Source organism: Pseudochelatococcus lubricantis, from assembly GCF_011762225.1.
GTDB lineage: Bacteria > Pseudomonadota > Alphaproteobacteria > Rhizobiales > Beijerinckiaceae > Pseudochelatococcus > Pseudochelatococcus lubricantis.
Map to the genome: position 1 here is coordinate 1 of NZ_JAASQI010000004.1, position 55,957 is coordinate 55,957.

Below are 55,957 nucleotides of genomic sequence, written 5' to 3' on the forward strand. Positions count from 1 at the left end.
TACGCTTGGAATAAACTTATCGAGCAGCCTTGGCGCATCATGGCCATCGGCATGCGAGATTGGACAAATCGGTTCTGATCAATGAAACTTGGTATTACAACGGCGTCCCGCAGGCTGGCGGATAACTCACTAAAGGCGCCGCGCATTTCAGCAGACGGCAGGTCGAGGCAGGCTCTTCGTTCCTCCGGCGAGAACTTCAGATAACTTGCCTTGCGCTCCTTCAGGGCGTAGTGGCCCGTTCCTGCAGCCATATCAAGCAGCAGAAGCGCCCGGTTCGACATAGGCTCGATTTCCGATTGGCCGCAATCGGTCCATTTGTGCTTCAGCACGTCTTTCAACCTCTCGGGTTCCTGAAGCGCGTGCTCCAGGCGCTCGTATTCAATCTGGGTGCAAGCAAGCCTATTCCCTACGATATGCAGAATTAACTCTGCTTTCTGCGTTGATGAAAAGTCAAATGCAGCCCCTGTCATAATTGTTGACAGTTTTCCAATAATATTCCGGAAACGTAAATCTATGTCCTGAGGCCTTGTTGCGGCCGTCCGCCTCAGGTCAAATCCCAATGCACGGGACGCATTGTTCGGAGGCGCTGCAGCATGATTTTGAATTTGCTGTTTTTGAACCGGGCCCACCATATTGCCTGCTCCTAGCCGCGGATGGCGCCGGACATGTAGACCGCCTCGTCATGGACAGGGGTCTGCACGGCCTCTTTCCGCGCATCCTCTCCCAATTCGCCCATGATCTGCCCGGCGGCGGCGATGAACTGCATGAGCGCCTCCTCAAGTCGCTGCGGATCGAGCGCGTCGACAGCAAGCCGCTTAGCCAGCACGATCCAGCCGCTCTGCGAATCGAGCCCAAGAGCGCCCCCGTACGTTTGCGTGCCGTAGAGGTTCAGCTCCATGCACTTGCGAAACAGGGATTCCGGCACGGCCGGACTCATGAATTGAACGGGCTGATGCAGCAGGAGAGCGCTGCCTGCGTCTGTCGACGAGATGGTCAGCTCCAGGCCCGGCCCGTATTCGAGAGCGCAATTGCCGTTGGGGTCGAGACGCAGGTCCACCCCGGACCGATCGGACAGTATTGACAACAATTTTTCGAGAGACATGCGGCACCCTCAAAATGTGACGCTCCACGCCAGGAGGCCTCGCCATATATAGCAAGATATGTCGCCATGGCGATATATTTTTCGCAGGCCGCATTCACTTTCTTTATGCCACCAGACAGAATTTTCTCTATTTTACATTACATGGCTTTTTAAATGGCTTTCTTCCCTGTTACTTTCGGCGCCTGCGAGCGAAAGCCGCGGCGGAAGAATGATTCCGTTTCCGGGGGCCGGGCGATCATGCCGATGCCGGCTTGCCTCCGGCGGCGACTGCAACTAACCACCGGATAACGCGGGAGGCAGGCGGTAGAATCATGAAGACAATCCTGATCGATCTTGACGGCACGCTGGTCGACGCGGCGCCCGGCATCATTCGCAGCTGCCAGATCGCGTTGGCAGCGCTCGGCGAAAAAGAGCCGCCGGCGTCGGAACTGCACTGGATCGTCGGTCCGCCGCTCCGGCAGAGCTTCGCGCGGCTGCTCGGTGGCGACGAGCGCGTTCAGGACGCGCTGGCGCACTATCGCTCATTCTATTCCGGGCAGGGTATTTTCGAGGCCACCCCCTACGAGGGCGTTCACGACGCCATACGCGCCCTCAAGGCAGGAGATACCCGGCTCTTCATCTGCACGTCCAAGCTGCGGCCCTTCGCGCAGCGTGTGGCCGGGCACTTCGGCCTGCTTCCTCTATTTGACGGCATCTACGGCGCGGAACCCGACGGCCGTTTCGAAAACAAGGGCGATCTGATCGCGCACATCCGGGAGTGCGAGGATTTCTCCCCGGACAGGGCCTGCATGATTGGCGACCGTCTGCACGACATCGACGCGGCACGGCGGCATGGCGTGAAATCCGTCGGGGCCTTGTGGGGCTACGGTGGGCGCGATGAACTCGTGGCGGCCGGTGCGACAGTGCTTTGCGAACAACCCGCCGCGCTGCCGGACATCGTAGCCGGCCTGCTTCCGTAGCGAACAGGGCGGCCGCAGCTATGCCTTGCGGAACGTCAGGCGACTGTGGCCGAGGTAGTTCAGCACCGGGCCTACAATCACCGTCAGCGCCAGTGTCGCAGCGGGCGGGAAGGCGAACCTTTCGCCGATAAGGGCCGCGATGACACCCCACACGAGCACGACTGAATTCGCGATCTGGAAGCGCACGAAGCCCTGCCAGGACAGAGCCGCCGCGAAGGTCCACAGGCAGTTGATGTAGTAGGACCAGATGCTGGCGACGAAATAGCCGAGGCAATTGCCGGCAAGCTGCGAACCGCCCGCCGCCACGACGAGGAAGAAAACCGCGGCGTGAACCAGCGTCGCCACGCCGCCGACAGCACAGAAGCGCACGAAACGGTGACGGAGCAAGCGCTCCACGAGGGTTCGCATCGTCTCCGCCGTCACGTCTGCCCCGCCCCGCCCGGCGCGCCGCCGTGGGCGGCCTCCTGCTGCCCGCCCTCGCCCCGCCCGTAGATCTCACGAATGACGAAGACCGGCCGCTGCTTGGTTTCGAGATAGGTGCGGCCGAGATACTCACCCAGTATGCCGATGCCGATCAGCTGCACGCCACCCATGAACAGGATTGCCGACATCAGCGAGGCATAGCCCGGCACGCTGCGACCGCCGATGAGCGTCGAGACGATGAGGATGAGTCCGTACAGGAAGGCGAGCCCCGCGATGGCCGCGCCGACGTAGGTCCATACCCGCAGCGGCCAGGTGCTGAAGCTGGTAATGCCTTCGAGCGCCAGATTCCACAGCCGCCACTTGTTCCACTTCGTCGAGCCCGCGACCCGCTGTTCTCGAACGAATTCCACCCGTGCCCGGCGGAAGCCCACCCATGCGAAGATGCCCTTCATGAAGCGCTGGCGCTCCGGCAGGGCGTTGATGACATCGACCACCCGCCGCGACATCAGGCGGAAGTCGCCCGTGTTCTCGGGGATGGGCGTCTCGGCGATGGCGTTGTTGAGCTTGTAGAACGATTCGGCCGAAAAACGCTTCAGCCAGGTGTCGGAGCTGCGGTCGGCGCGCCGCGCCTCGACCACGTCGTAGCCCTCGTCGGCCCACAGGCGCACCATCTCGGGAATGATCTCCGGCGGATCCTGCAGATCGGCGTCGATGGGGATCACGGCGTCGCCCCTCGCCACCGTCAGGCCGGCGGTCAGCGCCGCCTCCTTGCCGAAGTTGCGCGCCAGTTCCACCACACGCACGCGCGCATCAGCGGCGGCACGCGCCTTGAGGATCTCCAGCGTCCTGTCCCGGCTTCCATCGTCGACGCAGACGAATTCGAAATCGTACGCCGGCAGCGTCCGGTCGAGCAGCCCCGTCAGGCGTGAGAAGAAAGCGTCGATAGCCTCCTCCTCGTTGTAAAAGGGCGTTACGATCGACAACAGCATGCCCTGCTTCCCGCTCCCTCGATGCATCAGAACCTGTGGAGGCAGAGACCACGCTGATGCATCCGCCTGTCATTGCGGCATACTACGGAATGGATGAACGTACAAATGCGCACTTCCCGCCGGACATCACAGCAGACGGGCGCGGAAGGCAGGTCATTTCCCGCCGTGAGTGCCCGTCGGCGACGGGCCGGCGCCTTGCAGCGACGCCGGGCAATTTCTTCCCTGCGCTTCGCGGCGCATGAACAGACGCCACATGTCCGCAACCGGCGGCAGCCACGAGTGGAGAATGATGCGCCCTTCCGGATCGACAAGCTTCATGAGCCGGTCGTTGTCCGCAGCCTGCACTGCCGGATCGCACGCCAGCATGGATGCCCGCTTCCACACGTTGTGCGACTGGCGCATCTGTCGCGATACGCTCCAGTTATGGAGATGGGTGGCCGCCGCCGCTGTTCCCAGCACGATGCAGAGGGCGATGCGCGCCAGCCTTGCGCCTGAGGCCGCCCGCAGAACGAGGGCCATGCAACAAACCACAAAGACGATGACCCAGAGATAGGAGACGCGCGTGTCGAGATATCCGCACAAGTCCCATTCGACGCACCAGAGCTGCTGCTTGCTTGTCACCGCAAGCGGCAGCGTGACGTAAAGCGCGCAGACCAGAGCAAGAACTCCCGTCAGAGCCGGCGCACGGATGCCTTCCAGACCACTCGAACAGGAATAGATACAGACAGCAGCTCCCGCCCCTACTGCCGCAGCCTGCAGATACGCCGTCCACGGGAACGGGATATACAGGACATCGATCCGCGGCAACACGGTGCCCGCCAGGATGTGTCTGGCAACCGTCTCCAGCAGCCTGGGCGCGTCGAGAGCGACATCGTGCCCACCGTATTGCGTCGGATGGGCCAGGCCGAATCCGACATAGGCCACGAGCACCAGCGCCACGGCCCATACATCGTCGTGGAAGCGCGGCGCACGAGCGAGGCTGCGCACGATCCGCTCGAAGCTGTCACCGGAGCGGGACGCGCGGACGATGCGAGTCACATACTCCGCAAGGAGCAGCGCGGTTCCAAAAACGAAGGAAAACTCACCAAAAACCATGCCCAGCACGAAAAGCATCCACGCGAGGGCCGACAGGAGGCGAGGCCACAGCGTGTCTGCGGCATCGGACAACCTGAAAAAAACAAGGCGGGAAACAATGATGAAGATGAAGGGAACGGTGTTCTGCAACGGATAGCTGTTCGGCGGCATGTGCTCATACGCAAGAGGATGAAGAACAACCAGCAAAATGAACAGGAGGACGCTTATATCCGCCCTAACGAGCTTGGATACGTAGATGGAAAACAGCCAGAACTGAAGCAGATACAGCAGCAGGATGACCGACATGCCGCCAATGCCGCCAGCGAGATAAGCGCCGAAGGTATTGAGGCGAGCCATCAGCAGTTGGCCAACACGCCCCTGATAGGTGGCAAGGTACCGGACGTGAGCTTCGACAGCTTCCGGCCCGGACAGATAATTGAAGAAAAACTCGACATCGTCCGCTGCTATCCTGTACCCGTATACGTACAGACGCATGCTCATAAAAACTATAGCGGCAATCAGCCCAATGATGACAGCGCGCCCCATGGCGTTCGCAGGCGGCTCCATATGTGGACCGGGTCCGCTACGGTTCATATTCATCATGGACTTCTTTGAGGATTATTGACGACAATGGCCGTATTTACAGACCGTTGCCGACGATAGCGCTGCGCTCCGTAGGTGTCAACACAGGCTGCAGATAAAGCAAATTCAGCGAAAGTGAACGCCGCTTTCGCGTCCGAAATTGCGTAAAAAAACAATGGCATAGACCATTATTGCATTTCAGTGAAACGCAGAAATGGCCTGACGCATCAAACCAGAAACAGGCACCATTTCTTTGGCTAAATTTGACACGAAAATAAATGGTCCAGGCGGTAGCATGATTCTGATTTGAAAAATCCAGAACCATGCTCTGCGAGTATTTGACTTTGAGCAAACTCTTATTGTCCGGATGGTTCCATCAACTCGGAAAGCGCTCCGGCGCCCGCCACATGAAGGCGTACCCTCACACCCCCAGATACGCTTCCAGCACGCGCGGATGGTCGAGCAGTTCCTCGCCCGTGCCCTTCAGCACGATCTCCCCGGTTTCGATCACGTAAGCGCGGTGGGCGATCTTCAGCGCCTGGCGCACGTTCTGCTCCACAAGGAAGATGGTCAGTCCCGCCTCGTTGATCGTCCTGATGATGCGGAATATCTCCTGCACGATCAGCGGCGCGAGGCCCATCGACGGCTCGTCCAGCAGCAGGATGCGCGGCCTCGCCATCAGGGCGCGGGCAATGGCCAGCATTTGCTGCTCGCCGCCGGAGAGGTTGCCGGCGAAGCCGTCGAGCCGCTCGCGCAGTCGCGGAAACAGGCCGAGCACATGCTCGAAGTCGGCGGCGATGGCATCCGTGTCGTTGCGGTGATAGGCGCCGAGTTCCAGGTTTTCGCGCACCGTCAACCGCGTCAGGATGGCGCGACCTTCCGCCACCTGCGACAGGCCGAGGTGAACGATCCGGTGTGGGGCAAGGCGGGTGATGTCCCGCCCCGCGAACAGCACCTTGCCCCCCGCTTTCGGCACGAGGCCGGAGAGCGCGAGCAGCGTGGTGGACTTGCCGGCCCCGTTCGCGCCCACGAGCGTGGTGATCTCGCCCTCGTTCAGCACGAAATCGATGCCCTTCACCGCCTCGACATGCCCGAAATTGACCTTGAGGCCGGAAACCTCCAGAAGCGCGCCCATCAGGCCGTCTCCCGCGTATCAGCTTCGTCGTCGCGGCCCAGATAGGCCTCGATGACGTCATGGTTGTTGCGCACCGCCTCGGGCTTGTCGCAGGTGATGATGCGGCCGAAGTTCAGCACGGCGACCCGCTCGCACAGACCCATGACGAACCGCATGTCGTGCTCGATCAGGAAGATGGTATAGCCGCGCGCGTTGATGGCGCGCACGGCGCTCATCAGCTCAGTCTTCTCGGCGGGGTTCATGCCGGCGACCGGCTCGTCGAGCAACAGGAGGCGCGGCTCGGTGGCCAGCGCGCGGGCAATCTCCAGCCGGCGCTGCTCGCCATAGGAGAGCGTGTCCGCGATCTCGCCCGCCTTGCCTGCGAGGCCTACCCAGCCGAGCAGTTCCAGCGCCCGTGCCCGCGCCGCCTCCTCCTGCGCGCGGTAGCGCGGCAGTGAGAACAGCATCTCGGCGACGCCGTAGTTGATGTGGCGGTGCCGGCCGACGAGCACGTTCTCCAGCAGCGACATCTCGTTGAAGATGCGGATGTTCTGGAAAGTGCGCGCGATGCCGAGTCGCGTGATCCTGTGCGGAGCGAGGCCCGCGAGGTCCGTGCCGTCGAAGGTAATGGTGCCGGAAGTCGGCGGGATCAGCCCCGTGATCAGGTTGAACACCGTCGTCTTGCCGGCGCCGTTGGGGCCGATAAGGCCGAAGATCGCGCCCTGCGGCACCTTCAGGCTCACGTGGTCGAGCACCTTGAGGCCGCCGAACGACTTGGAAATGGAGGCGAGTTCCAGCATCGTCCTACCTCCTCGCGCCGAACCAGTTGCGGATGCGCGCCGGGTCCCACAGGCCGTTGGGCAGGAATAGCACCACCGACACCAGAATGAGGCCGTTGACGATCAGCCGGAAATCGGCAAGCCCGCGCAGCAGTTCCGGCAGCAGGGTGAGGAAGAACGCGCCGATCACCGGCCCGATCAGAGAGCCGATGCCGCCGAGGATCGCCATGGTGAGGATTTCGACGCCCCTGTCGAAGCCGTATTCCTGCGGGCCGATGAAGAAGGTGAGATGCGCGTTGAGCGCGCCCGCGAGCCCCGCGATGGCAGCGCCCAGGACGAAGGCGAGCAGCTTGTGCGCGCGCAGGTCGATGCCCATCAGGCCCGCCGCCGTCTCATCCACCTTGATCGCCTCGAAGGCGCGACCGGTCTTCGAGCGATGCAGCCGCGCGAGCATGAACACCACGATGGCGAGCGCCAGCGCCACGTGCCACCACTGCGTCTGCTGCGGAATGCCGTTCAGCCCCAGCGCGCCGCCGGTGATGCTTTCCGTGTTGAGGATGACGACGCGCACCACCTCGCCGAAGCCGAGCGTCGCCATGGCGAGATAGACGCCGCCGAGCCGCAGCACCGGCACGCCGATGGCGAGCGCCACCAGCGAAGGCGCGGCCATGGCGACGACGAGCGAGAGCGCGAAGGGCGAATCGTAGTTCATCGTCGCGAGCGCACCCGCATAGGCGCCGATGCCCATGAACGCGGCGTTCGCCAGCGCCAGCAGCCCGCAGGCGAGCGTGAGCCAGATGGAGAGCGCGAGCAGCGCGTTGATGCCGAGCGTCAGGATGAGGTTGGAATAAACGGCCCAGAACTCGTCGAACCAGAGAAGAAATGCGTCCATGATCAGGCTTTCCGTTCGCTCGCCTTGCCGAACAGGCCGGTGGGCCGCACGAGCAGGATCAGGAACAGCAGGCCGAAGGCCACCGCATCCCGCATGGTGGAGCCGATATAGGCCACTGCGAACACTTCAGCGAAGCCGAGGAACAGCCCGCCGATGAGCGCGCCGCGAATGTCGCCCATGCCGCCGAGGATGATGACGGCGATGCCTTTGTGCAGCATCGGCTGTCCCATCAGCGGATAGACCGCATTGGAATAGAGGCTGATCATGACGCCCGCGGCGCCGCCGAGCGCGGCCGCGAGAAACGAAGTCTTGCGCAGAAGGCCCTCGACATCGATGCCGAGCAGCGCGGCCGCCTTCGGCGACTCCGCCACCGCCCGCAGCGCCTTGCCGATGGAGGTGCGCCGCAGCCCGAGCAGCAGCAGCACCATGATGGCGAAGGTGAGCAGGATGATGCCGATCTCGACCGCCGTGATATGCAGGCCGCCGGCCTCGATGGCCTCATCCGGCACCACGCCCGGCGGAAAACGCAGGTTGTCCGCCCCGAATATGCCCTGGACCGCGCTGTTGAGCACGATGGCGACACCGATGGTCGCAATCATGGGAATAAGGTGCGGCGCATGGCGTTTGCGCAGCGGCGACAGCACCAGGATGTCGATGACGAGCCCGAACAGGCCGCTGACGAGGAAGGCGACGATCAGCGCCGCCCAGATCGGCAGCCCGGCCAGAACCACGGCCTGCAGCGCCGCGTATGCGCCGACCATGAACACAGCGCCATGCGCGAGATTAATCACGCCGAGCACACCGAAGATCAGTGTGAATCCCAGCGCGAACAGCGCATAGACACTGCCGAGCGACAGCGCGTTGACGAGTTGTTGGGCAAGCATCTCAAAAACAGTTCCCGCAGCGGGCGAAAACCCGCCGCTTCCGGTGCCGGGGAAACTCCCCCTGACGAACAAGAAACGCGCCCGGCAGCACGCCGGGCGCGGACGATCACTTGACGATCTGGTAGGCACCGTCCTTCGTCACGGAGACGATCGGCTGCTGATCGGCGTCGTAGCCTGCCGGCTTGCCGCTCTTGTCGACCGCCTGGCGGAACTTGAAGGGGCCGGTCACGCCGGTCCAGGAAACATCCGGCAAGGCATCGCGCAGCGCGGCGCGGTCCTTGGCGATGTCGCCCGAAAGCTGGACCTTCTTCAGCGCCTCGGCCACGATGTGGAGGGCGTCGTAGGTCTGCGCGGCGAACTGGTCGGGCGCCAAGCCGAACTTCTTCGTATAGGCCTCGATGAACTTCTTGTTTTCGGGCGTGTCGTTGCTCGCCGACCACGGGCTGCCGACCCACAGATTGTCGGACGCGCCCTTGGCAAGCTCGAAGATCTTCACCGAGTTGACGCCGTTGCCGCCGACGAAGGGCAGATCGATGCCGAGCTGGCGCGCCTGCACGAGAATCGGCGCGCCTTCCGCCAGCAGCGCCGAGAGCACGATGGCATCCGGCCCGCTTGCCTTGATCTTGGTGAGCTGCGCCTTGAAATCGACGTCGCCCTTGGCGAAGGTTTCCGTCGTGGTGACGGGGATGTTCTGGTCCTTCAGTGCCTTGGCGAAGTTGTCGTAGCCGGACTTGGTGAACACGTCGTCGTTGCCGTAGAGCACCGCGACCTTCTTGACGCCTTCCTTTTCCACCACCGTCTTCAGCGTCACGGGCAGCACGTCCGCCTCGGTGACGGAGTTGCGGAAGATGTAGTTGCCGACCGCCGTGATGCCGTCCGCCGTGTTCGAGGTGCCGAAAACCGGCGCCTTCGCGGCCTGCGCGATGGGGTTGGCGGCAGAGGCGGAGTTGGAGAGCGTCGGGCCGAAGATCAGCAGCACCTTGTCCTGGAAGATCAGCTTCTTGTAGACGTTGATCGCCTCTTCCTTCTTGCCCTGTTCGTCCTCGACCACGAGCTTGATGGTGTTGCCGTTGACGCCGCCGGCCGCGTTGATCTCCTCCGCGGCGAGTTCGAAGCCGTTGCGAATCGCCGCGCCGTACTGGGCGGCGAGCCCGCTCAGCGCAGCCGCGACGCCGAGCTTGACCTCGGCCGCCTGTGACGCCACCGTGCTTGCACCGATAGCAAGCGCAACGATCGCCGATCTCATAAACTGCATCGAACTCTCCCCGGGATCGATCTGGTTGTGGAAATCGCTTCCCGGCGGAGTACACGCAATGCCCAGAATCAAGGCACGCACCCGCCGGACGCGCGACACGAAATTTCGTTCGGATTATCGTTGTTGATCACGCGCCGCATTCCGTCAAGATGCTTGCGTAATAAAATTGCAACAGGTGTCAATTATCGCAGCGCTGCCGCCATTCCGGGCAGCGCCGGCGGGCAGAGCAGATCGAAAAAGCGCCATACGCCAATAGTTTGAAACGCAACCAACCGCCCTGCCGGTTCGCGGCCGATTGCAGAGCTGCGACATCTCTGTTATCACTGCGATGTTCGATATGACGGATCGGGAGAGTTCGGTCCAGTCCGACGCCGATGGAGCAACCGCCCCGGAAACTCTCAGGCACAAGGGACCATCCGTCAGGACGATCTGGAGAGAGGCGCGCCGGCTGCCGGACGCGCCCACCGAAGGGGAAGGCGTTCGCGCGGGTGACTGCACGAACGGCTCAAGCTCTCAGGTACAGGGACAGATGGGGCGCTCGACCGACCGGATTTTCCGGTCGCCCGGCCGCTTCATACAGGACCTGAGACCATGTCCCATATTGCCATCGTCGGCGCCGGCATCACAGGCGTGACCGCCGCTTATTCCCTTGTCACGCGCGGCTATGACGTCACCGTCATCGACCGTTGCCGCTATCCCGCCATGGACACATCCTTCGCTAACGGCGGCCAGTTGTCCGCCTGCAACGCGGAGGTGTGGAACAGTGTGTCCACCATCCTCAAGGGGCTCAAGTGGATGCTGCGCAAGGATGCGCCGCTCCTCGTCAACCCCATGCCCTCCTGGCACAAGTATTCCTGGATGGCGGAGTTCGTGGCCGCCATTCCGCATTACCGCGCCAACACCATCGAGACGACGCGCCTGGCGATCGCCGCACGTCAGCATCTGTTTTCCGTCGCCGAGACCGAGAACATCGATTTCGATCTCGAAAAGCGTGGCATCCTGCATATTTTCCACGACAAGAAGAGTTTCGACGCCAGCGCCCGCGTCAACACGCTGCTGACCGAGGGCGGCCTCGAACGCCACGCGGTCACACCCGCGGAAATGCGCGACATCGAGCCCGCGTTGATGGGCAGCTATTTCGGCGGCTTCTTCACGCCGTCCGACTCCACCGGCGATATTCACAAGTTCACCCGCGGCCTCGCGGAAGCCTGCCAGCGGCGCGGCGTGCGCTTCATCCAGGACGCCATCGTCGCCCGCATCGCCCGCGCAGGCGGGGACGACGCGGCCGGCTTCGTCATCCATTACACGCCCGCCCTGCCGGATGCCGGCCTCGCGCCAGAACAGACGGCGGCGGAGCAGGACCTGAAGGCCGACGCGGTCGTCATCTGCGCGGGCGCGGCAAGCCGCAACCTCGCCGCCTCGCTCGGCGACCGCCTCAACATCTATCCGGTGAAAGGCTATTCGATCACCGTGCATAGCGACCGGGCCGAGTCGCAGGCGGCGACGCCGACCGTGAGCCTGCTGGACGAGGCAGCCAAGATCGTCACCAGCCGCCTTGGCGTCAATCGCCTGCGCGTGGCGGGCACGGCCGAGTACAACGGCTTCAACCGTGACATTCGCGCAGACCGCATCCAGCCGCTCATCGACTGGGTGCGCCGCGAGTTCCCCGCCGTCGATACCGACCGCGCCGTGCCGTGGACCGGCCTGCGGCCGATGATGCCGGACATGATGCCGCGCGTGCGTCGCGGCCGCGTCAAGGGCGTGTTCTATAATACCGGCCACGGCCATCTGGGCTGGACGTTGTCGGCCGCGACCGCCGAACTCATCGCGGAGCAGGTCAAGGCCGATTACCCGGTGGCGTAGGCACTTGGGTCAAGCCCGCGCGGCGTTTGAGCGAAATCCACCTGGCGCCGGCCGAAAGCCGGAGCCGATGCATGACGAAACCATCTGATCGGGAGAGTACCATGTTGACCATCCGCAGGATCGACCGGAACGACGCGCGGCTGCTGATCGAAGGCGCCAGCACCCGGGCGGCCGAGATCGGCGTGCCGATGTGCATCGCCATCACCGACGAATCGGGCAACCTCGTCGCCTTCGAACGCATGGACGGCGGCAAGATCACCAGCATCACCATCGCGATCGACAAGGCGTTCACCGCCGCCGCTGCGAAGAAGGCCACGCACGACTACGGCACGACGAGCCAGCCCGGCGGGCCCACCCACGGCATCAACTCCGCCGTGCACGGACGCCTGATGGTGGTCGGTGGCGGCCTTCCCGTCATCGTCGACGGTGACGTCGTCGCGGGAATAGGCATCAGCTCCGGCACGCCGGCGCAGGATCAGGAATGCGCCCAGGCGGGCATCGACCATTTCCTGGCAAAGCGCGGCTAGAGCGCGTGCCGATCAGAATTCGCTCAAAATCAGAAGCCTGGAGCATGCCGTCGTTTCCATGAAATGGCGGCATGCTCCAGAGCGACGGCTCCCCGCGAAGAGACGCGATCCGGTCAGGCCGGGGCGGCTTCCCCCTCGGGCTTCTCCCCTGCGGGCTTCCCTTCTTCCGGCGTTCCCGCCGCGACGTCCACAAGCGCCGGCTTGAGGCCGAGCACGCGGCGGAAGGCATGGAAGGTCGCCGCCACGTTCGGGGAAGCGTCGGAAAGCGGTCCGAGCACGAACTGCACGGCCTCCATCGCCTGTTCGCGCTCTTCCTCCGTGTGCAGCAGGTCAGGCAGGCGCTCAAGCGCCTCCTCGCGGGCGAACTGGGCGGTGAGGCTCTGTTCGTGGATGACCCGGGCGCGCTCCACGGGCGCGAGATGGCTGAAAGGTTCGGTCTTGTTCAGCAGATGCGTCGAACGCTCCAGCCTGTCCCTGCGCACGTTGCCACGCGAATCTGCCAGCAGGATCAGCATGCGGATCACCGCCTCGACATAGCCGCCGGAACCGATGTGCGACAGCGCGGACTGCACCTCCGGCAGCGCGAACAGCTCTTCCTTGGATTTGCGCGTGCGGCCGAATTCGTAGCGGCGGCCGAACCAGCGCATGTAAGGCGTGGCATAGATGCTGAAGAACAGCGTCTCGCACCAGGCGTTGCGCAGGTCGCGCGCGATGTCGACGGACTGCTCGAAGGCGTTGGCGAGCCAGTGTTCCGTCCGCACGAACAGGTTGTCGTCCCCGGCGGCGGTGCGGTTGTCGCCCACCATGTCGGCGAGAAGCTCGATCGGCTGCAGCAGCGGATTGCGCGACGACAGCAGGCTGCGTTGCAGGCGCAGCGGATGCAATGTCCGCGCCAGCTCGGCCGTCGCCTGGGTCACGCCCGATTGCACGACGGGCCGCAGCGCGATGTCGTAGAAGTCGGCCTGCAATTCCGAAATGCGCGCCACCGCCGCGAACGGCACCTCGTCGCGCCGCCCCTCGTTCGCGCCCGGCAGGTCGCTCATCTTGCGCTCGGCGAAGGAGACGCTGAACTGCTGGTTCTCGCCCTCGCCGATGATGTCCTCGATCTTCATCTCGTAGAGGCCCGGCGCCAGCGCCTCGATGGTTTTCATCGTGGACGCCACTTCGGTGTGCTCGCGCTTGGCGATGGACGAGGAAACGAAGATGCCGAGATGCCCCACCTTCTCATGCACCATATAGATGATGCGCTGGCCGCGAATCCTGATCTCGGTCTCGTCAGCGTAGGTATCGACGATCCAGTTCAGCGCCTGCTTGGGCGGCGTGATGGTGTCTCCGAGGCTCGTGAACACGATCACCGGGGAGCGGATCTGCTTGACGTCGAGATTGCGCCCGTGCTCAAGCCGGGCCTCGTTGCGGGCCAGCCGGTTGCCGATGAAAAGATCGCGCACGATCCAGACGATCTCTTCCTCGTTCATCAGGAAGAAGCCGCCCCACCACTTCTCGAATTCGAGGAAGCGCCCGCGGCCGGTATCCACTTCGTTGAAGTAGTCGTAATACTTACGGAAATAGTTGCGACCGGGGTTCATCAACTCGAAGTTGAGCACCAGCCACGCGCCGTCGAAAACGCCGTTGCCGATATCGGACCAGAACATCGGCAGTATCTGGCCACCGAGAAGCCCGGCGTTGTAGCGGATGATGTTGCGGCCGATCTCGCCCGACCACGTCTCGACGGGGGCGCCGTTCAGCACCAGCGGCCCGGTGATGTCCGGATTGCTGGCGCCCAGCAGCAGCGTTGCCCAGCCGCCCTGACAGTTGCCGATCACCACCGGCTTCGCGGACTTGGGATGCAGGGACTGCACGTAGCGCACGAAGGCGGCCTCGGTGCGCGTAACGTCGGCAAGCGTCTGGCCGGGCTCGGGCTCGCGGCGGAAGCTGACGAAATACACCGGGTGGCCGTCGCGCAACGCCACGCCCACCTGGCTGTCCATCTGCGAGCCGCCGATGCCCGCCCCCTGCCCCGCGCGCGGATCGATGATGATGTAGGGGCGCTTCCAGTCGAAGGTCTGCATGCCCGCGGGCGGGCGAATCTTGAGCAGCACGTAGTTTGTGGGCCGCGGCTGGTCGACGCCGTCCATGATCACGTCGTAGTCGTAGATGAGCACGGGCGGGCATCCAGCGGCCTCGTGCACCAGAAAGATGTCGCCGCGTTCACGGATCGTGTCGGCGTAAAGCACTGCGCGCTGTGCGCGGTCGGCCCAGTAATGGCGAAGGTCTCCGGCGAGATCGAGCCCGCCGGTGCGCACACGCCGCCCGAACGCATCGGTGATGGACCGGGCCTCGTCGAGCGCCGCGCGGACGCGCTCGCTGTGGTTGGAGGCGATGCTCGCCATATGGTGGCTCGACGACTGGGTGGTGAGATCGCCCAGCGCCGAATACTCCGAGAGCTGCGCCTTCAACGCATGCGCCCGCTGCTCCGCAGTCAAGCGCTGGCCGTCCAGAATGCGGGCGATCAGGAACACGTCTTCCTCAAGGCCCGCACCGTCGCGGCCCTCGGCACTACCCCGACCCAGTTCTGCTGCTTGCGATGTCATTGACGCCTCCAGAGCCTCGCCCCACCGGGAAGCTGAGGTCGGAACTCTTACATCACGATATACGTAGATATCATAACGGTGATACGTCCATGATCCATATCAATCGCGAAAAGCAAGACGGCAGCAATACTGACCATACATAAGTATCTATACATAGCCGGGCGAGATCAAAACGGTCCGACGACTGTCATTTAATTGTCATACGTAGAACAGGGCAAGGGGCCGGCCGGATAGAACAGCGCCGCCAAAAGGGGCTCTGGCATCGCGCCGGCACCCTCCTGGTCATATGGAACGGTGAACCACCGGCGCGGCCGCCGCCCTCCCGGCCGTTCAGGACGCCTTGCCGGTTTTGCCGTTCTCCCCGGCCGCGTCCAGTTCCGCCAGAATCTCCGCCGTATGCTCGCCGAGCCGGGGAGAACGGCGGTCGAGCCGGAGGCTCGCGCCAGAGAGGGTGACGGGTGTGCGCACGCCGGGCACGCCCTGCGGCGCGATCTGCATGCCGCGCGCCTCGATCTGCGGATCGTTGAAAACGTCGGCGACGGTGTTGATCGGCCCGGCTGGAACGCCCTCCGCCTCCAGCGCCGCGAGCAGCGCATCGCGTTGCCAGGTGGCGATAGCCTCGCCCAGCAGTTCCGTCAGTGCCGTGCGGTTGGCGACGCGGTCGGCATTGGTGAGGAAGCGCGGATCGCCGCCCAGCGCCTCGCGGCCCAGCACGCGCGCGAAGCGGCGAAACTGGCCGTCGTTGCCGACCGCGACGATGACGAAGCCGTCCGCGACGGCGAAAGTCTGATAAGGTGCGATGTTCGGGTGTGCGTTGCCGAGCCGGTGCGGCACGGCGCCGGAGGCCAGATAGTTCATTGCCTGATTGGCGAGCACGCCGGTGATGCAGTCGAACAGCGCCATGTCCACGTGCTGACCGACGCCTGTGCGCTGGCGCTGCCAGAGCGCGGCCTGAATGGCAGTCACACCGTAGAGGCCCGTGAAGATGTCGACGAAGGCGACGCCCATCTTCTGCGGAGGGCCGTCGGGCTCGCCCGTCAGATCCATGATGGCGCCCATGCCCTGGATCATGAAATCGTAGCCGGCACGCTTCGCGTAGGGGCCGGTCTGGCCGAAGCCGGTGACCGAGCAATAGACGAGCCGCGGGTTGATCTGCCGCAGGCTTTCGTAATCGAGGCCGTATTTCGCCAGGCCGCCAACCTTGAAATTCTCCACCAGCACGTCGGCGTCCTGCACGAGGCGGCGCACCAGCGCCCGCCCCTCGTCCGTGGTGAAGTCGGCGGCGATCGAACGCTTGCCCCGGTTGCAGGCATGGAAATAGGCGGCGGACCGCTCGCCCTCGACATCGATGAAAGGCGGCCCCCAGCCGCGCGTGTCGTCGCCCTGCGGGCTCTCGACCTTGATCACGTCCGCGCCCAGATCGGCGAGCGTCTGGCCAATCCACGGGCCGGCGAGGATGCGCGCGAGTTCGACGACCCTGAGCCCGGAAAGGGGCGCCTCGCCCGTGCCGGAACCGCAGTTGATGTCGGGCATGGCTGTTAGACCTCGAAAAAGATCGGCCCGCGCCGCCCTGCCTGAAAAGGCGCCGGCGCGGACCAGTTGGGGAAGCCAGGATAGCGGACGCGCGTCAGAAGAACGCCTGCAGCCCGGTCTGGGCGCGCCCGAGGATGAGGGCGTGCACGTCGTGGGTGCCCTCATAGGTGTTCACGGTTTCCAGATTCTGCGCGTGGCGCATGATGTGATACTCGATCTGGATGCCGTTGCCGCCGTGCATGTCGCGCGCCGTGCGGGCGATATCGAGCGCCTTGCCGCAGTTGTTGCGCTTGACGATGGAGATGATCTCGGGCGCGAAGGAGCCCTCGTCCATCAGCCGCCCGACACGCAGGCTCGCCTGCAGGCCCAGCGCGATCTCCGTCTGCATGTCGGCGAGCTTCTTCTGGAAGAGCTGCGTCGCCGCCAGCGGCCTGTTGAACTGCTTGCGGTCCAGCCCATACTGGCGGGCGCGGAACCAGCAGTCCTCGGCGGCGCCGAGGGCGCCCCACGAGATGCCGTAGCGCGCGCGGTTGAGGCAGCCGAACGGCCCCTTGAGCCCGGCGACGTGCGGCAGCAGCGCCTCCTCGCCCACCTCGACATCCTGCAGCACGATCTCGCCTGTGATGGAGGCGCGCAGGCTGAGCTTGCCCTCGATCTTGGGCGCGGAAAGGCCCTTGGTGCCCTTTTCCAGCACGAAGCCGCGAATCTGGCCGTCATGCGCCGCCGACTTCGCCCAGACCACGAACACGTCGGCGATCGGCGCGTTGGAAATCCACGTCTTGGAGCCGTTGAGGCGATAGCCGCCGTCAATCTTCTCCGCGCGCGTCTTCATGCCGCCGGGGTCGGAGCCGGCGTCGGGCTCCGTAAGGCCGAAGCAGCCGATCCACTCGCCCGAGGCGAGCTTCGGCAGGTACTTCCGGCGGTGTTCCTCGGAGCCGTAGGCATAAATCGGATACATGACGAGCGACGACTGCACGCTCATCATCGACCGGTAGCCGCTGTCGATACGCTCGACCTCGCGGGCGATCAGGCCATAGGCAACATAGCTCGCGCCCGCGCCGCCGTATTCTTCCGGCACCGTGGGGCCGAGCAACCCCGCCTCGCCCATCTCGCGGAAGATCGCCGGGTCCGTCTTCTCGTGCAGGTAGGCTTCCTGGATGCGCGGCGCGAGCCGGTCCGCCGCGAAGGCGGCCGCGGAGTCGCGGATGATGCGTTCGTCTTCCGTCAACTGGTTGTCGAGTTGAAACGGATCGTTCCACGTAAAGGCGCTGTATTCCGCCACGGCATGTCCCTCCCAGTCCTTAAACAGCGTCACGCGCCGGGCTCCCGGCGATCTCCCCTATCGATACGGCTATCATGCAAAGCTTTGCCGCCTCTCTCAAACGATGTTTACTCACCGTCCCCATGAGATATATTCATGTATCATGATTGCGATGCAACGTCGCCTGCTGCCCGCCACGGGGGCGCTGGCCGCTTTCGATGCCGTGGCGAGGCTCGGCAGCTTTTCCGCCGCCGCGCAGGAACTGTCCCTCACCCAGAGCGCCATCTCCAAGCAGATCGCCGCGCTGGAGGGGCAGCTCGGTATCGCGCTGTTCGAGCGCACGGGCCGGGGCGTCGCGCTGACGCAGCAGGGAACAGCCTATGCGGTCGCCGTCGCCGATGCGCTGGCGACCATCCGCGCCGCCTCCCTGCGCGCCATGGCGGGCGAAGCCCGCCAGACGCTCAATCTCGCGATCCTGCCCACTTTCGGCACGCGCTGGTTGATGCCGCGCATCCCCTCCTTCATCGCCCGGCATCCGGAAGTGACACTCAACTTCGCCACCCGCATCGGGCGCTTCGACATCGAGGCGGAGGGTTTCGACGCCACGACCCACATCGGCACCGCGGACTGGCCGGGAACGGAAAGCACGTTCCTGATGCACGAAACGGTGGCACCCATGGCGAGCCCCGCCTTCCTGCGCGAGCATCCGATTACGGCGCCTGACGATCTCGCCAGGCTGCCCCTGCTGCACATGGGGTCACGGCCGGAGGCATGGGATCACTGGTTCAGGACGGCGGGCGTTTCGGCGCCGGCGGCGATGCGCGGCATGCGCTTCGAACAGTTTTCGACGGTGGCGCAGGCCTGCATGGCCGGTGTGGGCGTCGCGCTGCTGCCGCTTTTCCTGATCGCGTCGGAAATCGGCAGCGGCCAGCTCGTCGTCGCCTTCGACCATCCGGTCAGAAGTCCACGCTCGTATTATCTGATTTCGCCACGCGCGCGGGCGCGCCTCGCCCCCGTCGCGGCGTTCCGGCGCTGGCTCATCGCGGAAGTCGACACCTGGAAAAGCGAGGGCGGATACGACGAGGGTGGGCCGGAAACCTGACGGCAAACGCCCCTGTCCGCCCGCGTCACGAGAACAGCGAATCGATGTCGTCCTGCGAGACGACATCGACGTCCGCCTTCAGCGGCGGCCCGTTCAGCAGGGCGGCGTCGCCCTCGCGCCTGTCCGACGCCGCGTCCTGATCCGGGATGAAGGAGAACCCTTCCTCGCCGCCCCAGATCGACATCATGGTTGCCACGCGGTCCTCGATGAAGTGGAGCACCTGCACCACCTTGCCGATGCGCTGGCCCGTGAGGTCCTGAAAGTTGCAGGCCTCGAAGATGCGGATGGCCTGCTTGTGGATTTCCACCACCATCGCCTGATCGGCGCCGCCCAGCTTGGCCAGCAGCCTGCCCGCCGTTTCCTCGACCGTTTCGGCGGCGGACAGGATCGTCTCCGTCGCCGCCTCGGTGCCGTTGACCACAGCATCCAGCTCGTCGAGCGCGCGGCTGGACGAGTCGCCCCTCAACCCCTTCACCTGCAGGTTGAGTATTTCCCGCTTGGTCTGCGATATCGCGTGATGAATCAGCGCGACCTCCGACCGCATCGGGCCGTTGGCCGCCCGGGCGTCGGCAGGCGCCACGGCCATGCCCTGCTGCACGAGCCCCTTGATATCCGCCAACTCCTGGAACACCCGTTCGAACAGCGCCGTGCTGTCGACCGGCTCGACCGCCGGGCGCAAGTCGCGCTCCTCGTGCTCCGCGTCCATGCCCGTCTCGATCCGGAACGGCCGACGATCTGCTGGCATCGGCTTTTCTCCCGCCATCAGCAATACCTGACCCACAGATAGACGATCGGCAGAAAATGCGCAATATTCGCAAGCTTCCGGATGCAAGCTTCAGGCAAGCCTGAGATGCAATCTACTGCCTGCGCGACGCATATGCGGCGGATCTCAATGTACAGCGTATCCACGATCGGAGTTATCGATGGCCCTTGATCTTTCGATGCCTATTCTCGTCGTAGACGACTACAAGACGATGATTCGCATCATCCGGAATCTGCTCAAGCAACTGGGCTTTCAGGACATCGATGACGCGGCCGATGGCAGCGAGGCATTGGCGAAGCTGAACGAACGCAAGTACGGCCTCGTCATTTCCGACTGGAACATGGAGCCGATGACGGGATACGAACTGCTCAAACAGGTGCGCGGAAACCCGGCGCTGGAAGCGATCCCCTTCATCATGGTCACGGCGGAGGCCAAGAGCGAAAACGTCGTCGCCGCGAAGAAGGCCGGCGTGAACAACTACATCGTCAAGCCGTTCAACGCCCAGACGCTGAAGGACAAGATCGAGGCCGTGTTCGCCTGACACGCAGGCCGATGCGCGGAGGCAGCGCGGCGGAGGCGCGGAACGCCTCGTCCCAACGCTCCCGGTCTTGGGCCGTTCGCGTGCGGCTTTGCTCAAGCACCGCGCGGGCTTGACCGTGCCGTGACGAACCAGGCTCATCGCGGAGCGGTGTTATTCGGCCGGGATGGTATGCGCCCCCGCGGTTCCCGACGCCCGGCCCGCCTCATGCCCTGCCAGGGCAGCCTGCGCCTCGTCGTTGCCATGCTCCCGCGAGAAGCGCCTTCCAAGGAAACTGTAGACGGTGGGCACCACGAACAGCGTCAGCAATGTCCCCAGCGTCATGCCGCCGACGATGACGAGGCCGATCTGCTGACGGCTCTCCGCGCCCGCGCCCGTCGCCATCGCCAGCGGAACCGCGCCGAGCACCATGGCGCCGGTGGTCATCAGGATGGGCCGCAGGCGCAGCGTCGCCGCCTCCACGACGGCGGCGAGCCTCTCCCGCCCCGCCTCCTGCTGCTGGTTGGCGAATTCCACGATCAGGATGCCGTGCTTGGTGATGAGGCCCACCAGCGTCACGAGGCCGATCTGCGAATAGACGTTCATCGTGCCGCCGCCGTAGTAGAGCGCGGCGAGCGCGCCCGTGATGGACAGCGGCACGCTGAGCAGGATGATGACCGGATCGCGAAAACTCTCGAACTGCGCCGCGAGCACCAGATAGATGAAGCCGAGCGCCAGCACGAACACCGCGAGCAGGCTCTGGCTCGACGCACGGAACTCGCGGCTCTGGCCACCGACATCCGTCTGCATGCTGTCCGGCAGCACGTCGGCCGCCGCCTGCTCCAGGAAGGCGAGGCCGTCGCCGAGCGCGTAACCGGGCGCGAGATTGCTGGAAATGGTGGCCGAGCGGAGCTGATTGAAGCGGCGCAGATCCTTCGGTGCCACCGATTCCGCCACCTGCACGATGTTCGACAGTTGCACCATCTCGCCCGAGGGCGCGCGCAGGAAGATCGTGGACAGCGTCGAAGGCGAGGCGCGGTCCTCCGCCGCCATCTGCACGTAGACATCGTACTGCTCACCATCCACCTCGAAGCGGGTGACCTGCCGGCCGCCGAGCAGCGTCTCCAGCGTGCGCCCGACCACCGAGACGTCCAGACCGAGATCGGCCACCTTCGCCCGGTCGAGTGTGACGCGGAACTCCGGCTTGTTCAGCTTGAGATCAGACTCGGGGTTGACGAAGCCGGGCCAGCCGCGTGCGCGCTCCAGCAGCGCGTCGACCTGCTCCTGCAGTTCCTCGTAGGTGCCCGATGTCTGCACCACGAACTCCACAGGGCGCGAGGAGCCGCGCTGCCCGAGCGAGGCGGGGTTGTTGGCGTAGGCCTCGATACCGGGGATGCGCTGCAGGCGCTGGCGCATGTCGGCAGCGAGCTGCTGCTGCTTCACGCCGCGCTCGTCCCAGTCCTTCAGACGGCCGATGGCCATGAAGTCGGTGATCTCGGGAAAGCCCAGGATGACAAGCACCGAGTCCATTTCCGGAATGGTGCGCAGGTCCTGCTCAATGACGTTCACGTAGCGGCTCATGTAGGCGAGCGTCGCGCCCTCGGGGCCGCTGCCGCGGATCATCACGACCCCGCGGTCCTCCACCGGCGCGAGTTCGGAACGCAGCGCGGTGAAGTAGTAGCCGCTTAGCCCTGCGACGGCGAGCGCCAGCACCACCACGAGAAAGCGCACCCGCATCGCGCCCGAAAGCATCCGGCGGTATCCCGATTCGAGCCCGGCGAACCCCTTTTCCAGCAGCAGGAAGAGGCGGCCGGGGTTCGGGTTGTGCCGCAGCAGCTTCGCGCACATCATGGGCGTGAGCGTCAGCGCCACGAAGCCGGAGACGATCACCGCGCCCGCGAGCGTGAGCGCGAATTCGAGGAACAGACGGCCGGTGCGCCCTTCCGCGAAGGCCACCGGCGCATAGACCGCGGCGAGCGTCAGCGTCATGGCGACGACGGCGAAGCCGATCTCGCGCACCCCCTTGATCGCCGCATCCGCCGGCTTCATGCCCTCCTCGACATGGCGGTGGATGTTCTCCAGCACCACGATGGCGTCGTCGACCACGAGCCCGATGGCGAGCACCATGGCAAGCAGTGTCAGCGTGTTGATGCTGAAGCCGAGCATCAGCATCAGCGCGAAGGTGGTGACGAGCGAGATCGGAATGGTGACGATGGGAATGAGCGAGGCGCGCAGCGAGCGCAGGAAGACGAGAATCACCAGCACCACGAGCACGATCGCCTCGACGATGGCGTGGTAGACCGCCTTGATGGAGCGGTCGATGAACACCGCGTTGTCGTTGCCGATCTGCGCCGAGACGCCCTCCGGCAGGGAGGCGTTGATCTCCGGCATTACCTGCCGCATCGCGCCCGACACGTCGAGCGGGTTCGCCACCGCCTGCTTGACGATGCCAACGGTGACGCTGGTCTTGCCGTTGAAGCGCCCGTCGCGGCGCGTGTCCGCCGCGCCGAGTTCCACCCGCGCCACGTCCCGCAGGCGCACCTGGTAGTTGCCGGCGAGCTTCACCACCACATTCTCGAATTCCGGAACGCTGGTGAGGCCGGTGCGTGACAGCACGGTGAACTCGCGGCCGGAGCTTTCGATGCGGCCCGACGGCAGCTCGACGTTCTGGGCGCGCAGCGCCGCCTCCACGTCCTGCACCGTGAGGTTGTAGGCGGCGAGCCGCTCGCGGTCGATCCAGATGCGCATGGCATAGCGGCGCTCGCCGAAGATGGTCACGTCCGCGACGCCGGTCAGGTTCTTGAAGCGATTGACGACGTAGCGGTCGATATAGTCGGTGAGTTCCAGCGCGTTCATGCGGTCGCTCATGAAGGCGATGTAGACGACCGGCTGGGCATCCGCCTCCACCTTGGCGATCACGGGCTCGTCTACTTCGTCCGGCAGGCGGCCGCGCACGCGGCTCACGCGGTCGCGCACGTCGTTCGCCGCCACGTCCGGATCGACGCTGAGGTTGAAGCGCACGGTGATACGGCTCGATTCGGACCGGCTGACGGATTCGAGCACATCGATGCCCGCGATGCCGGCGATCGACCCTTCCAGCACCTGCGTCACCTGGCTCTCGATGATGGACGCGGAGGCGCCGGGATAGCTCACGGTCACCGAGACCACCGGCTCATCGATGTTCGGATACTCGCGCACCGTCAGCCTGTTGTAGGAGACGACGCCGATCAGCACCATGATCAGGCTGAGCACGGTGGCGAACACCGGGCGGCGGATGCAAAGCTCGGCAAATCCCATTTCCGCGCCCCTTCCCCGTCAGATCTGGCCGGCGGCTGCCACCGCGACCTCGACCGCCGCGCCGTTGCGCAGGCGGTGCTGGCCGGCGGTGACGACGACGGCGGAGACATCGAGCCCTTCCAGCACCTCGACCTCGCCGGCTCGGCGCGCGCCGAGCCGCACCACCGTCTCCACCGCCTTGCCGTCGACGACGCGATAGACGAGCGCGTCCGCGCCCCGCGGCACGATGGCTTCCTCCGGAATGAACACGCTCTCGCCGCCAGCCGCGCTCTTGATGGCGATGCGCGCGAAAAGGCCCGGACGCAGCGCCAGGTCGGGGTTCGGCAGCCGCGCGCGGATGTTGAGCGCCCGCCCGTTCACGTCCACCATCGGGTCGACGGCATAGATGGCGCCGACGAAGCGGCGCCCCGGCAGCGCGTCGACGGAAAGCTCCACCGTCTGGCCGACCGCAACCCTGGCGAGATAGGTTTCCGGCACCTTGAAGTCGACCTTCAGCCGGTCGATCTTTTCGAGATTGACGATCTGCGCGCCCGGATTGAGATACGCGCCCACAGAAACCTTGCGTACGCCGAGCATGCCGGAAAAAGGTGCGCGGATGAACAGCTTGTTGTAGCGCGCCTCGACCAGCGCCAGCGCGGCACGGGCGGTGGCAAGCGCCGCCGCCGCCTCGTCGTTGGCGCGCTGGGTGGCGTTGCCGCCCTTGGCGAGCACGTTGGTGCGCCGGAAATTGGCCTCGGCGAGGTCGAGCCGGGCGCGCACGTCGTCGATTTCAGCTTCCGTCAACGCCGAATCGAGCCGCAGCAGCAGGTCACCGGCCGCCACCTGCTCGCCTTCCGAGAAGCTGATCTCGGCCACGCGGCCGGCAATCTCGGAGGAAATCTGCACGCTCTCGTCCGACTGCAGGCTGCCGACGGTGTTGATGTCCGAGACCGCGTCGCCGACCCTGGCGGGGGCGGTCTCCACAGGGAATTTCTTTGCCGGCGCGGCGGGCGTCGCCGCCTTGTCCCCGGTGGCCTTGTCCCCCCCGGTCTGCGACTGCGCCTGCGCGGACGGCTGGCGGAACAGGGATGAAAGGGGGGAGCCGTCGAGAAGGGCCGCAAGATCCCCGCCCCGCCGCTCGAACACGACCGCCCAGGCCACGGCCATGACGATAACAAGCAGCCCGACCGCCAACAACCTGCGCATGTGTCATCCTCGAATAGCCATGCCGGACGTATGACCGCGCAGCCGCCGCTCGCGTGTCCCGCCCCGATCATTCCGCACGCCGACGTCATGGTGCATCGCACCATATCTGCGGCGCAAGTTAACATTCCCTCATGTTGACGTTTCCACGCCCGGCGCAGTGCTCCGGAACTTTTGCGGATCGTACCACGCCTGTCCAATCAAAGATGCGACAACAATTTATTCCAATGCACAAGAGGGCCTGCATGGTTGACTTATCGCCCCATAAGGCTCTACCCGCAACGGGCGTCACATGTGGCTCAAGCTCAGGACAGGACATGACTGCTCATTATGATGTGCTCGGTATCGGCAACGCCATTGTCGATGTCATCGCCCGCGCGGAAGACGATTTCCTCGTGGCGCAGAATCTCGTCAAGGGTTCCATGCAGCTCATCGATGAGGCGCGCTCGCGGGAACTTTTCGCGGCGCTCGGGCCGGTCACCTGGGTTTCGGGCGGCAGCGCGGCCAACACGGTCGCGGGACTTGCCTCGCTCGGGGCGAAGCCGGCCTTCATCGGCAAGGTGAAGGACGATGACGCGGGCCGGCGCTTCGGCCACGACATCCGGTCGCTCGCGGTCGCCTTTCCCACCGCGCCCGCCGAAGACGGCCCGGCGACCGCCGTGTGCCTGATCGTCGTGACGCCGGACGGCGAGCGCACCATGAGCACCTATCTCGGCGCGAGCCAGCACCTCATCCCCGCCGATATCGACCGCGAAACGGTCGAGGCCGCGCGAATCACTTATCTCGAAGGCTACCTCTGGGACCCGGCGGACGCGAAGGAAGCCTTCATCAAGGCGTCGCGCATCGCCCACGGTGCCGGGCGCGACGTGGCGCTCACCCTGTCGGACGCCTTCTGCGTCGAGCGCTTCCGCGAGGAGTTCCTGGGGCTTTTGCGGACTCAGACGGTGGATATCGTGTTCGCCAACGAGGCGGAGTTGAAAAGCCTCTACGAGACTTCCGATTTCGACGCCGCTGTCGAGGCGCTGCGGCAGGAAGCCGTGCTCGGCGTCGTCACCCGCTCGGAAAAGGGCGCGCTGGTCGTTGCCCGGGACGAAACCATTGCGGTTCCCGCCTATCCGGTGGCGGAGCTGACCGATTCGACCGGCGCGGGCGATCTGTTCGCGGCGGGCTTCCTGTTCGGCGTTTCGCATGGCCTCGATCTGCGCACCGCCGCCCACCACGGGGCGCTGGCGGCCTCGCACATCATCCAGCATATCGGCGCGCGCCCGCAGAAGAACCTGCGTCAGCATGCCATCGACAACGGCCTGCCGGTCAGCGCGGACTGACCGGCGAACGCCCGGCCGCGGGTCACCAACTTGTGTCATTGACCCCGGCCGCGACAGCAGCCACATAAGTAGCCTCGTTGACCCGGCGCCCGGCGCCTCCCGTGGGATTCCTGTTCATGCGCGCATTTCGCCGGCTTCGCCGTTCGCTCCTCGTCGCCACCTGCATCGCTTCCCTGTCAGGCGGCGCGGTCCTTGCCGCCGAAGTCACCGCGGAACAGCGTGCGCAGATCGAAAGCGTGATTCACGACTACCTGCTCAACAACCCGCAGGTGCTGAAGGAGGCACTGGCGGCGCTGGAATCACACCAGGAGCGGGAGCAGCGCGCGGCCGTGGCCACCGCCGTCCGCTCCGTCACCGGGGAGATGGGCGCGGCGGATGGCATCGTGCTCGGCAACCCGAAGGGCGACATCACCGTCGTCGAGTTCTTCGACTACAACTGCGGCTTCTGCAAGAAAGCGCTCGGCGACATCGAGGCGCTGACGAAGGCCGATCCGCGCCTGCGCCTCGTCATCCGCGACTTCCCCATCCTGCGGCCCGAATCGGCGGATGCGGCGCTGGTCAGCATCGCGGTCGGCAAGCAGCTCTCCGGCGAGAAGTATTTCCGCTTCCATTCCGATCTGCTGATGTCGCGCGGCGTCGTCGGCAAGGAGCGCGCGCTTGAGGTCGCGAAGGCCGCCGGCGTCGACATGAAGCGGCTGGAGGCGGACATCGAATCGGAGGCCGTCCGCCAGGCACTGACGCGCAACATGCAGGCGGGCGAGCAGCTTTCGCTCACCGGCACGCCGAGCTTCGTCGCCGGCGACGGCGTCGTTCCCGGCGCGGTCGGAATCGAGACGCTGCAAACGATCATCGCTTCCGTACGTCAGTGCGGCAAGATTGACTGCTGACCTTATCGGCGTAAATCCGCGGAAAAAGCACGGTTATTCGCAGGAAAGCGAGGCTGTGTGCCTTTTCCTGCCGCCCGTGTCGGTTTATGAGGTGGAGTTCCCGTGCGTCGATACGCCGGCGCGCCTTCACATCTGCCTCGCGGCGGTTGCCCGGCGCCAAACCTGTGGGTGAGCATCCGCCGAATGGTCTCGATTCACGTTCTCAACGGTCCCAACCTCAACCTGCTCGGGCGGCGCGAGCCGGATGTCTACGGGCGTTTCACGCTGGCAGACATCGAGACGCGGCTGCGCGCACGCGCTGCGGCGCTGTCGGCCTCCATGGGCACGACCATCGAGCTGACCTTCGCGCAGACCAACATCGAGGGCGAACTCGTCACGCTCGTGCAGAACGCCGGGCTTGCGGGCGCGGGCGTGATTTTGAACGCGGGGGCCTACACCCATACCTCCATCGCCCTGCGGGATGCGATTTCCGGCGCGCAGGCGCTTGCAATCGAGGTGCATTTGTCGAATGTGCATGCTCGGGAGCAATTTCGCCATCATTCCATGATTGCTGCGGTGGCACATGGCGTGATCGCCGGCTTCGGTGCCGCAAGTTACGATCTCGCACTGGAGGCCATCGTGCCGTTGTTGCAGGAGCGCGCGGGTACCGTTAAAGGCGTTGGAAACCATTGACAGAAGAAAGCATGGCAAAAATCAGCCCTATCGATCCGGAACTCGTCCGGGAGCTGGCGAAGCTCATCTCGGAAACCGACCTGACTGAAATCGAGGTCGCCAAGGGCGATCTGCGCATTCGCGTCGCGCGCACCGTCACCGCCAACGTCGTTTTGCCGCAGGCGGCGCCCGTCGCAGCGAGCGTGGCCGCGCTCGCACCGACGGTGGCCGAGGTCGTGCCCGTGCCGGCAGTCGTCTCTCTCGCCGAGAACCCGGGCACCGTGACGTCGCCGATGGTTGGCACCGCCTATCGCCGCCCCTCGCCTGACGCCAAGCCCTTCATTGAGGTGGGATCGAAAGTGCAGGCGGGCGACAAGCTTCTGCTGGTCGAGGCCATGAAGACTTTCAACGATATCGTTGCCCCGCGCGCGGGCACCGTCACCGCCGTGCTTGTGGAGGATGGCCAGCCGGTCGAGTACGGCGAGCCGCTGCTGGTAATCGAGTAATCGATGTTCGACAAGATTCTGATCGCAAACCGGGGCGAGATCGCCCTGCGCATCCTGAGGGCCTGCAAGGAACTCGGCATCGCGACCGTCGCCGTCCACTCCACCGCCGACGCCAACGCCATGCACGTGCGGCTTGCGGACGAGAGCGTGTGCATCGGTCCGCCGCCCGCGCGCGACAGTTATCTCAACATCCCCGCGCTGATCGCCGCCTGTGAGATCACAGGCGCGGACGCCGTGCATCCCGGCTACGGTTTCCTGTCGGAAAACGCGCATTTCGCCGATGTGCTGGCCGAACACGGCATCGCCTTCATCGGCCCCAAGGCCGATCATATCCGCCTGATGGGCGACAAGATCGAGGCCAAACGCACCGCGCGCACCTTGGGCATTCCCTGCGTTCCCGGTTCCGAGGGCGGCATCACCGACGACGAGGAGGCGCACCGCGTCGCGGCCGACATCGGCTTTCCCGTGCTGGTGAAGGCGGCGGCGGGCGGCGGCGGGCGTGGCATGAAGGTGGCGCGTGACGCGGCGAGCCTGAGCGATGCGCTCGCCACCGCGCGCATGGAGGCGAAAGCCGCCTTCGGCGACGACTCCGTTTATCTGGAAAAGTATCTCGAAAAGCCCCGCCACATCGAAATCCAGGTGATGGGCGACGGGCGCGGCGGTGCCATTCATCTGGGCGAGCGCGATTGCTCGCTGCAGCGCCGCCACCAGAAGGTGTGGGAGGAGGCGCCCTCGCCCGCCCTCAACCGTTCGGAGCGTGAACGCATCGGCGACGTCGTCTCGCGCGCGATGCAGGAGCTGCAGTATCTCGGCGCCGGCACGGTCGAGTTCCTTTACGAGAACGGCGAGTTCTACTTCATCGAGATGAACACCCGCATCCAGGTGGAGCATCCGATCACGGAGATGATTTCCGGCATCGATCTCGTCAACGAGCAGATTCGTGTCGCCGCAGGCGCGCCGCTGTCCATCCGGCAGGAGGACATCGTGCTGCACGGCCATGCCATCGAATGCCGCATCAACGCCGAGCATCCGTCCAACTTCCGGCCATCGCCGGGCACCATCACCTACTACCACCCGCCGGGCGGACTCGGGGTGCGAGTCGATTCGGCGGTGTATCAGGGCTATCGCATCCCCTCGAATTACGATTCGCTGGTCGGCAAGCTCATCGTGCACGGCCGCACGCGCACGGAATGCCTGATGCGGCTGCGGCGGGCGCTCGACGAGTTCGTCGTCGACGGCATCGAGACCACGCTGCCGCTGTTCCGGGCGCTGGTGCGCAACCAGGATGTCCAGAACGGCCTCTACGACATCCACTGGCTCGAACACTATCTTGAGGCCGAGGGGCCGGCGGAGATCGAGGCGCTGCGTACGGTCTGACCGGACGGACTTGCCTAAATTCCGTTTTCTGTCACAATGGCTTATCTCCTTGGGGTGCCCCGCGTTCCGCATGTCGTGCGTTTCGCACCGGGCTGAGAGGCTTGCGCCAACCCACCGAACCTGAACCGGATCATGCCGGCGGAGGGAAGCGAGATGCGCCCGCGGAAGGTTTTACGCGGGCGGCCTTCCGTTCGGCATGATCGCGACAAGCGCATCCTCGCGATGCCAGCGAGCCAGAACCATGCCGGCTTCAACAACAAACCCGGAAACGCGCCACTCCCCCCGTCCGGTCGACCTGCGTCTCTATGCCATTCTCGATCCGGAGCGGTCGCGCGGACGCCCGCTGCCGGAGCTTGCCCGCGCCGCCATCGCGGGCGGCGTGACCCTGCTGCAGTACCGCGACAAATACGCCGACACGCGCCCCTTCGTGGCCAACGCCCGCGCCATTCTCGCGGCAATTGCCGGCACAGGCGTGCCGCTGCTGATCAACGACCGCGTCGACGTGGCGCTCGCGGCCGGTGCCGATGGCGTCCATGTGGGGCAGGACGACATGACGCCCGCCGACGCCCGCCGCCTGCTGGGGCCGGACGCGATCGTGGGCCTGACCCTGAACAATGTACAGGAGGCCGCCGACGCCGCCCGCGAACCCATCGACTACGGCTGCATCGGCGGCGTGTTCGCGACTTCCAGCAAGGACAACCCCAAGCCCCCGATCGGCCTCGGCGGGCTTGCCGACGTCGTGGCCTCGGCGCAGCGTTATGCACCGCATCTGCCGCTCGCCGCGATTGCCGGCATTGACGAGACGAACGCCGCTGCCGTTATCGCCGCGGGCGCGGAAGGCGTCTCGGTCATCTCGGCGATCCTGATGGCGGACGACGTGACGCTGGCGGCGCGACGCCTGCGCGCTATCGTCGACAACAGCCTCGCCGCCCGCGGCAGGCCCGCCGGCTACGGTCAGGGAGCAGACCAATGAGCGCGACGCCCATCGCTGTCACCATCGCCGGCTCCGATTCAGGTGGCGGCGCCGGCATCCAGGCCGATCTCAAGACGTTTTCGGCGCTCCGCGTCTACGGCGCCAGCGTCATCGCCGCGCTCACGGCACAAAACACGCTGGGCGTGACCGCCATCCACGACGTGCCCGCCGGCTTTATCGCCGCGCAGATCGACGCCGTCTTTTCCGACCTGCCGGTCAGCGCGGTCAAGATCGGCATGCTTTCGCGCCCGGAGACCATCGTGGCGGTTGCAGACGGCCTGCGACGCTGGGGACAGCAGGCCGTCGTGCTCGATCCCGTTATGGTCGCCGCAAGCGGCGACAGGCTGCTCGCCGAGGAAGCCGTCATGACGTTGCGGGAAAAGCTCATCCCGCAGGCGGCCGTCATCACGCCCAATCTGCCCGAGGCAGCCGTGCTGCTCGATGCCGAGCCGGCGGAGAGCGAGGCGGAGATGCTGGCACAGGCCCACGCGCTGCTCGCCTTCGGCCCGCGCGCCGTGCTGATCAAGGGCGGCCATGCACGGGGTGAGGAAAGCGTCGACCTGCTCGTCGATGCAGCCGGCATCGTGCGGCTGCCCGCGCCGCGCGTCGCGACGCAGAACACCCACGGCACGGGCTGCACGCTGTCGTCCGCCATCGCGGCGGGACTGGCGCGGGGCCTGACGCTCGAAGAGGCAGTCGTGGCGGCGAAAGACTACGTCAGCCGCGCCATCGCCGCTGCCGACAGGCTCACCATCGGCAAGGGCCATGGCCCGGTGCATCATTTTCACGAGTGGTGGTGAAACCGGCGGGCGGACCTGCGGGGGCCGATGAGCCCTGGCTCGTCGGCCCCGCTATTATTTGCCGGACTCTATACGGTCACCCCCCTGCCGCGCGTGAGCAAGACCCGCGCGCGGGCGGCTGCAGACCGGGAGCCTCCGTGTTACTTGTTGGTTTCCTGAATGTGCGCTTCGAGGAACCACAGGTCCTTGTCGAGGGCGCGGGTCACTTCCGTGAACACGTCGGAGGTGGCGTCGTCGCCGGCTTCCGCCGTCGTACGGATGGCCTCGCGGGTCGCCTTGGCCACGTCGGCGAACGAGCGCGACAGATAGTCCACGTGCTCCAGCCCGTCGGTGATCTGCAGCGGATAGGCCTTCAGCTTGGTCGTCTCGGCCGACGCCTGCACCGTGCCGTGCGCGATGCCGCCAAGCGCCGTGAGTCGTTCGGCGACGGTGTCGGTGTATTCGACCACGTTCGCGTAGAGCTTGTCGAACAGCTCGTGCAGGGCGATGAAGTGCGGACCCTTGACGTTCCAGTGCGCATGCTTGACCTGCGCGCCGAGATCGACGAACTGGGCCAGATGCTCGTTCAGCAGTTCGATCGACTTCTTGCGGACATTCTGCCCAAGATCGTTACGTGTCTTGATGCTCATCTTCGGTTCCTTATGGTTGGAGCGTCTTCGCTGTTCGTCGAATCGCTCACCTGTCTCTCAGTTCCCGATGTGGCGCGTTTTCGCACCGAAAAGGCGGAAACCACCCTTTCCGAAAACGCTGCAGCGACGTTCGGCAACGCCGTTCCGGCGCACCGATGCTATTGTCGCCCTTGCGGTTCCGGCTGAAAAGGGGCCGAATGCGAGAATGGGCAGGCAGCAGCTTCGTAATACAGCGTATTGTATATCTGCGCCAATTCTCTGGATAAAGTCAAAAATAACCGACCCCTCCCTCGCAAAACCGGCGGCTCCCGCGCCCCTGCCTCGCGTGCGCGAGTCGGGGAAACCGCCTTTTCCTTTATGCGCAGATAGTCTAAACCACGCGCATGACAGACCTTCGCTCCTCCCTGCGCATTGCGCTCGCGCAACTTGATCCCGTCGTCGGCGACGTCGCCGGCAATCTTGCGCGCGCGCGCGCCGCGCGGGCGCAGGCCCGGGCCGCGGGTGCCGATGTCATTCTGTTTCCCGAGCTTTTCCTTACCGGCTACTCGCCGGAAGACCTCGTTCTCAAGCCCGCCTTCACCGCCGCCGCCCGCGACGCTTGCGACGATCTGGCGCGCGACACGGCGGATAGCGGGCCGGCCGTGCTCGTCGGCCTGCCCTGGCGGGAGAATGGCGGCCTCTACAACGCTGTCGCACTGCTCGACGAAGGGCGGATCGTCGACAGGCGGCTGAAGGTCGACCTGCCGAATTACGGCGTCTTCGACGAAAAGCGCGTGTTCGACTCCGGCCCAGCGCCGCAGCCGCTCACCGTGCGCGGCGTGCCTGTCGGCGTGCCGATCTGCGAGGATATCTGGAAGCCCGGTCCCGTGGCCGCGCTGCGGGAGGCCGGCGCCGCGCTGCTGCTGGTGCCCAACGGTTCCCCCTATCGCGCGGAGGTGGAGGCGGAACGCCTCGACATCGTCCGCGCGCGGATCGCGGAAAGCGGCCTGCCGCTTGTCTACCTCAACCAGGTCGGCGGGCAGGATGAGATCGTGTTCGACGGCGCGTCCTTCGTGCTTGACGGCGACGGCACGCTCGTCGCGCGCCTGCCGGCTTTCCGCGAGGCGCTGACCGTTGTCGAGGCCCGGAGGTCGCCGGCGGGCTGGACCGTCATGCCGCAACCGCTGACGGAAAACCCGAGGGGCGACGAGGCCGACTACACCGCCTGCGTGCTGGGCCTGCGCGACTACGTGACGAAGAACCGTTTCCCCGGCGTGGTGCTCGGCCTTTCGGGCGGCATCGATTCCGCGCTCGCGGCGGCGATGGCCGCCGACGCCTTGGGGCCGGCGCGCGTTCACGCCGTCATGCTGCCCTACCGCTTCACGGCCAGCGAAAGCCTTGAGGACGCAGCCGCCTGCGCCAGTCTGCTCGGCATCCGCTATGACGTGTTGCCCATCGCGGAGGCGGTCGAGGGGCTGGAAGCGACGCTGGCGCCGCTCTTCGCCGGCACGGAACGCGGCGTTACGGAGGAGAACCTGCAGAGCCGCGCGCGCGGCACCATCCTGATGGCGCTGTCGAACAAGTTCGGCTCCATGCTGCTCACCACCGGCAACAAGTCCGAGATGGCCGTCGGCTATGCCACGCTCTACGGCGACATGAACGGCGGCTTCAACCCGCTGAAGGACCTCTACAAGACGCAGGTCTTCCGCATGGCCGCACTGCGCAACGGCTGGCGGCCGGAAGGCGCGCTCGGCCCGGAGGGGCCGGTCATTCCCGAACGCATCATCACCAAGGTGCCAACGGCGGAGCTGCGCGAGAACCAGACGGACCAGGATTCGTTGCCTCCCTACGAGGTGCTTGACGACATCCTGCGCGCGCTTGTGGACGACGACCGCTCGGTCGAGGCCATCGTCGCGGCCGGCCACGACATCGAGACCGTGCGCAAGGTGGAGCGTTTGCTGTACATCGCCGAATACAAGCGCCGCCAGTCGGCGCCCGGCGTCAAGGTGACGCGGCGCAATTTCGGCCGCGACCGCCGCTATCCCATCACCAACGGCTTCCGGGACCAGTTGCTGCCCGTGCCGCCGAACGATCGCTGACCCCATGACAGATACCGGCACCGCGACCGCGCCCGTCGTTCGCTTCGCGCCCTCGCCCACGGGCTTTCTCCACATCGGCAACGCCCGGCCGGCCCTGTTGAACTGGCTGTTCCGCCTGCGCCACAACGGCCGCTTCATCCTGCGGCTCGACGACACCGACGGCCTACGTTCGACAGAGGAATACGCGCAGGCGCTGGTGGAGGACCTCACCTGGCTCGGCATTCTGCCGGATGCTTTCTTCCGCCAGTCGGAACGGTTCGCGCTCTACGATGCCACCGTCGAGCGGCTGATCGGCGAGGGTCGGCTTTACCCCTGCTACGAGACGGCGGAGGAACTGGAGCGCCGCCGCAAGCTGCAGCTCGCGCGCGGCCTGCCGCCCGTCTACGACCGTGCGGCGCTGAAGCTCAGCGGCGCGGACCGCGCGGCGCTGGAGGCGCAAGGCCGCCGCCCGCACTGGCGCTTCCTGCTGGATCACAAGATCGTCACGTGGGATGATCTCGGGCGCGGTACGCTGCGCGTCGACTGCGCCTCGCTGTCGGACCCGATCCTGCGGCGCGAGGACGGCACCTATCTCTACACGCTGCCGTCCGTCGTCGACGACATCGACATGAGCGTCACCCATATCATTCGCGGCGAGGATCACATCACCAACACCGCCGTGCAGATCCAGATATTCGAGGCGCTGGACGGCGGCCGGCTGCCCGTTTTCGGCCACCACAACCTGCTCACCACGGCGAGCGGCGAGGGGTTGTCGAAGCGACTGGGTCACCTCTCCCTGCGGCATCTGCGCGAGGCGGGCATGGAGCCGATGGCGGTGGCGTCGCTCGCCGTGCTCGTCGGCTCCTCGGAGCCGGTGCGGCCCGTCGGCTCGCTGGAGGAACTGGCGCAGATCGTCGACATCGGCCACCTCTCCCACGCGCCGGCCCGTTTCGACGAGAAGGAACTGGCGCATCTCAACGCCCGCCTGCTGCTCGAACTGCCCTACGAGGCGGTGCGCGAGAGGCTGGAGGCGCTGCACGCCGGCGGCGGGGAAGAGTTCTGGCTCGCCGTGCGCGGCAACATCCTGCGCCTCTCCGACGCCGCCGCCTGGTGGGATGTGGTCAGCAAGCCACTCGTTCCCATCGTCGAGAACGAGGTCGTCACCCGCGCCGCCGCCCGCCATCTGCCGCCAGGCCCGTGGACGAAGGATGCGTGGTCGCCCTTCGCCTGGCAGATGTGGACGCAGGCAATCGCCGCCGAGACGGGCGCCAAGGGCAAGGCGCTGTTCCACCCCCTGCGACTCGCTCTCACCGGGCGCGAGCGGGGGCCGGAACTCGCGAGCCTCCTGCCGCTCATCGGCCACGACCGCGCCCGCGCCCGGCTTGAGGGGCGAGCGGCGTAATAGCGAAGGTTGCGGGGCTGTACAGCGATTTTGCTATTGACGCCCGCGCCCCCGTGACCACATGTCGTTCTGCGGATCAAACAAATATCCGCCATACGGAATTTGGTCGGTCGCGGCGCAACCGCCGGGGCGAGGGATCGGGGGACAGGCATGGCCGGCGACAACGAGGGCGGACGGGAGCGGATACGCGACGATTCGGGCGCGCAACTGCTGTCGGGCCAGTTGGGCAAGACGGTGCAGCGCCTGCGCAAGGCCTATAACCTGTCGCTGTCGGAACTTGCCGAGCAGTCCGGCGTGGCGAAGTCCATCATCAGCCAGATCGAGCGCAACGAAACGAACCCGACGCTCGCCACCATCTGGCGGCTATCGCAGGCGCTCGACGTCTCCATCGACCGCGTGCTGACTAGCGACACCGACGAGCCGTTCATCGAGAAGATCTCTCGTCCGGATACGCCGATCCTCGTTTCGGACGACGGCAAGATGCGGCTAAGCATCATCGGCTGGATCAAGACGGTGGAGTGGCTGCAATGGTACGACGTGCGCGCCGAGCCGGGCAGCGTGCTCGATTCGGACGCGCACCAGCGCGGCTCGGTGGAAAGCCTGTCGGTGCTGGAAGGCGTGTTCGAGGTGGAAATCGCCGGCATCGTGCATGAGGCGCGCGCCGGGGAGAGCCTGCGCTACCGCTGCGACCGTCCGCACATCGTCCGCTGCGTCGGCGACGCGCCGGGGCGCGCCGTCATGGTCTGCATCCTCAAGGCCGCAGTGATGGACTGATACCGTGCCTGGAGGCTGTTAGAGCCGCGCGCGGCGGTATCATCGCGGCGATGAGGCGACGGGCGGCAGGGACAACAGGTATTCCGCCATCGCCTCCCTGTCCTCCGGGGGCAGGCGTGCCGTGTTCTCCACCACCGCCCTCATGCTGGCGCCGACCGAATCGAATTCGGGCGTGAAGCCGGTGGTCAGCAACTCCACGACATCGCTTTTCGACCAGCCTCCGATGCCGGTCTCATGCGGGGTGATGTTGGGCACGAAGCCCGCGCCGTCGGGGTTCGGCCCGCCGGAGAAGCGCCGCTCCGCGATGATCGCGCCCGCGAAATTGCGCGGGCTGTGGCACTCGGCGCAATGGGCTGGCCCTTCGACGAGAAACTTGCCGCGATTCCATTCGGCGGATTTCGAGGGGTCGGGCTCGAATTCCCTGCCATCGAGGAATGCGAGCTTCCACAGGCCCACCCCCCGGCGCATGCTGAAGGGAAAGGCGAGGTCGTGCGCCGGCGCGCGACCCGGGACCGGCGTCAGCGTCCGCACATAGGCGAACATGTCGGCGAGGTCCTTCGGGCCGATGCGCTGGAACGAGGTGTAGGGGAACGACGGGTAGTAGTGGCGGCCGTCCGGCGAGACGCCCGCCCGCATCGCGCGCACGAAATCCTGCACACTCCAGCCGCCGATGCCGTCCGTCTCGTGCGGGGAAATGTTCGGCACGTGGAAGGTGCCGAACTGCGTATGCATGGCAAGCCCGCCGCCAAGATGCAGACGGTCGCCACCCGGCGTGGCGTGGCAGGCAGCGCAATCCCCGGCGTCGAACAGCAGGCGGCCGTTGGCGATATCCGCCTCCCCTGCCGGCACCGGCTCGCGTCCGATCGTGATGCGGTCGGGACTCGTCAGCCACCAGAAGGCGCCGCCGCCAATGACCGCGGCCACCAGCAGCAGGACGAGTGCGCGCACGAGCCACCGCTGCATGGCTTGCCTCCTACTTCTTCACGCGGAAAGTCTGGTGGCAGACGCCGCATTCCTGGCTAATCGCGGCGAAGGCAGTCTTGAAACCGTCGAGGTCGCCAGCCGCCGCGGCACCCTGCTTCGCCGCCGCTCCGAAGGCGGCGAACTGCGCCTCGAACCCGGCCTTGTCCGTCCACACGGTCGGCGCGGCCGTCGTGTCGCCCTTGTCGGAGCCTTCCGGGAAAAGCGCCGGCGCCTTTTCGGCGACCGCCTGATAAACGGCGAAAATTTCCTTGGCTTTCGCCTCGTCGAAGGGCAGTTCGCCCTTGGCGATCTGCGAGCCCGTGCGCGTGGCGCCGCCCGCCTGCTTCATCAGCGCCTGCCGCTCGGCAATGACATCGGTCTGGGCGAGAAGCGAACCCGCCCCATAAGCGACGACGCCGGCGGCGACGGTAGCAGCGACAACAACCTTGCGAAGCATCACGACAATCCTCGTTTCTGGAGCAGGCCGAATCCCGGCGATGATACCGGGAATTCCTATCACGACCTGGACTAATTCCAGAATAACGAGGGTGTGAGCGCCAGCGCGGGACGGCTTCCGGCTGGCCCCATCCCTATCTATCCATTTGAGAAAGCGCTGCCTTTTCCGGAGCCTCGCCCTGCGCCGTCAGGGCTCCTCGCCGGTGTTCACCGGTTCGCCGTGCGCCACCCAGTCCTTGAAACTGCCCTTGTAATGTTCCCGGAGACTGAGGCCCGCCGCGCGCGTCGCGGCGAGCGCCCGCAGTGTGCGCCCGCCCGAGGCGCAGGAGAAGACGACGCGGCGGCCGTCGGCCTCCGGCAGCGCATCCGGATCGAAGGTCGACAGCGGCACGGAGACGGAGCCGGGAATGTGGCCCGCTGCATATTCCTCGCGCTCGCGCACATCGATCAGCAGCAGCGAGCCATCGGCAAGGCCACGCTTCACATCATCGATATCGACATCGATCACTTCGTTGGGGGTATTCGCGTTCATTCGGTTCTCCTCCGGCGCAAATCGCTCGTCGCATTCCACAGATTTCTACGGGCTTAAAATTCATTCTACAAGGTAAATAGACAAAACTGCCGATCTCTTCTAGCCTGTGCAAAAATCATGATCGAAAGGTGAGTCTCCATGAGCACTGCAGCAAGGGTGGCGCGCAACGTGGTCGAGGCCGTCGGCAACACGCCGCTTATCCGGCTCAACAAGGCGTCCGAACTGACCGGCAGCGAGATCTACGGCAAGGCGGAGTTTCTCAACCCCGGACAATCGGTGAAGGACCGTGCCGCTCTCTATATCATCAACGACGCGGTGGCGCGCGGCGCGCTTCAGCCCGGCGGCACCATCGTGGAAGGCACAGCCGGCAACACCGGCATCGGTCTCGCCGTGATCGGCAACGCGCTCGGCTACCGCACGGTGATCGTCATTCCGGAGACGCAGTCGCAGGAGAAGAAGGACGCCCTGCGCCTTCTGGGCGCGGAGCTGCTCGAAGTGCCGGCCGTGCCCTATTCCAACCCCAACAACTACGTGAAAGTCTCCGGCCGCACGGCGGAGGCGCTCGCCGCGTCCGACCCCAGGGGCGCGGTATGGGCGAACCAGTTCGACAACGTCGCCAACCGCCAGGCACATATCGAGGGCACCGGCCCCGAGATCTGGGAACAGCTCGGAGGCAAGGTCGACGGCTTCGTCGCCTCGGTCGGCTCCGGCGGCACGCTGGCGGGCGTCGGCATCGCGCTGAAGGAGCGCAGCAAGGATGTCAGGATCGCCCTCGCCGACCCGCTGGGCGCAGCCCTCTACAGCTATTACACCACCGGCGAGCTGAAGTCGGAAGGCTCCTCCATCACGGAAGGCATCGGCCAGGGGCGTATCACCCGGAATCTGGAGGGCGCGCCGATCGACCTCGCCTACCAGATTTCCGATGCCGAGGCGCTGCCCTATATCTTCGATCTGGTGCAGCAGGAAGGCCTCATCCTCGGCGGTTCCTCCGCCATCAACATCGCCGGCGCCATCCGGCTGGCGAAGGAACTCGGCCCCGGCCACACCATTGTGACCATCCTCGCCGACTACGGCAACCGCTACCAGTCGAAGCTCTTCAATCCCGAGTTCCTGCGCGCCCGCGACCTCCCTGTGCCGGAGTGGCTGGAGCGCGCGCCCGGTGTGGAGCCCAACCTCGTCTGAACGGCGGCGCCATCGCCCGATTTCCATCGCCGGCCCGGATGGGGTATCGATAGCCGGTTGAGGAAAACGGGAATCGGTCGGGACGGGCGATGGAACAACCTCTGTTTCTTGGGATCGACGGCGGCGGCACGCGCTGCCGCGCGCGACTGTGCGATGCGGATGGCCGCACGCTCGGCGAAGGCATGGGTGGCGCGGCCAATATAAGGCTCGCGCCGGAGGGCGTCCGCGATGCCATCCTGACGGCGGCGACCGAGGCGCGCGAACGGGCGGGCCTCGACGCGGCGGCGTGGCGGCGGACGCATGCCGGCTTCGGACTCGCCGGCGCCGGGCAGACGTCGGCGCGCGAACGCATCATGCGCCAGCCTTTCCCCTTCGCGAGTATCGCTCTCGACACGGATGCGCGCGCAGCCTGGCTCGGCGCGACCGCGAAGGCCGCCGAAGGCGACCGCGGCGCCATCCTGATCGTCGGCACGGGCGTCTGCGGCTACGTGGAAAAAGGCGAGGGGCCGGAGAGACGGCGCATCAGCATCGGCGGCTGGGGCTTCCCCCTTTCGGACGACGGCAGCGGCGCGGTCACGGGCCGCGAGGCCATCCGGCGCACGCTGCATGTGTGCGACGGGCTCGCGCCGCCCGGCTCGCTCTCGGATGCGATCCTCGCCGATATCGGCCCGACGCCGGAAGCGATCATCGACTGGGGAGACCGAGCCACCCCGGCCGACTATGCGCGCTTCGCCCCCGTCGTCTATGCCCATGCCGCGCGGGGCGACGCACTTGCACGCGCCGTCGCGACGGAAGCCGCGCTGGCCATCGGCCGCCTGACGCTGCGCCTCGTCGAACTCGGCGCACCGCGCGTCCACCTCATCGGCGGCCTCACGGACACGGTCCGGCCGTGGCTCGCCGACGCCGTCCGACATCACTTCGCGCCGCCGGATGCGGACGCCCTTGCGGGCGCCGTCGCCATGGCGCGGGAGAACTGCCCCGGCCAGCCGGGCAAGGCCGCGCCATGACGCCCGCACCCGCCCCGCCGTATGCGCTCACTGGCGCCCGCATCTTCAGCGACAACCGTGTCTGGCTGGACGACCACGCCGTAGTCGTCGCCGACGGGCGGATCGCGGCGATAACCGCGAACGCCGCGCTTGGCGACGCCCTGCCACGCCGGCAGATCGCCGGCCTGCTGGTGCCGGGCTTCGTCGACGTGCAGTTGAACGGCGGCGGCGGCGTGCTGTTCAACGATACGCCAACTTGGGAAGGCATCGCCGCCATCGGCGCGGCGCACCGGTGCTACGGCACCACGGGTTTCCTGCCGACGCTCATCACGGACACGCCCGCGCGCATGCGCGCGGCGCTCGCCGCCGTGCACGAGGCCGTGCACCGGCGGGTTCCCGGCCTGCTCGGCGTCCACCTCGAAGGGCCGTTCCTCAACGCCGCCCGCAAGGGCATCCACGACCCGGCGCTCATCCGCCCGATAACGGACGACGACATCCGGCTGATCGGGGATTTCGCCCGCAGCCTGCCTGCCGGCTTCGCCACACTCGTCACCCTCGCGCCCGAGTGCGTGCCGCTGGACAGCATCGAGCGGCTCGCGGAAGCAGGCGTGGTGCTGTCCGCCGGTCACACCGCCGCCGACGCGGCGACCGTCGCCCGCGCCCGCGCGGGGGGCCTCACCGGCTTCACACATCTGTTCAACGCCATGCCGCCGCTCGCCGGGCGCGAGCCCGGCCCGGTGGGCGCGGCGCTCACCGATCCGGAAAGCTGCTGCGGCATCATCGTCGACCTGCATCACGTCTCGCCGGTTTCGCTGAAGGCGGCGATCCGCGCCCACGGCAGCGCGCGCATGATGCTCGTCACCGATGCCATGCCGACGGTCGGCAGCAGCGGGAACACCTTCACCCTCGCCGGCCGCACGATCACCCGCGCCGACGGACGCCTGACGGCGCAGGACGGCACCCTCGCCGGCTCGGACCTCGACATGGCGAGCGCCGTGCGCAACACCGTGGCGCATCTCGACGTTTCGCTGCCGGAGACGTTGCGCATGGCGTCGCTCTACCCGGCCGTCTTTCTCCGCCTCGACAAGGAGATCGGCGGCATCGCCCCCGGCAGGCGGGCGAATCTCGTCGCGCTCGACGAAAACCTCGCCGTCACCGCCACGTGGATCGATGGCGAGGGGATCGACCACGCGGACGCCTCTTCATCGTGGAGCCAATGATGACCGCCATCCGTTCCATCGGCGACCGGCTTGCCACCGGCAAACCGCTGATCATGGGCATCCTCAATGTGACGCCGGATTCGTTCTCCGACGGAGGTCGCTTCGATTCGCCCGCGTCCGCGCTGGCGCAGGCACAGACGCTGCTGGACGAGGGCGCGGACATCCTCGACATCGGCGGTGAATCGACACGCCCCGGCCATGTGCCGCTTGCCGCGGCGGAAGAGCTGGCGCGCGTGCTGCCCGTGATCGAGGCCGTGGCGCCGCTGGCGCGTGCGCGCGGTGTGCCGGTTTCGATCGACACCTACAGGGCGGAGACGGCCCGCGCGGCGCTGGCCGCAGGCGCCACCATCGTCAACGACATCTGGGGCCTGCAGCGGGACCCGGACATGGCCGCAGCGGCCGCCGCGTTCGGCGCGCCCGTCGTGGTCATGCACAACCGGGAGGCGCCCGACGCCTCGCTCGACATCGTCGACGAGATGCGCCACTTCTTCCTGCGTTCCATCGCAATCGCCCGCCAAGCCGGCATCGCGGATGCTGACATCGTCCTCGATCCGGGCATCGGCTTCGGCAAGACGCCGGAGCAAAGCATCGAGGCGCTTGGCAGGCTTGCGGAAATCCGGCGCATGGGGTTTGCGGTGCTCGTGGGCGCGTCGCGCAAGTCGTTCATCGGCAATCTGATCCAGCGCCCGCCCGACGCACGGCTCTACGGCACGCTCGCGGCGCATCTGGCCGCCCTGGCGCAGGGCGCCGACATCCTGCGCGTCCACGACGTCCTCCCCCATGTGGAGGCGGTGCGCGTCTGGCAGGCCATCGCTTCCCGCCGATGAAAAAGCACCGGTTGCGATGCCGAGGCCCCTTCCCCACGCCCGATCCGGCGTATCCATCGCGTCCACGCCGCGAAGCGTGTCGTCTTGCACAGGAAAAATAACGTCATATATTTTGTAAAATATAGGGAAAGGGTATAAAGAGACATTCCTTAAAGTGATTCTAGTCTTTATCCTCGGCAGGAAATCATACGGACCGACCGGTCCGGTTGCGTCGGCAAACCCGGCCGCCGGGCCTGGATGCGCATCGGGTCATCCTGCCGACACCGGGCGGACGCCATTCGCTGCAGCCAACATGAAAGCAAAAGACGGTTCGACATGCTGACGAAAAAGGGGAAATACGGTCTCAAGGCTGCTGTCCACCTGGCTACGCTTCCGCCGGGCACCTCCGCCCTCGTGGCGGATATCGCGGAAAGCAACAGCATCCCCAAGAAGTTCCTCGACGCCATTCTGGGCGAGCTGCGCAACGCCGGTTTTCTGCACAGCAAGAAGGGCAAGGGCGGCGGCTACATGCTGGCGCGCCCGCCGGAAACCATCATCGTCGGCGACATCATCCGCGTGCTCGACGGCCCGCTTGCGCCCCTTCCCTGCGCCAGCAAGACGGCCTACCGCCCCTGCGAGGACTGTCCGGACGAACAGATGTGCGCTGTGCGGCTGATGATGCTGGAAGTACGCGAATCGATCGCCCGCGTGCTGGACAACCGCAACCTCGCCGAAATGCGGGACATGCCGAAGGACGAGATGGAATCCTTCGTCTATCACATCTGATCGATCAGAATTCGCTCAAAATAAGGAACCGGGAATCTATCCTGTTTCAACGTAAACAGGATAGATTCTAAAGCCGCCGCAGCGCCACTTCCTCTATGCGGTGGCTGTCGCCCTTGCGCAGGATGAGGCTGGCGCGCTGGCGCGTGGGCAGGATGTTATCCCGCAGGTTGATGAGGTTGGTGCCGCTCCACAGTTCCTCCGCCGTCTGCCGCGCCTCCTCCTCCGGCACGTCGGCATGGCGGCGGAAGTAGGACTGCGGGTTGCGGAAAGCCGTCTTGCGCAGCCGCATGAACCGGTTCACATACCACTGGTGCAGCAGTTCCTCGTTGGCGTCGACATAGATCGAGAAGTCGAAGAAGTCGGAAACGAATGGCACTGCCCGCCCGTCGCGAGGCGGGCGCGCGGTCTGCAGCACGTTGAGGCCCTCGACGATGAGGATGTCCGGCCGGTCGACGGCGATTTCCTCACCCGGCACCACATCGTACGTCAGGTGCGAGTAGACGGGCGCGCGCACGTTGCGGGCGCCGGCCTTGATCGCGGACAGGAAGCGCAGCAGCGCCTGCATGTCGTAGCTTTCCGGAAAACCCTTGCGCTTCATGATGCCGAGGCGGTTCAGCTCCGCGTTCGGAAACAGGAAGCCGTCCGTCGTCACGAGCTGGACCTTGGGCGTGTTCGGCCAGCGCGCGAGCAACGCCTCCAGCACGCGCGCGGTGGTGGACTTGCCGGCCGCCACCGATCCCGCGATGCCGATGATGTAGGGAACCTTGCCGTCCTCCACGGCCAGGAAGCGCTCCGTCGCGCGGAAAAGCCCCTGCATGGCCGCGACATAGAGCGACAGCAGGCGCGAGAGCGGCAGGTAGATTTCCGCCACCTCCGACAGGGACAACTGGTCGTTCAGCGATTGCAGACGCACGAGTTCGTCGACGGTCAGCGTCATCGGCGTATCGGCACGCAGGCTCGCCCACTCGGCGCGGGTGAACACACGATACGGCGAGAGTTCGCCGTTCAGCGGCACGATGCCGCCGTCCGTCGCCGCGCCGGCGTCCACCGGAGCGGGTTGCGGCCGATCGAACGATTCCACCTGGTCGGGCAGCGCCCCACGGCCGGTTTCGCGCATGTTCATTCGTTTCGCTCCCCGAGGCTGGGGGTCAAACCCTACGCCCCACGTGACGCTTTTTCCGCAAGGCCCGATTGTGCTGTCCGTCTTTCAAGCTCGTTCAGCACATCCTGCAATGCAATATCCCGCGCGTGCAGCACAACCAGCAGGTGATAAAGCACATCCGCACTCTCGGAGACAAGGCCGTTGCGATCGTTCTCGACTGCGGCGATCACTGCCTCGACCGCTTCCTCGCCCAGCTTCTTGGCCGAGCGCCCCACGCCCGCCGCGACGAGCTTCGCGGTATAGGAAACATCCGGGCTTTCCTTGGCGCGCCGGGCTATGATGGCCTCAAGATCGCTCAGGCCGAAGGGCTTGTCTTGCCGGTCCGTCATCGTTCAGTTCCCGTTTCCCGCGATACCCGCTGCCAGGTGGTCGCGCCGCACCGCGAGCCCTGCCTGCGCCAGCGCATCCTTCGCCTGCGCGACTGTGAACTCGCCGAAGTGAAAGATGGAGGCGGCGAGCACCGCCGTCGCGTGGCCGTCGCGGATGCCCGCCACCAGGTGGTCGAGCGCGCCGACGCCGCCCGACGCGATCACCGGCACGGGCACGGCGTCCGCGATGGCGCGCGTGAGCGCGATGTCGTAGCCAGACTTCGTCCCGTCTCGGTCCATGGAGGTGACGAGCAGCTCGCCCGCCCCGAGTTCCACGACCTCCTCCGCGAAAGCGATGGCGTCGATGCCGGTCGCCTTGCGGCCGCCGTGGGTGAAGATTTCCCAGGCCGGCGCCTCGCCCTCCGCCGACACGCGCTTGGCGTCGATGGCGACGACGACGCATTGGCTGCCGAATTTCTCCGCCGCCTCGCGCACGAAGCGGCGATTGTTGACGGCCGCCGTGTTGATCGACACCTTGTCCGCGCCCGCGAGCAGCAGCGCCCGGATGTCCTCGACCTTGCGCACGCCTCCACCCACCGTGAGCGGGATGAAGCAGGCCTCGGCCGTGCGCCGCACCACGTCGAGCAGCGTGCCGCGGTCCTCGTGGCTTGCCGTGATGTCGAGGAAGCAGAGTTCGTCTGCCCCCGCCGCGTCATAGGCCCGCGCCGCCTCGACGGGGTCCCCCGCATCGCGCAGCTCCGTGAATTGCACGCCCTTGACCACGCGCCCGTCCTTCACGTCGAGACAGGGGATGATACGGTTCTTCAGCGTCATGCCGCCCTCTTCAGAAGCGCGATCGCCTCGCGCGGATCGAGCCGCCCGTCATAGAGCGCGCGGCCGGTGATCGCCCCTTCGAGAATGGTGCAGTCGGGCTCCAGCAGCCGCTCGATGTCCCTGATGGAACCGAGCCCGCCGGAGGCGATGACGGGAATGTTCACCGCCCGCGCCAGTGCCAGCGTGCTGTCGATGTTGAGGCCCTGCACCAGGCCATCGCGCGCGATGTCCGTGTAGATGATGGCTGCGACGCCCGCGTCCTCGAAGCGTTGGCCGAGTTCCTGCGCCGTCAGCTCCGACGTTTCCGCCCAGCCCTCGACCGCGACCTTGCCGTCCCACGCATCGATGCCGACCGCGACGCGGCCGGGGAAGCGGCGCGCGGCCTCACGCACGAAATCGGGATCGCGCACCGCCGCCGTGCCGATGATGACGCGCGTGACGCCCTTCGCGAGCCAGCCCTCGACAGTGGCGAGGTTGCGAATGCCACCGCCGAGCTGCACCGGAATGGACAGACGCGACAGGATGCCCTCCACCGCGGTCGCGTTGACCGGCTTGCCGGCGAAGGCGCCGTCGAGATCGACGACATGCAGCCAGGAAAAGCCCTGTTCCACAAAGATTTCCGCCTGCTCGGCCGGGTCGTCGTTGAAAACGGTGGCGCGGCTCATGTCGCCCTGCACGAGGCGCACGCAGCGGCCATCCTTCAGGTCGATTGCGGGAAACAGGATCACGGGCGCCACCTCAGGAAATTGGCGATGAGAGCGAGGCCGAGCGCCTGGCTCTTCTCGGGATGGAACTGCACGCCGGCAACGTTGCTGTGCGCTGCCGCCGCGGTCAGCGGGCCGGCATAGTCGGTCGTCGCGACGAGATCGGCGTCGTTCTCGGGATGCAGCGCATAGGAATGCACGAAATAGGCGTGCAGGCCGTCGGGCCCCGTCGGAATGCCGGCAAAGAGCGCGTGGTCATGGACGATATCCAGCGTGTTCCAGCCCATGTGCGGGATCTTCAGCGTCTCGTCGGCGGGCTCGATCAGCGTCACGTCGCCGGGAATCCAGCCGAAGCCTGGCGTTGTCACATATTCGAGACCGCGCGTGGCCAGCAGCTGCATGCCGACGCAGATGCCGAGGAACGGCCGGCCCCGGCCCGCCACCGCCTCCGTCAGCGCCTCGACCATGCCGGTTGCGGCATCGAGGCCCCGGCGGCAGTCGGCAAAGGCGCCCACCCCCGGCAGCACGATGCGCTCCGCCGCGCGGACCACGGCGGGATCGCCGGAGACGACGGCCGTCTCCGCCAGCCCCGCCTCACGCGCGGCACGTTCGAAAGCCTTGTGGACGGAATGCAGATTGCCAGACCCGTAATCGACAATAACGGTACTCAACGCGGTTCCTCCGCTGCGGGAAACAGCCCGATCACCTCGCCTTCGCGCGGTTCCCGCCCCGACGACGCATAGATATGGGCAGGCGGGCGCGGCTGCAATTGCGCGCCGGGCGGTTTCGCGGCCGGTGCGCCGGCGGCGTGCGATTCGCCGGCCTCCCGCTCGCCGAGCCAGATAGCGAAAGCCCGCCGCTCCGCCTCCTGCGCGCTGTCCGCCACGACAACGCCGCGCAGCGCGAGGCCGCGCCGCTCCAGCGTCAACCGGCGCAGATTGTTGGCCTCGAAAGCGAACAGCAGCACGAACAGGAGGCCCGCGATGCCCACCGCCGCCTCCGGCACGCCCGCCCATTCCAGCCCGAAGGAAAGCGCGAAGCTCAGCGCCAGAAAGCCGGCCGCGACGAGCCACAGCCGGTTCCACAGGCACCAGAGCAGCTGGAAGATCAGCGCGGCCCAGGAAAAGCCGTCCCGCACCACCTCCGCGCGCTCCAGCGCCAGCCGGTCGCCCGGCGACGCCCCCGCCGGCACATGAAACGTGTAGACAGCCATGACGCGCCCCCGTTACAGCGACCCTTTCGTCGAGGGAACGCGCTCGCCCTCGCGCGGGTCGACAGCCACCGCGTTGCGCAACGCCCGCGCCAGCCCCTTGAAGCTGCTTTCCGCGATGTGATGCGCATTCTCACCATACAGCGTTTCGACATGCAGCGTCAGCCCGGCGTTGATGGCGAAAGCCTGAAACCACTCGCGCACCAGCTCCGTGTCGAAATTGCCGATCTTTTCACGCCTGAACTCGGTGCGGAACACGAGAAACGGCCGGCCGGAGATGTCGAGGGCGACGCGCGTCAGCGTCTCGTCCATCGGGAGATGCACATCCGCGTAGCGCGTGATGCCCCGCTTGTCACCGAGCGCTTTGCGGAACGCCTCGCCGAGCGCGATGCCGGTATCTTCCACCGTGTGGTGCTGGTCGATGTGCAGGTCGCCCGTCACCTTTACCTTGAGATCGAAGAGGGCGTGGCGCGCCAGCAGATCCAGCATATGATCGAAAAAGCCCACGCCGGTGGTAATTTCCGCCCGTCCGGTGCCGTCCAGGTCGAGGCTGATGAAAACATCGGTTTCCTTGGTGCGGCGTTCCACGGTGGCGGCGCGCATGAAGCGGGGTCTCCTGTTCGGACGGGCATTCCTTGCCGCGCTTGTAGCAAGAGAAATCTCCCCGCGCCAGAGCGGCTTGCATGCACAGGTGTCCATTTACATTTTGCTTTGTAAAGAATCGGCATTACATGGACGCGAACAGAGAGGCATATCGTTCATGAATTCACTGAGTGACGGACAGTTTCACGCCACCACAATCCTCATGGTCCGGAAGGGCGGCCGTGTCGTCGTCGGTGGCGACGGGCAGGTCAGCCTCGGGCAGACCATCATGAAGGGCAATGCGCGCAAGGTGCGCCGGCTCGCCAATGGCAGCGTCATCTGCGGCTTCGCGGGGGCCACCGCCGACGCCTTCACGCTGTTCGAGCGGCTGGAGGCGAAGCTTGAGCAATATCCCGGCCAGCTGATGCGCGCCTGCGTCGAACTCGCCAAGGACTGGCGCACCGACCGCTATCTGCGCCGGCTCGAAGCCATGCTGCTGGTGGCGGACAGGCACGTCGGCCTGCTGATTTCCGGCACCGGTGACGTGCTGGAGCCCGAGGTGCGCGATAACGCCGCCATCATGGCCATCGGCTCGGGCGGCAATTACGCCCTGTCGGCGGCGCGCGCGCTGGCCGATTCGGCGCTCGACGCCGAGGAGATGGTGCGCCGCTCGATGGCGATCGCGGCCGAGATATGCGTTTACACTAACACCAGCCTCATCATCGAGGCACTGGATGAGGCAGAAAACTTATGAGCGCGTTTTCCCCCCGCGAGATCGTGTCCGAACTCGACCGCCACATCGTCGGTCAGCGCGAAGCCAAGCGCGCGGTCGCGATCGCCCTGCGCAACCGCTGGCGGCGCCAGCAGCTCACCGGCCATCTGCGCGACGAGGTACTGCCCAAGAACATCCTGATGATCGGCCCCACCGGCTGCGGCAAGACGGAAATCTCCCGCCGGCTGGCGAGGCTCGCGGGCGCGCCTTTCCTCAAGGTAGAGGCCACCAAGTTCACGGAGGTCGGCTATGTCGGCCGCGACGTCGAACAGATCGTGCGCGACCTCGCGGAGGTCGCCATCGGCCTGGTTCGCGAGGCCAAACGCAAGGACGTACAGGCCAAGGCCCAGATGACGGCGGAGGAGCGCGTGCTCGACGCCCTCGTCGGCACCAACGCCAGCCAGACCACGCGCGACGCCTTCCGCCGCAAGCTCAGGGCCGGTGAACTGGACGACAAGGAGATCGAGATCGAGGTGCAGACGCAGCCCGCCGGCCTGCCGATGTTCGACCTGCCCGGCATGCCCGGCGGATCCGTGGGCGCGATCTCGCTCGGCGACATCTTCGGCAAGCTCGGTGGCGGGCGCACGCGCAACCGCCGGCTCAACGTACGCGACGCCTACGAGCCGCTCGTGACGGAAGAGAGCGACAAGCTGCTCGACAACGACAGCATCGTGCAGGAGGCCATCCGCGAGACGGAGGAAAGCGGCATCGTCTTCCTCGACGAGATCGACAAAATCTGCGCCCGCGAGGGGCGTTCCGGCGCCGATGTCTCGCGCGAGGGCGTGCAGCGCGACCTGTTGCCGCTGATCGAGGGCACGACCGTCTCCACCAAGTACGGCCCGGTCAAGACGGATCACATTCTGTTCATCGCCTCGGGCGCATTCCACGTCGCCAAGCCGTCCGACCTGCTGCCGGAGCTGCAGGGCCGCCTGCCGATCCGCGTGGAACTCTCTCCGCTCAACGAGGACGACTTCCGCCGCATCCTCACCGAGACGGAGGCGAGCCTCATCAAGCAGTCCGTTGCGATGCTGGCGACAGAGGGCGTAACGCTCGTGTTCACGGAGGACGCCATCAACGCCATCGCCCGCGTCGCGGTGGAGGTGAATTCGTCCGTCGAGAACATCGGCGCCCGCCGCCTTCAGACCGTGATCGAGCGGGTGCTGGACGACATCTCCTTCACCGCCCCGGACCGCTCCGGCGAGACGGTGACCATCGACGGCGATTTCGTGCGCAACGGCGTCGGCGACCTGGCGAAGAATACCGACCTCAGCCGGTTCATTCTCTGAGGTCACACGGCCAGGGACGTTCCGCGATGCCCTGGAATCTGTCCTGTCTACGTTGAAACAGGACAGATTCCAGGTTCCTTATCTTGAGCCCGCGCGGCGTTTGAGCGTTGAAAAAGCGAATCTTTTTCTGCCGCCGGCACATGCTGGAGTGTTTCTGTCTTCAACAGAAACACTCTATAGCATTTCGACATTTCATTGAAACGCCGAAATTCTATAAGATTTTGATATTACACGCTTTCTTCACGCAAACCGGTATCCACTTTGCTTGAAAACGCTTTAGGCGAAGGGCGAGCGGGCGACCACGCGAAAGCGTTCGCTGCCGGTCTGCCGGTAGAGCGCCAGCGCTTCCACCGGCACGCGCGCCTGCCCGACATGCTCGCCGTAGAGCGCGGAGAGGCCGTTCAGCGCCTTTTCCACCTGCGCTTCCGGCACACGGCCCGTCAGCGTCATGTGGAAGCGGAAATCCTCGAACACATGCGGGTAGCCATAGGCCTTCAGGTAGCCGAGCTGGCGCTCGCTCAGCGCGTCCGGACAGCGCTTGGCGAACTCCTTGTCGGTCAGCGGCGCGCGGAACGGCTCCAGCGCCTCCACGGTGTCCCGCTCCAGCGCCTCCAGCGCGGGCGTGGGCTGTGATTCGGTGAGGGCGATGAACGCCCCCCCTTGCCGGTCCCCGATCGCCGTCACCTGCAGCGGGGGCAGGACGAAGCGCTGCCGGCCGGCGGAAAACGCCGCGAGCGCCGCGGCGAGCGATTCTTCCGTCTGCCCTTCCGCCAGACGGAAAGGCGCCTTGATGGTGGCGTGGAAGGCGTAGGCCCGCGGATCTGCGGTCAGCAGGCGCCACGAGGGGGCGTCGAAGCCCTCCGGCACGAGCTGGGGCACTTCCTCGCCGGTCGCACCGTCATAGCCCAGAACGGCGGAACCGAAACGCCACAAGGCGTCCGCCGGCTCCGGCGCGAAATAGACGGCGTATCGGGAAACGGGCTGCGCGCACATATCGACCTCATCCCTTTCGGTTATCGGCAATGCCGCGATCGTCAATCGGCCGTTCCGGCGCACACCGGTTGCGTGCGGCAGGCGGTTCGAAACGGAACGCATAGAAGCCACAGACGACATCCTTGCGTCAACCGGGGTATCGGGCTATCTGATCGGATGCATCGTTTGTCCGGGAAGGATATCCCCTTGGCCGAATCCGCCGTTTCCCCGTCTGGCCAGAGCAATGGGCCGATCAACAACCGTCCGAACAGCAAACTCGGCCTCAGGAGCCTGGTCACCGTCGTGAGCACGATCGTCCTCGTCGCGACGGAGTTTATCGCCCTCGGCGTTGCCGCGGGCTGGGCTGTCGCGGGCCTGCTCGAACTCGGCAACGCTTTCGAATACGTCCTCATGACGGCCTTCGGCCTCATCGGCCTGTGGGCGACCGTGCGCTTCGCCCGCGGCGCGTGGCGGCTGGAGGCCGAGCACCAGCACACCTGAAAATCCCCCGCCTGCGCGCGAAACGCGCGGCGCAATGCCTTCATTGCGCCTGAATGTTTTCTATCCTCGGCGCCTCCCGCCGCATTTCCGCGAGCATTCCCCGGACGTTACCGCCCATCAGGAAATCGCCCCCACGATGATCAGCCGCCGCGCCCTTCTTTCCGCCGCCCTCGCGACCGCCGCCCTCTCCCGCACGGGTTTCGCCCCGCCCGCGCTGGCGCAATCGGGCCTCAGGCTCGGCCAGCCCGCTGCCTTCTCCTTCGACGCGCTGATCGAGCGGGCACGCAGCCTCGCCGCGCAGTCCTACGCGCCGCCGCCCGCACAGGACAGCGCCATCCTCGACGCGCTCGACTACGCGGCGCATGGCCAGATCCGCTTCAATACCGACGCGGCGCTGTTCGCCGATCCCGACCGCTTTCCCCACAGCCGGTTCCCGATCACCTTCTTCCATCTCGGCACCTTCTTCCGCCTGCCGGTGCATATGTTCGTCGTCGACGGGGGCGAGGCGCGGGAGGTGCTCTACGACCCCGCCTATTTTGACATGCCGGCCGACAGCCCGGCGCGCAAGCTGCCGCCGGATGCGGGCTTCGCCGGCTTCCGCTTTCAGGAGAGCCGGCTCGGCGACCAGAACAAATTGGACTGGCGCAAGAACGATTGGGTCGCCTTCCTCGGCGCATCCTACTTCCGTGCCATCGGCGAGTCCTTCCAGTATGGCCTTTCGGCGCGCGGCGTGGCGCTCGATGTCGCCGTGCCCGGCCGGGCGGAGGAGTTCCCCGCCTTCACGCAGTTCTATTTCGATACGCCAGAAGCCGATTCTACCGCTGTCACTGTCCATGCCCTGCTCGAAGGGCCGAGCATCGCCGGAGCGTTCCGCTTCGAGATGACTCGTGAGGCCGCAGGGCCACAGGCAGGCGTGCTGATGAACATCGACAAGGCCCTGTTCCTGCGCCGGGATGTCGCACGCCTTGGCATCGCGCCGCTCACGTCCATGTACTGGTATTCGGAAACGGCCAAGAAGACCGCTGTCGACTGGCGGCCTGAAATCCACGACTCCGACGGCCTTGCGCTGTGGACGGGGGCTGGCGAGCGCATCTGGCGGCCGCTCAACAATCCCGCCGTCACCACCGCGTCCGCCTTCGCGGACGAAGCGCCGCGCGGCTTCGGCCTGTTGCAGCGCGACCGCCTGTTCGACCATTATCAGGACGGTGTGCATTACGAGCGCCGCCCCAGCGCCTGGGTGGAGCCGCTCGACAACGCGGAACAGGGTTCCTCGAAACAGGGTTCCTGGGGCCGGGGCGCGGTGCAACTCATCGAAATCCCGACCGACGACGAAATTCACGACAACGTCGTCGCCTTCTGGGTGCCGGAGGCGCCGGCGCGGGCGGGCGACAGCTATCGCTTCCGCTACCGGCTGCACTGGCGCGACAGCGATCCCTATCCCTCGCCGCTCGCCCATGTCGTCGCCACGCGGCTCGGCAACGGCGGGCAGCCCGGCCTGCCGCGCCCCAGGGGCGTGCGCAAGTTCATGGTGGAGTTTCTCGGCGGACCGCTGACGGAACTGCCTTTCGGCGTCAAGCCGGAGGCGGTGCTCTGGGCCTCGCGCGGCGCCTTCTCCTACGTGTTCACGGAGGCGGTGCCCGACGACGTGCCCGGCCACTGGCGCGCGCAGTTCGACCTCACGGTGGAAGGCACGGAACCGGTGGAGATGCGCCTCTTCCTGCGCGCCGGCGACAGGACGCTGTCGGAGACGTGGGCGTTCCAGTACCATCCGTTCTGACGGACGGTTTCTTTTTTGCGGCTTTCATTTTTTCCGGTTTGAACAATATAACATTCTCGGCAAAAATGATTGAACGCGCCGGGGCGCGTTTGCGGAGCTTTCCATGAGCGACAAGATTTCCAGCGACAAGATTCCCGTCACCGTGCTCACGGGCTATCTGGGCGCCGGCAAGACCACCTTGCTGAACCGTATCCTCTCCGAAGAGCATGGACGCAAATATGCCGTCATCGTCAACGAGTTCGGCGAGATCGGCATCGATAACGACCTCGTCGTCGGCGCTGACGAGGAGGTGTTCGAGATGAACAACGGCTGCATCTGCTGCACCGTTCGCGGCGACCTCATCCGCATCATCGAGGGCCTGGTGAAGCGGCGCGGCAAGTTCGACGCCATCATCGTGGAGACGACGGGCCTCGCCGACCCCGCGCCCGTCGCGCAAACCTTCTTCGTCGACCAGGACGTGGCGGCGCGCACGAAGCTCGACGCCGTCGTGACAGTCGCCGACGCCAAGTGGCTGAGCGAACGCCTCAAGGACGCGCCCGAGGCCAAGAACCAGATCGCCTTCGCCGACGTCATCCTGCTCAACAAGACGGATCTCGTGACGCCGGAGGAACTGGAGGAGGTGGTCGGCCGCATCCGCGCCATCAACCCCTACGCGCGCCTGCACAAGACGCAGCGCGCCGCCGTGCCGCTGGCCGAGGTTCTGGAGCGCAACGCCTTCGACCTCGACCGCATTCTGACGCTCGAACCCGCCTTCCTCGAAGAAGACGATCACGACGGGCACGACCACCATCATCACGACCATGAGCATGGCGAGAACTGCGGTTGCGGCCACGATCACCATCATGAGCATGAGCACGCGCACGGCCACCATCACCACGGCGGCCTGAAGCACTATCACGACGAGCACATGCAGTCGGTATCCATCGTCATTCCGGGCGACGTGAACCCCGACAGGTTCCTGCCGTGGGTCAACGATCTCGTGCAGCGCGACGGGCCGAACATCCTGCGCTCGAAGGGCATCCTTTCCTTCCGCGGCGAGCCGCGCCGCTTCGTGTTCCAGGGCGTGCACATGATCATCGAGGGCGATCTACAGCGCGAATGGAAGCCGGACGAGAAACGCGATTCACGTATCGTGTTCATCGGCCGCGATCTCGACGAAAAAGCTATCCGCGAGGGCTTCCTCGCCTGCGCGGCGTGATCCGATGACGAGCGCGGTCTCATTGCTCGACAAGGTCGCCGGCTTCGAGGCCGGCGCTCACGTCACCGGCGTCCGCTGGCTCGACGGGACGGCCGCCTTCGCGCTCGGCGACGGCGGGGTGTTGCTCGACCGCGCCGGCGAGCGCCGGCGCGTGGAGGCGCATCCCGACGCCGGCGCCCTCGTCGTCGCGCAGGCGGGCAAGCGCCTGCTCACCGGCGGGGACGACGGCCGCATCGCGGCCACCGCCGCCGACGGCACGGTGGAGACGCTGGTCGACGAGAAGGGCCGCTGGATCACGGCGCTCACCGCCCGCGACGACGGCGCCTTTGCCTGGGCCACGGGCAAGCGGGTCAGCGCGCGGGATGCAAAGGGCCGCGAGGCCGCGACAGAGGTGCCGGCCACCGCGCAGGGGCTGGCCTTCGCGCCGAAGGGCTTCCGCCTCGCCATCGCACATTACAACGGCGTGACCTTGTGGTTTCCCGCCGTCGAAAACGGCACCGAACAGCTGATGTGGAAGGGCTCCCACCTCGATATCACGGTCTCGCCGGACGGACATTACGTCGTCACTTCCATGCAGGAAAACACGCTGCACGGCTGGCGGCTGGCGGACGGCAAGGACATGCGGATGGCGGGCTATCCGGCCAAGACGCGCTCGCTGAGCTGGTCGCATGACGGCGAGTGGCTCGCGACCTCCGGCGCGGAGGCGGCCATCGTCTGGCCCTTCGCCAAGGGCGGCCCCATGGGCAAGCCCCCCCGCGAATGCGGCGTGCGCCCCGCCGTCGTCACGCAGGTCGCCTTCCACCCCACCGCGCTCGTGCTGGCGGCGGGCTATGCGGATGGCGCGGCGATGATCATAAGGCTGACCGACGCGGCGGAACTGATGGTGCGCACGGCGGACGAGGCGCCTGTGACCGCCCTCGCGTGGGACCGCAAGGGCACAAGGCTCGCCTTCGGCACCGAAGACGGCGAGGCGGGCATCCTCACCCTGCCCTAGAATCTGTCCTGTTTACGTTGAAACAGGACAGATTCCGGATTCCTTACTCTGAGCGAATTCTGATCGGAACGCGCTTCAGGACTTCGGAGGCACCGGCGTTTCCGGCACCGGCGTGAGCGGCCCCTTGCCGGCGAACCACGATTGCAGGTTGTCCACAACTAGTTGCCCCATGGCGTCGCGCGTATGGACGGAGGCGGAGCCGACATGGGGCAGAAGCACCGCACGGTCGAGATCGATCAGCGCCTGCGGCACGCGCGGTTCGTCGGCGAAGACATCGAGCCCTGCGGACAGGATCGCGCCCTGCTCCAGCGCCGCGATCAGCGCCACCTCGTCGACGACGCTGCCCCGGCCGATGTTGACCAGCACGCCGTCGCTGCCCAGCGCCGCCAGCACCTCCGCGTCGACGGCATGGCGCGTGCCCTCGCCGCCCGGCGTGGCGACGATGAGCACATCCGCCTCCCCCGCGAGCCCCTTCAGGCTGTCGACATAGCGGAAGGGAACGTCCGTGCGCGGCTGGCGGTTGTGGTAAAGGATGGTCACGCCGAAGGCGGCAAGACGCTCGGCGATGGCGAGGCCGATACGGCCGAGCCCGAAGATGCCGACGGTGCGCCCGCGCAGCGTCGCGGTGAACGGAAACGGCTTCTCCAGCCATTTTC

Annotated in this window: 54 protein-coding genes, 1 pseudogene and 1 riboswitch (1 of these 56 cut by a window edge); of the genes and pseudogenes, 26 read left to right on the forward strand and 29 right to left on the reverse strand. The window is 66.0% G+C overall.

Features of this window, described 5'->3' with window-relative positions:
* Window positions 1–632: pseudogene (locus FHS82_RS09375) on the reverse strand (hypothetical protein); the annotation flags it as partial.
* An 11-nt stretch (window positions 633–643) separates the two neighbouring features.
* On the reverse strand, window positions 644–1,084 hold the full coding sequence (locus FHS82_RS09380) for a CesT family type III secretion system chaperone (protein ID WP_166951504.1): 441 nt from the start codon (window positions 1,082–1,084) through the stop codon (window positions 644–646).
* Between the two features lie 329 nt (window positions 1,085–1,413).
* On the opposite strand from FHS82_RS09380, the gene FHS82_RS09385 reads away from it, so the two are divergent.
* Window positions 1,414–2,061: an HAD hydrolase-like protein gene (locus tag FHS82_RS09385; protein ID WP_166951507.1), complete on the forward strand. Its 648-nt coding sequence runs from the start codon at window positions 1,414–1,416 to the stop codon at window positions 2,059–2,061.
* A gap of 18 nt (window positions 2,062–2,079) precedes the next feature.
* On the opposite strand, the gene FHS82_RS09390 is transcribed toward FHS82_RS09385, so the two are convergent.
* From FHS82_RS09390 to FHS82_RS09425, 8 genes are all read right to left on the reverse strand, one after another.
* Complete coding sequence (locus FHS82_RS09390; RefSeq protein ID WP_166951511.1) at window positions 2,080–2,469, reverse strand: GtrA family protein; 390 nt, start codon at window positions 2,467–2,469, stop codon at window positions 2,080–2,082.
* Window positions 2,470–2,480: 11 nt separating this feature from the next.
* A complete protein-coding gene (locus tag FHS82_RS09395) occupies window positions 2,481–3,473 on the reverse strand; it encodes a glycosyltransferase family 2 protein (protein WP_166951514.1) in 993 nt (330 codons plus the stop codon).
* 153 nt (window positions 3,474–3,626) lie between these two features.
* Window positions 3,627–5,093, reverse strand: coding sequence for a hypothetical protein (locus FHS82_RS09400; protein ID WP_208394175.1), 1,467 nt, complete (start codon window positions 5,091–5,093; stop codon window positions 3,627–3,629).
* A gap of 457 nt (window positions 5,094–5,550) precedes the next feature.
* Window positions 5,551–6,264 carry an ABC transporter ATP-binding protein gene (locus FHS82_RS09405; RefSeq protein ID WP_166951521.1) on the reverse strand — a complete coding sequence of 238 codons (714 nt, stop codon included), beginning with the start codon at window positions 6,262–6,264 and terminating at the stop codon, window positions 5,551–5,553.
* Window positions 6,264–7,043 (reverse strand): ABC transporter ATP-binding protein, encoded by a 780-nt coding sequence (locus tag FHS82_RS09410; protein ID WP_166951525.1) that lies wholly within the window; start codon window positions 7,041–7,043, stop codon window positions 6,264–6,266. Before FHS82_RS09410 ends, FHS82_RS09405 begins: the two co-directional genes overlap by 1 nt.
* Window positions 7,044–7,047: 4 nt before the next feature.
* The gene (locus FHS82_RS09415) at window positions 7,048–7,914 is read right to left on the reverse strand and encodes a branched-chain amino acid ABC transporter permease (protein ID WP_166951529.1); all 867 of its coding nucleotides are present in this window, start codon (window positions 7,912–7,914) and stop codon (window positions 7,048–7,050) included.
* A gap of 2 nt (window positions 7,915–7,916) precedes the next feature.
* The gene (locus FHS82_RS09420) at window positions 7,917–8,798 is read right to left on the reverse strand and encodes a branched-chain amino acid ABC transporter permease (RefSeq protein ID WP_166951532.1); all 882 of its coding nucleotides are present in this window, start codon (window positions 8,796–8,798) and stop codon (window positions 7,917–7,919) included.
* Window positions 8,799–8,904: 106 nt separating this feature from the next.
* The gene (locus FHS82_RS09425) at window positions 8,905–10,053 is read right to left on the reverse strand and encodes an ABC transporter substrate-binding protein (protein WP_166951538.1); all 1,149 of its coding nucleotides are present in this window, start codon (window positions 10,051–10,053) and stop codon (window positions 8,905–8,907) included.
* Between the two features lie 335 nt (window positions 10,054–10,388).
* A riboswitch (glycine riboswitch) is annotated at window positions 10,389–10,478 on the forward strand.
* Window positions 10,479–10,644: 166 nt separating this feature from the next.
* On the opposite strand from FHS82_RS09425, the gene FHS82_RS09430 reads away from it, so the two are divergent.
* Both FHS82_RS09430 and FHS82_RS09435 read left to right on the forward strand, forming a co-directional pair.
* Window positions 10,645–11,916, forward strand: coding sequence for a D-amino acid dehydrogenase (locus tag FHS82_RS09430; protein WP_166951541.1), 1,272 nt, complete (start codon window positions 10,645–10,647; stop codon window positions 11,914–11,916).
* A 71-nt stretch (window positions 11,917–11,987) separates the two neighbouring features.
* Entirely contained in the window at window positions 11,988–12,443 is a 456-nt protein-coding gene (locus FHS82_RS09435; protein ID WP_343042545.1) for a GlcG/HbpS family heme-binding protein, read from the forward strand.
* A gap of 113 nt (window positions 12,444–12,556) precedes the next feature.
* Here the strand turns inward: FHS82_RS09435 and FHS82_RS09440 are convergent, their stop codons facing one another.
* From FHS82_RS09440 to FHS82_RS09450, 3 genes are all read right to left on the reverse strand, one after another.
* Complete coding sequence (locus FHS82_RS09440; RefSeq protein WP_246225255.1) at window positions 12,557–15,034, reverse strand: DUF3141 domain-containing protein; 2,478 nt, start codon at window positions 15,032–15,034, stop codon at window positions 12,557–12,559.
* Window positions 15,035–15,364: 330 nt separating this feature from the next.
* A complete protein-coding gene (locus FHS82_RS09445; protein ID WP_166951546.1) occupies window positions 15,365–16,567 on the reverse strand; it encodes a CaiB/BaiF CoA transferase family protein in 1,203 nt (400 codons plus the stop codon).
* Window positions 16,568–16,661: 94 nt separating this feature from the next.
* Entirely contained in the window at window positions 16,662–17,849 is a 1,188-nt protein-coding gene (locus tag FHS82_RS09450) for an acyl-CoA dehydrogenase family protein (RefSeq protein WP_166952517.1), read from the reverse strand.
* Between the two features lie 142 nt (window positions 17,850–17,991).
* On the opposite strand from FHS82_RS09450, the gene FHS82_RS09455 reads away from it, so the two are divergent.
* The gene (locus tag FHS82_RS09455) at window positions 17,992–18,930 is read left to right on the forward strand and encodes a LysR family transcriptional regulator (protein WP_166951550.1); all 939 of its coding nucleotides are present in this window, start codon (window positions 17,992–17,994) and stop codon (window positions 18,928–18,930) included.
* Window positions 18,931–18,955: 25 nt separating this feature from the next.
* Here FHS82_RS09455 and FHS82_RS09460 read toward each other — a convergent pair whose 3' ends face one another.
* Entirely contained in the window at window positions 18,956–19,675 is a 720-nt protein-coding gene (locus tag FHS82_RS09460; protein ID WP_166951555.1) for a protein phosphatase CheZ, read from the reverse strand.
* Window positions 19,676–19,853: 178 nt separating this feature from the next.
* On the opposite strand from FHS82_RS09460, the gene FHS82_RS09465 reads away from it, so the two are divergent.
* Window positions 19,854–20,234: a response regulator gene (locus FHS82_RS09465; RefSeq protein ID WP_166951558.1), complete on the forward strand. Its 381-nt coding sequence runs from the start codon at window positions 19,854–19,856 to the stop codon at window positions 20,232–20,234.
* Window positions 20,235–20,384: 150 nt separating this feature from the next.
* On the opposite strand, the gene FHS82_RS09470 is transcribed toward FHS82_RS09465, so the two are convergent.
* Complete coding sequence (locus FHS82_RS09470) at window positions 20,385–23,507, reverse strand: efflux RND transporter permease subunit (protein ID WP_166951561.1); 3,123 nt, start codon at window positions 23,505–23,507, stop codon at window positions 20,385–20,387.
* An 18-nt stretch (window positions 23,508–23,525) separates the two neighbouring features.
* Complete coding sequence (locus tag FHS82_RS09475; RefSeq protein ID WP_246225256.1) at window positions 23,526–24,692, reverse strand: efflux RND transporter periplasmic adaptor subunit; 1,167 nt, start codon at window positions 24,690–24,692, stop codon at window positions 23,526–23,528.
* A 314-nt stretch (window positions 24,693–25,006) separates the two neighbouring features.
* Between FHS82_RS09475 and FHS82_RS09480 the strand changes: the two genes are divergently transcribed.
* The 7 genes from FHS82_RS09480 to thiD all read left to right on the forward strand — a co-directional run bounded on the left by FHS82_RS09480 (window position 25,007) and on the right by thiD (window position 31,208).
* On the forward strand, window positions 25,007–26,014 hold the full coding sequence (locus FHS82_RS09480; RefSeq protein ID WP_166951564.1) for an adenosine kinase: 1,008 nt from the start codon (window positions 25,007–25,009) through the stop codon (window positions 26,012–26,014).
* A 116-nt stretch (window positions 26,015–26,130) separates the two neighbouring features.
* Window positions 26,131–26,901 carry a DsbA family protein gene (locus FHS82_RS09485; protein ID WP_166951567.1) on the forward strand — a complete coding sequence of 257 codons (771 nt, stop codon included), beginning with the start codon at window positions 26,131–26,133 and terminating at the stop codon, window positions 26,899–26,901.
* A 183-nt stretch (window positions 26,902–27,084) separates the two neighbouring features.
* Window positions 27,085–27,573 carry a type II 3-dehydroquinate dehydratase gene (gene aroQ / locus FHS82_RS09490; RefSeq protein WP_166951570.1) on the forward strand — a complete coding sequence of 163 codons (489 nt, stop codon included), beginning with the start codon at window positions 27,085–27,087 and terminating at the stop codon, window positions 27,571–27,573.
* An 11-nt stretch (window positions 27,574–27,584) separates the two neighbouring features.
* A complete protein-coding gene (gene accB / locus FHS82_RS09495) occupies window positions 27,585–28,058 on the forward strand; it encodes an acetyl-CoA carboxylase biotin carboxyl carrier protein (protein ID WP_166951574.1) in 474 nt (157 codons plus the stop codon).
* A 3-nt stretch (window positions 28,059–28,061) separates the two neighbouring features.
* Window positions 28,062–29,435, forward strand: coding sequence for an acetyl-CoA carboxylase biotin carboxylase subunit (gene accC / locus FHS82_RS09500; RefSeq protein ID WP_166951577.1), 1,374 nt, complete (start codon window positions 28,062–28,064; stop codon window positions 29,433–29,435).
* A 241-nt stretch (window positions 29,436–29,676) separates the two neighbouring features.
* Window positions 29,677–30,408 (forward strand): thiamine phosphate synthase, encoded by a 732-nt coding sequence (thiE, locus tag FHS82_RS09505; protein ID WP_166951580.1) that lies wholly within the window; start codon window positions 29,677–29,679, stop codon window positions 30,406–30,408.
* Window positions 30,405–31,208 (forward strand): bifunctional hydroxymethylpyrimidine kinase/phosphomethylpyrimidine kinase, encoded by an 804-nt coding sequence (gene thiD / locus FHS82_RS09510; protein WP_166951583.1) that lies wholly within the window; start codon window positions 30,405–30,407, stop codon window positions 31,206–31,208. The genes thiE and thiD overlap by 4 nt, the downstream gene beginning before the upstream one ends.
* Before the next feature lie 140 nt (window positions 31,209–31,348).
* On the opposite strand, the gene dps is transcribed toward thiD, so the two are convergent.
* Complete coding sequence (gene dps, locus FHS82_RS09515) at window positions 31,349–31,837, reverse strand: DNA starvation/stationary phase protection protein Dps (protein WP_166951586.1); 489 nt, start codon at window positions 31,835–31,837, stop codon at window positions 31,349–31,351.
* Between the two features lie 383 nt (window positions 31,838–32,220).
* On the opposite strand from dps, the gene FHS82_RS09520 reads away from it, so the two are divergent.
* From FHS82_RS09520 to FHS82_RS09530, 3 genes are all read left to right on the forward strand, one after another.
* The gene (locus tag FHS82_RS09520; protein ID WP_166951589.1) at window positions 32,221–33,915 is read left to right on the forward strand and encodes an NAD+ synthase; all 1,695 of its coding nucleotides are present in this window, start codon (window positions 32,221–32,223) and stop codon (window positions 33,913–33,915) included.
* 4 nt (window positions 33,916–33,919) lie between these two features.
* The gene (gene gltX / locus FHS82_RS09525) at window positions 33,920–35,296 is read left to right on the forward strand and encodes a glutamate--tRNA ligase (protein WP_166951592.1); all 1,377 of its coding nucleotides are present in this window, start codon (window positions 33,920–33,922) and stop codon (window positions 35,294–35,296) included.
* A 150-nt stretch (window positions 35,297–35,446) separates the two neighbouring features.
* A complete protein-coding gene (locus tag FHS82_RS09530) occupies window positions 35,447–36,070 on the forward strand; it encodes a helix-turn-helix domain-containing protein (protein WP_166951595.1) in 624 nt (207 codons plus the stop codon).
* A gap of 39 nt (window positions 36,071–36,109) precedes the next feature.
* Here the strand turns inward: FHS82_RS09530 and FHS82_RS09535 are convergent, their stop codons facing one another.
* The 3 genes from FHS82_RS09535 to FHS82_RS09545 all read right to left on the reverse strand — a co-directional run bounded on the left by FHS82_RS09535 (window position 36,110) and on the right by FHS82_RS09545 (window position 38,021).
* On the reverse strand, window positions 36,110–37,033 hold the full coding sequence (locus FHS82_RS09535) for a c-type cytochrome (protein WP_166951598.1): 924 nt from the start codon (window positions 37,031–37,033) through the stop codon (window positions 36,110–36,112).
* 10 nt (window positions 37,034–37,043) lie between these two features.
* Window positions 37,044–37,490 (reverse strand): c-type cytochrome, encoded by a 447-nt coding sequence (locus FHS82_RS09540; protein WP_166951601.1) that lies wholly within the window; start codon window positions 37,488–37,490, stop codon window positions 37,044–37,046.
* 186 nt (window positions 37,491–37,676) lie between these two features.
* Window positions 37,677–38,021, reverse strand: coding sequence for a rhodanese-like domain-containing protein (locus tag FHS82_RS09545; RefSeq protein WP_166951604.1), 345 nt, complete (start codon window positions 38,019–38,021; stop codon window positions 37,677–37,679).
* Window positions 38,022–38,159: 138 nt separating this feature from the next.
* Between FHS82_RS09545 and FHS82_RS09550 the strand changes: the two genes are divergently transcribed.
* The 5 genes from FHS82_RS09550 (at window position 38,160) to FHS82_RS09570 (ending at window position 43,001) form a co-directional block, all read left to right on the forward strand.
* The gene (locus FHS82_RS09550; RefSeq protein WP_166951607.1) at window positions 38,160–39,203 is read left to right on the forward strand and encodes a cysteine synthase A; all 1,044 of its coding nucleotides are present in this window, start codon (window positions 38,160–38,162) and stop codon (window positions 39,201–39,203) included.
* A gap of 89 nt (window positions 39,204–39,292) precedes the next feature.
* Window positions 39,293–40,210 (forward strand): glucosamine kinase nucleotide-binding domain-containing protein, encoded by a 918-nt coding sequence (locus FHS82_RS09555; RefSeq protein WP_166951610.1) that lies wholly within the window; start codon window positions 39,293–39,295, stop codon window positions 40,208–40,210.
* The gene (gene nagA / locus FHS82_RS09560) at window positions 40,207–41,409 is read left to right on the forward strand and encodes an N-acetylglucosamine-6-phosphate deacetylase (protein ID WP_166951613.1); all 1,203 of its coding nucleotides are present in this window, start codon (window positions 40,207–40,209) and stop codon (window positions 41,407–41,409) included. The genes FHS82_RS09555 and nagA overlap by 4 nt, the downstream gene beginning before the upstream one ends.
* Window positions 41,409–42,236: a dihydropteroate synthase gene (gene folP, locus FHS82_RS09565; RefSeq protein WP_246225258.1), complete on the forward strand. Its 828-nt coding sequence runs from the start codon at window positions 41,409–41,411 to the stop codon at window positions 42,234–42,236. Before nagA ends, folP begins: the two co-directional genes overlap by 1 nt.
* Before the next feature lie 315 nt (window positions 42,237–42,551).
* A complete protein-coding gene (locus FHS82_RS09570; protein ID WP_166951621.1) occupies window positions 42,552–43,001 on the forward strand; it encodes an RrF2 family transcriptional regulator in 450 nt (149 codons plus the stop codon).
* Window positions 43,002–43,068: 67 nt separating this feature from the next.
* Here the strand turns inward: FHS82_RS09570 and coaA are convergent, their stop codons facing one another.
* Genes coaA through hisB form a run of 7 tightly spaced genes read right to left on the reverse strand, consistent with a single transcriptional unit; the run spans window position 43,069 to window position 47,822 of the window.
* Window positions 43,069–44,118, reverse strand: a complete 1,050-nt coding sequence (coaA, locus tag FHS82_RS09575; RefSeq protein ID WP_166952523.1) for a type I pantothenate kinase — start codon at window positions 44,116–44,118, stop codon at window positions 43,069–43,071.
* 38 nt (window positions 44,119–44,156) lie between these two features.
* Window positions 44,157–44,492, reverse strand: a complete 336-nt coding sequence (locus FHS82_RS09580; RefSeq protein ID WP_166951624.1) for a phosphoribosyl-ATP diphosphatase — start codon at window positions 44,490–44,492, stop codon at window positions 44,157–44,159.
* Between the two features lie 3 nt (window positions 44,493–44,495).
* Window positions 44,496–45,305 (reverse strand): imidazole glycerol phosphate synthase subunit HisF, encoded by an 810-nt coding sequence (gene hisF / locus FHS82_RS09585; protein WP_166951627.1) that lies wholly within the window; start codon window positions 45,303–45,305, stop codon window positions 44,496–44,498.
* Entirely contained in the window at window positions 45,302–46,042 is a 741-nt protein-coding gene (gene hisA, locus FHS82_RS09590; RefSeq protein WP_343042546.1) for a 1-(5-phosphoribosyl)-5-[(5-phosphoribosylamino)methylideneamino]imidazole-4-carboxamide isomerase, read from the reverse strand. The genes hisF and hisA overlap by 4 nt, the downstream gene beginning before the upstream one ends.
* Window positions 46,030–46,680, reverse strand: coding sequence for an imidazole glycerol phosphate synthase subunit HisH (gene hisH / locus FHS82_RS09595; protein ID WP_166951633.1), 651 nt, complete (start codon window positions 46,678–46,680; stop codon window positions 46,030–46,032). The genes hisA and hisH overlap by 13 nt, the downstream gene beginning before the upstream one ends.
* Complete coding sequence (locus FHS82_RS21135) at window positions 46,677–47,222, reverse strand: DUF2628 domain-containing protein (RefSeq protein WP_166951640.1); 546 nt, start codon at window positions 47,220–47,222, stop codon at window positions 46,677–46,679. Before FHS82_RS21135 ends, hisH begins: the two co-directional genes overlap by 4 nt.
* A gap of 12 nt (window positions 47,223–47,234) precedes the next feature.
* Window positions 47,235–47,822, reverse strand: coding sequence for an imidazoleglycerol-phosphate dehydratase HisB (hisB, locus tag FHS82_RS09605; protein WP_166951647.1), 588 nt, complete (start codon window positions 47,820–47,822; stop codon window positions 47,235–47,237).
* Between the two features lie 157 nt (window positions 47,823–47,979).
* Between hisB and hslV the strand changes: the two genes are divergently transcribed.
* The gene (gene hslV, locus FHS82_RS09610) at window positions 47,980–48,555 is read left to right on the forward strand and encodes an ATP-dependent protease subunit HslV (RefSeq protein ID WP_166951652.1); all 576 of its coding nucleotides are present in this window, start codon (window positions 47,980–47,982) and stop codon (window positions 48,553–48,555) included.
* Window positions 48,552–49,859: an ATP-dependent protease ATPase subunit HslU gene (gene hslU / locus FHS82_RS09615; protein WP_166951671.1), complete on the forward strand. Its 1,308-nt coding sequence runs from the start codon at window positions 48,552–48,554 to the stop codon at window positions 49,857–49,859. Before hslV ends, hslU begins: the two co-directional genes overlap by 4 nt.
* A gap of 276 nt (window positions 49,860–50,135) precedes the next feature.
* Here the strand turns inward: hslU and FHS82_RS09620 are convergent, their stop codons facing one another.
* Window positions 50,136–50,897 (reverse strand): DUF1045 domain-containing protein, encoded by a 762-nt coding sequence (locus FHS82_RS09620; protein WP_246225261.1) that lies wholly within the window; start codon window positions 50,895–50,897, stop codon window positions 50,136–50,138.
* Between the two features lie 141 nt (window positions 50,898–51,038).
* On the opposite strand from FHS82_RS09620, the gene FHS82_RS09625 reads away from it, so the two are divergent.
* The 4 genes from FHS82_RS09625 (at window position 51,039) to FHS82_RS09640 (ending at window position 55,301) form a co-directional block, all read left to right on the forward strand.
* Window positions 51,039–51,332, forward strand: coding sequence for a hypothetical protein (locus FHS82_RS09625; RefSeq protein ID WP_246225263.1), 294 nt, complete (start codon window positions 51,039–51,041; stop codon window positions 51,330–51,332).
* Between the two features lie 136 nt (window positions 51,333–51,468).
* Entirely contained in the window at window positions 51,469–53,109 is a 1,641-nt protein-coding gene (locus FHS82_RS09630) for an OpgD/OpgG family glucan biosynthesis protein (RefSeq protein WP_166951678.1), read from the forward strand.
* A 103-nt stretch (window positions 53,110–53,212) separates the two neighbouring features.
* Window positions 53,213–54,307 (forward strand): CobW family GTP-binding protein, encoded by a 1,095-nt coding sequence (locus tag FHS82_RS09635; RefSeq protein ID WP_166951683.1) that lies wholly within the window; start codon window positions 53,213–53,215, stop codon window positions 54,305–54,307.
* Window positions 54,308–54,311: 4 nt separating this feature from the next.
* A complete protein-coding gene (locus tag FHS82_RS09640) occupies window positions 54,312–55,301 on the forward strand; it encodes a WD40 repeat domain-containing protein (protein WP_166951687.1) in 990 nt (329 codons plus the stop codon).
* A gap of 75 nt (window positions 55,302–55,376) precedes the next feature.
* Here the strand turns inward: FHS82_RS09640 and FHS82_RS09645 are convergent, their stop codons facing one another.
* A protein-coding gene (locus tag FHS82_RS09645; protein WP_166951690.1) for a 2-hydroxyacid dehydrogenase crosses the window boundary here: on the reverse strand, window positions 55,377–55,957 show its 3' portion. The gene runs 385 nt beyond the window's last position; 581 of the gene's 966 nt are visible here — the last part of the coding sequence; the start codon falls outside the window, past its right edge — the gene reads right to left on this strand; the stop codon is at window positions 55,377–55,379.

Coding starts and splice junctions, on each gene's coding strand:
- hisB (WP_166951647.1), bottom strand. CDS start 47,822: ATGCGCGCCGCCACCGTGGAACGCCGCACCAAGGAAACCGATGTTTTC.
- FHS82_RS09540 (WP_166951601.1), bottom strand. CDS start 37,490: ATGCTTCGCAAGGTTGTTGTCGCTGCTACCGTCGCCGCCGGCGTCGTC.
- FHS82_RS09435 (WP_343042545.1), top strand. CDS start 11,988: ATGACGAAACCATCTGATCGGGAGAGTACCATGTTGACCATCCGCAGG.
- FHS82_RS09385 (WP_166951507.1), top strand. CDS start 1,414: ATGAAGACAATCCTGATCGATCTTGACGGCACGCTGGTCGACGCGGCG.
- FHS82_RS09395 (WP_166951514.1), bottom strand. CDS start 3,473: ATGCTGTTGTCGATCGTAACGCCCTTTTACAACGAGGAGGAGGCTATC.
- FHS82_RS09550 (WP_166951607.1), top strand. CDS start 38,160: ATGAGCACTGCAGCAAGGGTGGCGCGCAACGTGGTCGAGGCCGTCGGC.
- FHS82_RS09465 (WP_166951558.1), top strand. CDS start 19,854: ATGGCCCTTGATCTTTCGATGCCTATTCTCGTCGTAGACGACTACAAG.
- thiD (WP_166951583.1), top strand. CDS start 30,405: ATGAGCGCGACGCCCATCGCTGTCACCATCGCCGGCTCCGATTCAGGT.
- FHS82_RS09390 (WP_166951511.1), bottom strand. CDS start 2,469: ATGCGAACCCTCGTGGAGCGCTTGCTCCGTCACCGTTTCGTGCGCTTC.
- FHS82_RS09455 (WP_166951550.1), top strand. CDS start 17,992: ATGATTGCGATGCAACGTCGCCTGCTGCCCGCCACGGGGGCGCTGGCC.
- FHS82_RS09640 (WP_166951687.1), top strand. CDS start 54,312: ATGACGAGCGCGGTCTCATTGCTCGACAAGGTCGCCGGCTTCGAGGCC.
- gltX (WP_166951592.1), top strand. CDS start 33,920: ATGACAGATACCGGCACCGCGACCGCGCCCGTCGTTCGCTTCGCGCCC.
- hslU (WP_166951671.1), top strand. CDS start 48,552: ATGAGCGCGTTTTCCCCCCGCGAGATCGTGTCCGAACTCGACCGCCAC.
- FHS82_RS09410 (WP_166951525.1), bottom strand. CDS start 7,043: ATGCTGGAACTCGCCTCCATTTCCAAGTCGTTCGGCGGCCTCAAGGTG.
- FHS82_RS09430 (WP_166951541.1), top strand. CDS start 10,645: ATGTCCCATATTGCCATCGTCGGCGCCGGCATCACAGGCGTGACCGCC.
- dps (WP_166951586.1), bottom strand. CDS start 31,837: ATGAGCATCAAGACACGTAACGATCTTGGGCAGAATGTCCGCAAGAAG.
- FHS82_RS09445 (WP_166951546.1), bottom strand. CDS start 16,567: ATGCCCGACATCAACTGCGGTTCCGGCACGGGCGAGGCGCCCCTTTCC.
- aroQ (WP_166951570.1), top strand. CDS start 27,085: ATGGTCTCGATTCACGTTCTCAACGGTCCCAACCTCAACCTGCTCGGG.
- FHS82_RS09400 (WP_208394175.1), bottom strand. CDS start 5,093: ATGGGGCGCGCTGTCATCATTGGGCTGATTGCCGCTATAGTTTTTATG.
- FHS82_RS09420 (WP_166951532.1), bottom strand. CDS start 8,798: ATGCTTGCCCAACAACTCGTCAACGCGCTGTCGCTCGGCAGTGTCTAT.
- FHS82_RS09425 (WP_166951538.1), bottom strand. CDS start 10,053: ATGCAGTTTATGAGATCGGCGATCGTTGCGCTTGCTATCGGTGCAAGC.
- FHS82_RS09415 (WP_166951529.1), bottom strand. CDS start 7,914: ATGGACGCATTTCTTCTCTGGTTCGACGAGTTCTGGGCCGTTTATTCC.
- FHS82_RS09470 (WP_166951561.1), bottom strand. CDS start 23,507: ATGGGATTTGCCGAGCTTTGCATCCGCCGCCCGGTGTTCGCCACCGTG.
- FHS82_RS09570 (WP_166951621.1), top strand. CDS start 42,552: ATGCTGACGAAAAAGGGGAAATACGGTCTCAAGGCTGCTGTCCACCTG.
- FHS82_RS09530 (WP_166951595.1), top strand. CDS start 35,447: ATGGCCGGCGACAACGAGGGCGGACGGGAGCGGATACGCGACGATTCG.
- FHS82_RS09485 (WP_166951567.1), top strand. CDS start 26,131: ATGCGCGCATTTCGCCGGCTTCGCCGTTCGCTCCTCGTCGCCACCTGC.
- folP (WP_246225258.1), top strand. CDS start 41,409: ATGACCGCCATCCGTTCCATCGGCGACCGGCTTGCCACCGGCAAACCG.
- FHS82_RS09440 (WP_246225255.1), bottom strand. CDS start 15,034: ATGACATCGCAAGCAGCAGAACTGGGTCGGGGTAGTGCCGAGGGCCGC.
- FHS82_RS09630 (WP_166951678.1), top strand. CDS start 51,469: ATGATCAGCCGCCGCGCCCTTCTTTCCGCCGCCCTCGCGACCGCCGCC.
- FHS82_RS21135 (WP_166951640.1), bottom strand. CDS start 47,222: ATGGCTGTCTACACGTTTCATGTGCCGGCGGGGGCGTCGCCGGGCGAC.
- accC (WP_166951577.1), top strand. CDS start 28,062: ATGTTCGACAAGATTCTGATCGCAAACCGGGGCGAGATCGCCCTGCGC.
- FHS82_RS09635 (WP_166951683.1), top strand. CDS start 53,213: ATGAGCGACAAGATTTCCAGCGACAAGATTCCCGTCACCGTGCTCACG.
- FHS82_RS09405 (WP_166951521.1), bottom strand. CDS start 6,264: ATGGGCGCGCTTCTGGAGGTTTCCGGCCTCAAGGTCAATTTCGGGCAT.
- nagA (WP_166951613.1), top strand. CDS start 40,207: ATGACGCCCGCACCCGCCCCGCCGTATGCGCTCACTGGCGCCCGCATC.
- FHS82_RS09555 (WP_166951610.1), top strand. CDS start 39,293: ATGGAACAACCTCTGTTTCTTGGGATCGACGGCGGCGGCACGCGCTGC.
- FHS82_RS09480 (WP_166951564.1), top strand. CDS start 25,007: ATGACTGCTCATTATGATGTGCTCGGTATCGGCAACGCCATTGTCGAT.
- FHS82_RS09580 (WP_166951624.1), bottom strand. CDS start 44,492: ATGACGGACCGGCAAGACAAGCCCTTCGGCCTGAGCGATCTTGAGGCC.
- FHS82_RS09475 (WP_246225256.1), bottom strand. CDS start 24,692: ATGCGCAGGTTGTTGGCGGTCGGGCTGCTTGTTATCGTCATGGCCGTG.
- FHS82_RS09460 (WP_166951555.1), bottom strand. CDS start 19,675: ATGCCAGCAGATCGTCGGCCGTTCCGGATCGAGACGGGCATGGACGCG.
- coaA (WP_166952523.1), bottom strand. CDS start 44,118: ATGCGCGAAACCGGCCGTGGGGCGCTGCCCGACCAGGTGGAATCGTTC.
- FHS82_RS09545 (WP_166951604.1), bottom strand. CDS start 38,021: ATGAACGCGAATACCCCCAACGAAGTGATCGATGTCGATATCGATGAT.
- accB (WP_166951574.1), top strand. CDS start 27,585: ATGGCAAAAATCAGCCCTATCGATCCGGAACTCGTCCGGGAGCTGGCG.
- FHS82_RS09520 (WP_166951589.1), top strand. CDS start 32,221: ATGACAGACCTTCGCTCCTCCCTGCGCATTGCGCTCGCGCAACTTGAT.
- FHS82_RS09535 (WP_166951598.1), bottom strand. CDS start 37,033: ATGCAGCGGTGGCTCGTGCGCGCACTCGTCCTGCTGCTGGTGGCCGCG.
- thiE (WP_166951580.1), top strand. CDS start 29,677: ATGCCGGCTTCAACAACAAACCCGGAAACGCGCCACTCCCCCCGTCCG.
- hisF (WP_166951627.1), bottom strand. CDS start 45,305: ATGACGCTGAAGAACCGTATCATCCCCTGTCTCGACGTGAAGGACGGG.
- hslV (WP_166951652.1), top strand. CDS start 47,980: ATGAATTCACTGAGTGACGGACAGTTTCACGCCACCACAATCCTCATG.